This is a genomic window from Roseixanthobacter finlandensis (assembly GCF_043195105.2).
Taxonomy (GTDB): domain Bacteria; phylum Pseudomonadota; class Alphaproteobacteria; order Rhizobiales; family Xanthobacteraceae; genus NCEH01.
Window position 1 is genome coordinate 2,335,449 of the sequence record NZ_CM195536.1, and the last position, 57,671, is coordinate 2,393,119.

A 57,671-nucleotide genomic window follows, 5' to 3' on the forward strand; every position below is an offset into this window, starting at 1 on the left:
GGTCTTCCTGACGGTCCAGGTGCCGCCGCCGCGTATCGTGGCGATCGGAGCGGTCCATATCTCCCAGGCGCTGGCGCCGCTCGCCCGGATCGCGGGCTATGACATCACCGTCATCGACCCGCGCACCGCCTTTGCGACCCCCGAGCGCTTTCCGGATACGACGGTGATCGCCAAATGGCCCGACGAGGCTCTCAAAGAGGTTCCGCTAGACGCCTTCACGGCCGTCGCCGCCTTGACCCATGATCCGAAGATCGACGAGCCGGCGCTGCAAGCCGCGCTGACGGCCGGCTGCTTCTATGTCGGCGCGCTCGGCTCGCGGCGTACCCATGCCAAGCGCGTGGAGCGCCTTGCGACGCTCGGAATCGCGCAAGAGGAAATCGGCCGCATCCATGCGCCCATCGGCCTCGATATCGGCGCGGCGAGCCCGGAGGAGATCGCGGTCGCGGTTCTCGCCCAGATCATCGGCGCGCTGCGCAAGGGTAGCCTTGTGCCGGCCAAGACCGAGGCTGCCGCGTGAAATTCGGACCCGTTCCGCCGGCGCTGGCGCAGGGCGCCATCCTCGCCCATTCGGTGCGGACGCAGCATTTTACCCTCAAGAAGGGCGCGCGCATCGGGCCGGACGAGGTGGTCGCGCTTGAGGCGGCGGGGCTGGCCGAAGTGGTCGTGGCCCGGCTTGAGGCGGAAGACGTGTCCGAGGACTTCGCCGCCAACCGCCTCGCCGCAGGCCTGGGTGGAGACGGGCTGCGTGCGGCTTCGGCCTTCACCGGCCGCGCCAATCTGTTCGCCACGCGCGCCGGAATATTGGAGATCGACCGTGCCGCCGTCGATGCGCTGAATGCGCTGGACGAGGCGGTGACCTTCGCCACACTGGAGCCGTTCCGCACCATCGCCGAGGGCGACATGGTGGCGACGGTGAAGATCATTCCCTACGCTATCCCGGCGGCGCTGATGGAAACGGCGGCGGCGCTGGCGCGCCCGGCGGTTCGCATCGCTCCGTTCCGTCGCCAGCGGGTGGCGGTGATTTCGACCCTGCTCCCGGGCCTCGCCGACAAGGTGGTGGAAAAGACCCTGCGCGTCACGCGCCAGCGCCTAGCCCCGGCCGGCGCCGAGATCTGCCATGATGTGCGCGTGCCGCACGCGGCTCCGGAATTGGCCGTGGCGATTGAACAGGTCCGAGCCGAAGGGGCGGATTGCGTCGTGGTGTTCGGCGCGTCCGCCATCGTGGACCGGCGCGACGTGATTCCCGCCGCGCTTGAAGCGGCCGGCGGCCGGGTGGAGCGGCTCGGCATGCCCGTGGACCCCGGCAATCTGCTGATGCTGGGCGTTCTCGACGGCATTCCGGTGCTCGGCGCGCCCGGCTGCGCGCGCAGCCCCAAGGAGAACGGTTTCGACTGGGTGCTGATGCGGTGTCTCGCGGATGTGCCGCTCACGGCGTCCGACATCGGCGGCTGGGGCGTTGGTGGCTTGTTGGGTGAGATCATCACGCGGCCTCAGCCCCGCGGCGGAACCGGGATGGACGATATGGCCGACGAAAAGCCGCCCGTGGCCGCCATCGTGCTGGCGGCGGGCCGGGGCACGCGCATGGGCGGCCCGAACAAGCTGTTGGAGGATGTGGGCGGCCGCCCGGTCGTGCGCCGCGTGGTGGAAGCCGCGCTGGTCGCGCGGGCATCCCCTGTGGTGGTGGTGACCGGGCACGAGCAGGCGCGCGTGGAACGGATCCTCGCCGGCCTGCCGGTGATCTTCGTGCACAATCCGGCCTTTGCCGAGGGTCTGTCCACCTCCGTGCGTGCCGGTATCACGGCGGTGCCGGGCGGGGCAGGAGCGGCCTTGGTGATGCTCGGCGACATGCCCCTGGTGGGGCCGCAGATCCTCGATGCGCTCATGTCTGCGTTCGATCCCGATGCGGGTCGCCTAATCGTGCTGCCGGTGGCCGACGGGCGGCGCGGCAATCCCGTGCTGTGGGACCGGCGTTTCTTCGATGCCCTTACGAAACTGGAAGGGGACGTGGGCGCCCGTCATCTGATCGCCGCGCACGCCGAGGCCGTAGTGGAGATCGAGGTGGAAGGGCCGGGTGCCTTCCTCGACGTGGACACGCCGGAGGCGCTGTCGCGTGCCCGCGCGCAGGTGCTAGAGCCAGCACCCGAGCACGCGTTCTCGCAGATGACCGCGCAGGAGACCGACGCGCTTGACCCGTCAAATGCCAAGTCCTAGACATCCGCTCATGAGGGTGAATTCCCTCCGTAAGCGTCTGACGTCAACCAACGCGCAACGTGGTGCGGCAATATCGGCCGCCCTACCCGAAAGCGCGATTTGATGTTGAATCCTCCCAATACTTCCGATTCCGGGCTCGCGCCCCTGTCGTCCCGCACGGTTCTGCTGCGCCTGCTGCCGTTGGTGTGGATCGTGTTCTTCAGCGCCCTCTCCCTCGCCGTGCCTTTGCCGGTGCTGGCCTTGCACGTGCATGAAACGCTCGGCTTCAGCATTGCCACCGCGGGGCTTGCTGTCGGCATCCAGTCCTTCGCAACCTTGCTGACGCGCCAGTTCGCCGGATCGGCGGTCGATCGCTACGGGGCCAAGATGGCGGTGATCGTGGGCCTGCCGCTCGCGGTGGTGGCCGGGTTGCTCTATCTCGGCTCGCTCCAGACCTCGGCGCCCATTGCAAGCCTTGGCGTGCTGACCGCCGGCCGACTGTGCCTCGGTCTTGCGGAAAGCCTGTTCCTCACCGGCACCATGGCATGGGGCATCGGCCGCGTGGGCCTTGCCAATACCGGACGGGTCATGGCCTGGCAGGGCATCGCGCTCTATGCCGCCATCGGCATGGGTGCGCCGATAGGCCTCGCCATCCACGCCGCCTATGGCTTTGCCGGCGTCGCGGTGGTGGCGGCCATTGCGCCTCTGGTGGCCCTGCCGATGGTATTTTTGGTCTCCGCCGTGCCAACGATGCCCGGGCGCAGGCTTGGTTTTCACCATGTGCTGGGGCTGATCTGGCGCCACGGCGTGGCCCTGGCGCTGGCGACGGCGCCGTTCGCGGTGCTAGCCACCTTCCTGGCCCTGGTGTTCGCCAGCCGAGGCTGGCCCCATGCCGGGGCGGGGCTGTTCCTGTTCGGCGCGACTTATATCGGGGTGCGCCTGTTCCTCGCGCATCTGCCGGACCGGATCGGTGGCCGGGGCGTCGCCGCCGTATCGCTGCTGATCCTGGCTGCGGCGCAGCTCATGCTGTGGGTCGCGTCCGGACCGGGCCTGGCGCTGGCCGGCGCGGCGCTGTCGGGCATCGGATTCTCGCTGATCTTTCCCGCCCTGGGCGTCGAGGCGGTGCGGCGCGTGCCGGCGGAGAGCCGGGGCCTCGCGGTGGGCGGGTTCCTGGCCTTCTTCGACGTCGCGCTCGGCGTCACAGGTCCGGTGGCGGGTGTCCTGGTGGCGAGCTTCGGCTATGGCTCCATGTTCCTTGCCGGCGCCATCGGCTGCCTGCTGTCGTTCTGCCTGGTGATGAGCTTGCCGCGCACGCGGGCCTGACACCAAGGCCTCGGTCCGTGCGCGCTGCGCGCGGACCGTTCGATCCCGGTTGAGCCAGCGCTGGCGGGCTCAGAACGGGTCGGCGACCAGGTGCGTGACCGGCAGGTCGAGCCGCTCGCACAGGAATTGCGAGAGGCGCAGGCGGTGGCAGCCTTCCACATGGCGCTCGTAGCACATGAGGCAGATGCGCCGGCCCTGCGCCAGCGTCGCCAATTCATCCAGCGCTTCCCGGGCTTTGTCGGTCGCGAGGTGAGCGTCGTAAATGCGCATCAGCGCGTCGTGATCGCCCGAGCGTGCCGCGAGCCGGCCTTCCTTCGGCGTGCCCAGCGCCCGCAGGTGCACATAGGCGATGCCGTGTTCCGCGATACCCGCGGCCAGGGCGGTTTTCGAGAAGCCGGGACGGCGCGAGGCGGCGACCGCGCGCACGTCCACCAGGAGATCGACGCCGGCACGGGTCAGGGTGTCCTGAAACGCGCCGGACGTCGTTTGCTCATAGCCGACCGTGAAGAGTTCGGTCGCCTTGGTTTTCGCCATCGATCCTCATCCGTAGAGCGCCTTCGGCAACCACAGGGCGATGCCGGGGAAGACGTAAAGCATGATCATGGCGAAGATGACGAGATAGAGGAAGGGCATCACGCCGGAGAAAATCTGATCGATGGAGACGTTCTTCGGCGCCACTCCCTTCAGGTAGAAGGGGGCCATGGCAACGGGCGGTGAAAGGAACGAGGTCTGGAGATTGAGCGCGACGAGGATGCCGAAGAAGATCGGGTCCACGCCGAAATCGTCCAGCAGCGGCAGGAAGATGGGCAGGAAGATCACGATGATCTCGGTCCATTCCAGCGGCCAGCCCAGAACGAAGATGATGGCCTGGGTCAGCAGCAGGAAGCCGATGGGCCCGAGGTTGAGCGCGAGGATGAATTCCTCGACCACCCTCTGCCCGCCCAGTAATGCGAACACAGCCGAGAACACAGCCGAGCCGACGAACAGCCAGCACACCATGGCCGAGGCGCGTGCGGTGAGGAACACGCTCTCCTTCAGCTTGTTGAACGAGAAGGTGCGATAGGCGAGGGCGAGCAGAACCGCGCCCGCCGCCCCGATGGCCGCCGCCTCGGACGGCGTCGCGAGGCCAAAGATGATCGCCCCGAGCACGCCGCTGATCAGGAGGGCGAGGGGAAAGAACGAGCTCGCCAGGGCGAACGCGATCTCACCGAACGAGCGGGCCATTGCCTCCGGAGGCAGCTTCGGCGCGAGCGCCGGGTTCAGCATCGCGCGGATGATGACATAGCCCATGTAAAGGCCAGTCAGCATGAGGCCGGGCAGGAAGGCGGCGGCATAAAGCTTCACCACCGAAACGCCGGCAGTCGCGCCGTAGAGGATCAGCATCACGCTGGGAGGTATCAAAATGCCAAGGCAACCGCCCGCGCACACCACGCCGGCGGCGATCTTGGTGTCGTAGCCGGCCCGCAGCATGGCCGGAAAAGCCAGCAGGCCCATGAGCGTCACCACCGCGCCGACAATGCCGGTGGCGGTCGCGAACATGGCGCAGGTGATTAGGGTGGCCACCGCGAGCGATCCCGGCACCCAGCCCGCTGCCAGCTGGATCGCCCGGAACAGGCGATCGAGGATGTTCGCTCGTTCCACCACATAGCCCATGAACAGGAACAGGGGGATCGAGATCAGGACGTCGTTCGCCATGACGCTGTAGGTGCGCTGGACGAACAATTGAAACACCGTATCGCCGCGTGTGATGTATCCAAAGCCTACACCAAGAGCCATCAGCGTAAATGCGATGGGAAATCCGAGCATGAGGAAGACAAGGAATAGAACGAGCATCAAAATTCCGAGGGCGGGATCCGACAAAAACATCACAGTGCCCCCTTACCGATGGCTTCGGCATCCGCCTTGTTGGCGGCGTCTTCAAGAATGAGTTTCTCCATCTCCTCCACATCGTGCAGTCGATCCGGCCAGACTCCGGTGCGCAAGGTGATGATGCAACGGATCACCTCGACCACGCCCTGCATGAACATGAGCACGCCAGTGATGGGAATGAGCCCTTTGAAGGGCCAGATCCTCGGCCCGTCGGGCGAGAAGGAAGAGTGTTCGTTGAGTAGGTAGGAGAGATAAAAATATCCCCAGCCCGAGTAGATGAGGGCGATGATCCCAGGAAAAAAGAACAGGAAATAGAGCACCAGATCGACCGCGGCCTGCCGCTTCGGAGGCCAGTTGCGATACAGGAAGTCACCGCGCACATGACCGTTGCGCGAGAGCGTGTAGGCGCCCGCCATCATGAACAAAGTGCCATACAGAATGTAAGAGACGTCATAGGCCCAAGATGTGGGGGACCGCAGAACGTATCTGCAAAAGACCTCGTAGCAGATGGCGACGGTAAGGATAACGATGACCCAGGCGAATAACTTGCCAACAAAGGTATTGAACTTATCGATACCGATCAGAAACGCTTGCATTGCGCGAATTCTCCGCTTCGGCAGCCGTGACGGTGCCTCCTCGTCCTCGCGGTGCGTGCACCTCGATGCGCCCATCCCCGCCTCATGCGCACAACCGCCCATGGCGAGGGCCAGGGGCGGTTGCAGCTTTCGAGACGAGGGCGCGGGCGCCCGGCGCGCGGTACCGCGCCGGCGTCAGGCCTTCTGGAAGAAGTGGTTGTAGGCGAAGGCGCTATCCGCCTCATACTGAAGGCGGAATCCGACCACGCGCTTGGCCCACGCCATCTGGCTGTCGACCACCTTTTTGAAGAACGGGTCGGCGGAAAGATTGGCGATCACCTTGTCCCAGGCGTTGAGCTGGGCTTCCAGCACCGATTTCGGCGTCGTGATGACCTTCACGCCCCGGGCCTTGAGCGCCTCAAGGTCCTTCGAATAGCGGTCCTGCGCCTTCCACATCATATCCGAGGAAGCCGCATCCGCTGCGCCACGGATGATCGCCTGGACATCCTTCGGCAGGCTCTCGAACTTGGTCTTGTTGAACAGGACCTCGAAGCATTCGAGGGCCTGATGATAGCTCTGCACCATGTAGACCTTGGCCACGTCGGGGAAGCCGAGCACGGTGTCGGACGAGGGATTGTTGAACTCCGCCCCTTCCAGCAGGCCGCGATCCATGGCCGGCACGATTTCACCACCGGCAACGATGGTGACCGCGACACCCATTTCCTTGAACACGTCGGCTCCTAGGCCCACGGTGCGGTATTTCATGCCCTTCATCTGGTCGGGGCTCGTGATCTCCGCCTTGAACCAGCCAAGCGGCTGGGTCGGCATCGGCCCGGTGAGCATGCCCACGACATTGAGCTTGAGGATCTGCTGAGTCAGTTCGTCGTAGAGCTGCTGGCCGCCGCCATACCGCACCCAGCCGAGCAATTCATCGGCATCCCAGCCGAAGGCAGGCGCGGTGCCGAACAAGGAGAACGCCTTGTTCTTGCCGTACCAATAGGCGGAGACCCCGTGTCCGCCGTCGATGATGCCGGAGCTGACCGCGTCCAGCACCTGGAAGGCGGGAACCACGGCGCCTGCGGCGAGCAGTTCCAGTTCCACGCGCCCGCCGGCCATCTGGTTCACATAGCGGACGAAATCGCCCGCATATTCGTGGAAGATGTCCTTGTTCGGCCAGGTGGACTGGAATTTCAGCTTGATTGGCGCCTGGGCGTGGACGGCGGGGGCGGCGATGACGGCGGCACCCGCCGCCGTGGCGGCAGCAGCCGTGATAAAGCCGCGTCGTGACGGACGTGCGGAATCGTTCACGTTGGAAGTGTCAGTCAATGTATCCTCCCTAAGGGGGTACGGCTCTCTCTGGAACCATAGCGGTGTTGGCGCACCATTCCCCCGAACGCCCTAGCAGACGCTACGTCATGCCCGTACGGCAATAGACTTTAGTCTAGTTCAGTCAAAAATATTCGGATTTGCGGCCAAAACCGGCCCGCGCGTTTCTGGGTATGGGGAGCGGCAGGGCGCATTTTTGCCGGACCGGGGTGCCACACGCGCGCGATACTTGCCGGGAGGCGCGCGTCGGAATACCTGTATGCGCCTTCGCCGGGTCTGCCCGGTCGAGCGGGGAGCATTGAAATGGCCGAAATCCAGCAACCCATCGAGCTTCACTACTGGCCCACCCCCAATGGGTGGAAGATCGCCATCATGCTCGAGGAATGCGAACTGCCCTACACCGTGAAGCTGGTGAACATCGGCAAGGGGGATCAGTTCAAGCCGGAATTTCTCGCCATTTCGCCCAACAACAAGATTCCTGCGATCCTCGACCCCAACGGTCCGGACGGCGCGCCCATTTCGGTGTTCGAGTCGGGCGCGATCCTGCAATATCTCGGTCGCAAGACCGGCAAATTCTATCCCGCCGAAGAGCGCAAGCGGGTGGAGGTGGAGGAGTGGCTGTTCTGGCAGATGGGCGGCCTTGGCCCCATGGCCGGGCAGGCCCACCATTTCCGCATCTATGCGCCCGAGAAGATCCCGTATGCCGTTGATCGCTACACCAACGAGGTGCATCGCCTGTATGGCGTGATGAACACGCGCCTGAAGGATCGCGAGTTCCTGGCCGGAGATTATTCGATCGCCGATATGGCCTGCGTCGGCTGGGCGAAGCTCTGGGAGCGCCAGGGCCAGAAGATCGAGGAATTTCCGCATTTCCAGCGCTGGCTTGAAACCGTGAAGATGCGCCCCGCCGTCCAGCGCGGCCTTGCGGTGAGCGCCGAGGAGCGCAAGCCGGACCTCTCCAGGGACAAGGAAGCCCAGAGCATCCTGTTCGGCCAGCGCGCACGCTGAAGGCTAGAGCCACCCTCTCGCTTTTTGCGCGCGCTCGGCTTAGATGCGAGCGCCGCCACCGGACGTGGCGCCCGCGGACGGGCATTCGGACCATGCGCGGCAGCAAGGTCCAGGAGTTGCTTCTTCCATGTCGCCCGATCCGCGCACGATACTTGGCCAAGCCGCCGCATTCGCCCGGGCGGGGCAGATGGACAAGGCCATCGAGGGTTTCCGCCTCGCGGTGCAACTTCAACCCGCCCTGGTCGATGGGCATCGCATGCTGGCCATGGCGCTGATCCAGGCGGGCCAGCCGGACGAGGCCCTGCCGAGCGCACGACGCACCGCCAATCTGGTGCCGAAGGATCCTCACGCGGCGATTCTCCTCGCGGTGGCGCTCCAGGGCGTCGGCCAATTCGAGAAGGCGCTCGCCGCCGCCGAGCGCGCCATCAAGCTGGCGCCCCAATTGGGCGAGGCCCATTTCCAGGTCGCCAATGCGCTCGGCGCCCTTAATCGCCACGACGCGGCCGCCAAGGCCTATTCGCGGGTGTTGGAGCTCGACCCGCTGGCGGTTGAGGCATTGGCCAACCGGTCCGTGGCCCTGGTGCGCGCGGGCCATCCCGACGCGGCGCTCGCTGATTGCGAACGCTTGCTGGAATTGCAGCCCTGGTCGCCGGTCCACCCCGTCAACAAGGGCTTCATCCTGCTGGAGCGTGGCGCGGCCGCCGAGGCGCGTGCCGCTGCCGAGCAAGCGATTAGCCTGGCACCCGATTTCGTCGATGCCCACCATCTGCTGGGGGAGTGCTGTTTTCTCATCAGTGATCTGGAGGGCGCGTGCGCGGCCTATCAGCAGGCGGTGACGCGCGCTCCGCTGCGCGCGGATTTCCGTCTGCGCTACGCCTTTCTCCTGCGCCGCCTTGGCGCATTCGCGGAGGCGCACGAGCAAAGCGCCGCCGTGCTCGAGGCCGAACCGGGCAATCCGGCCGCCTTGTTCGAGCGCGGCATGGCGCGCGAGGGCCTGGGCGATGCTGCGGGCGCGCTGGAAGATCTCGACGCCCTGCTGGCGAAGGAACCGCCTTTCACCGAAGTCCTGCTTGCCCGGGCGCGCCTCCTGACCCATCTCGGTGCCCGCGCCGATGCCCGCGCCAGCATCGACAAGGCCCTTCACCTCGACGCTCATAATGCCCATGCGCTCGACGCCCGCGCGAACGAAGCTCTGGCCCGCGGTACCTGGGCCGAGGGTTGGGCTGCGCTCGATGCCGCGGCCCAGGCGGCGCGCGCCCGTCTTGCGGCCCGCAACGTCGGGATCTGGGATGGGACCGGGAGCCCGCGTGTCCTCGTTGTGGCCGCCGGGGAGCGGCTTTCGGACACGATCGCGCTGGCGCGCCTGCTGCCGCTGCTGGCCGACCGAGGGATCGAACCGCGCCTGCTGGTTGCCGACCCGGCGGACGCTGCACTGTTCGCCTCGCTGGACCCGCGTGTCGTGATTCTCCCCGATCCGGCGCGGATCGACCCCGCCGAAGAGGGGATGCTGGGCGTCGCCCTGGCCAGCTTGCCGCAACTCGTTGCGCCCGATCCTGCCCTCTGGCCGCGCGTGCCTTACCTGCATGCGCCGACGGAACGCCTTTCAGCCTGGAGCCATGCGCGGTCCGCCGGCGATCTGGTGATCGGAATCCATTGGCAGAGCGAGGATGCCGGCCGCGTCGAGCCCCTGCGCAGCGCATCGCTGGACGCCTTTGCGCCGCTCGCCGCAATCGAGGGGGTGCGGCTCGTTGGGCTCCAGCAGGGCCCGGCCGCGGCGCAGATGGACCGCGTGCCGTTCCGCGGGCGCATTCTGCGCCTTGAGAGTGACTTCGACGCTGACGGCACGTTTCTCGACAGCGCCGCGCTGCTGCACCACCTGGACCTGCTCGTCAGTGTCGATGCACCGCTGGCGCATCTTGCGGCCGCGATGAACCGGCCGGTGTTGCTCGCGGCAAGCGGAGGGACCCACTTCGCCTTCGCTGGCGATGGCGCGGACAATGGGTTCTATCCCTCGGTGCGCGTCGTTCGCCAGGAGCAGCCGGGACAATGGGGCGGCGTGTTCACCGCGATAGCGGCGGGTGTGGAGATGGGTAAGGCCGAAAATCATGAGCACAAGTGAAGCGATGCCGGCTCCGGTGGAGATTCTCGCTCCGGTGTCCGCCGGTGAGCTGATCGACAAGATCACCATTCTCGAAATCAAGGCGGAACGCATCGCCGATCCGGCAAAGCGCGCGAACGTGGTGCGGGAACTGACCGCCCTGGCGCAGCTGCGGGACATTCATGCGTTGAGCGTGGGGTTCGAGGATCTGACGGTCGAAATCAAGAGCGTGAACGAGGCGCTCTGGGAGATCGAAGACGCGCTGCGCGAACTGGAAACGGAAAAACGCTTCGACGAAAGGTTCGTTGAGCTGGCGCGCGCGGTCTATGTGACCAATGATCGGCGGGCCGCGATCAAGAAGGAAATCAACGTCCGTTCCGGCTCGCTGTTTGTGGAAGAGAAATCCTACGCCGGCACTTAATTGCGAGGACAAGGGCGGCGGCGGCTTGCAAAGCCGTCTTTGGTTCGGCATAGGTGAGCGCAATGGAGACGTGGCCGAGAGGCTGAAGGCACTCGTTTGCTAAATGAGCAGACCCCCAAAAGGGTCTCGAGGGTTCGAATCCCTCCGTCTCCGCCACCATTCAGAACCCGATTGCCCGGGGAGCGCCGTTCCGGTTCGGCCTTGGAAGATGATTTTTCCAACGCTTTTGGCCGTGGGTGTGCGGAGCTGGCGCAACGCCCGCGCTGTTCTGATGCGAGGCGTCGGCGAGCGTGCTCCCAAGCGCGATCTTCCGCCTGCCGCCTTGAACCCGCGGCCTCGAAATGCCGCGCCAATGGCTTGCGGATGAGAAGCCTAAGGCTTTGAGTTTTAATGCGATCTCGGTGACAGGATAGTGCGCCGACATAGTGCGCCGACGAAACAATGAATATTAATATAACATTTTAACGAACCGCATTTTAGGGATTTCGCAAGAATCGGTTCGTATTTTGCGTCCTGCGAGAGTGCCGCCATCGATTGATAAGGAAACATGATGTCGATTGATGCTGACGTTCAGCATAAGGACGGTAATATAGTAGTTATGACCTATTTGTCGGATTGCGTTGTGGGATTCCGAAATAACCTCATGTCAGAACGGTTTGATACGTGGAGTGAGTTAGATATAAATCTAATATTCGTTCATTATATTATGGGTCTCGTCGTATCATTATTTGATAAATCGCTGCCGGAGACGCAGATGAATTGTATTCAGCGCTTGGCGGAGCTGGAAATTCCAAGGGAAGAGGCTGTCCGTGCTCTTCACGTCGTTCCTCCGGGTGGGCAGGGCGGCTTGGCGCGTGCGGTGGAGGCTGCGGAGCAGGCGGGTCGTCATGATGGTGGGCGCATGAAAACGCCATCTCCATTTCTGCGTCAGTCTGCGGAGTTGGGGGTCTTGTAAGGAGGACTTCTATCGCATTATCTTGGGGGGATACTGTGTCGTATTTGAGTATCGCGCGTAAACATGGGTGGTCCCAGTTCGGGATTGCCTCTATGAGATCTTCTGATTGCAGGCGTCTTATTCTAACTTTGCGGCTTGCACATAGAATTTTTGATTTTCGTTGCCATTCTCTTGCCTTTGGGATTGGGGTGGGTACGGCCACGGCGGGATTTTTCAGTCTCGCGTCGGTCGCCAATGCCGGTGGCTATGTGATCGGAAGCAGCAGCGGTGCCGGCAGCAATGCCGGGCTCAGCAATCTCTGCCTCACGCTCGACGATCCTTCATCCTCTTCTGCAGCCTGGAGTTGTCAGGTCGGCACAGCGAGTGGCGGGCTCGGCTGGGTGTCCGGGGTTGTCGGGAATTCCTTGGCGGTCCAGGCGACAAATCTCGCCGGTGCCGTGGGAGCGCAGTCGATCGTGATCGGCACGCAATCCACGAGTGCCACCGGGTCTTCGTCGATTGCGGTCGGCGCGGGGGCCACGACCGGCACCGTATCAAACAGCATTGCGCTCGGCACCGGCGCCACCGTGGGTGTTGCCGGAGGCATTGCGCTCGGCCAGAACTCGGTGGCGAATACCGTTGCCGGCATTGATGGCTACATACCTGCCGGTACGAATTCGGCCAGCGCCATTGAAGCCACAAGGAGCACCTTGGCCGCAGTCTCTGTCGGGAACGCCGCGAGCGGGCAGCTTCGCCAGATCACCGGCGTGGCGGCGGGAACGGCAGATTCCGACGCGGCAAACGTCGCTCAGGTCAAGGCGGCTACTGCGGGCGTGGCCGATCTCTCGGACCGCTCCGTGGTCTATGATGGCGCGGTGGGGAGCGCGAAGGACACCATCACTCTGGCAGGCAGCGGCGGCACGACCCTGACCAATGTGAAGGCCGGCGCGGTTTCCGCCACGTCCAGCGATGCGGTGAACGGGTCGCAGCTTTATTCCACTAACCAGACCGTCGCAGCACTCGGCTCCGATGCTATGAAATGGAATTCGTCCCTCGGCGCGTATGACGCCAGCCACGGGAGCGGATCGCCGCAAAAGGTATCCAACGTCGCGGCCGGCACGGCCGATACGGACGCGGCCAATGTGGGGCAGGTCAATGCGGTTTCGGCCGGCGTGGCCAATCTCTCGGATCGTGCCGTGCTCTATGATGGCGTGACGGGAGACCCGAAAACCACTATCACCCTCGCAGGCAGCGGCGGCACGACACTGACCAATGTGACGGCGGGCGCCGTTTCGGCCACGTCCACCGATGCGGTGAACGGGGCGCAGCTTTTTGGCGTGTCGCGAAGCGTCGCGACGGTGTTCGGCGGCGGTGCGTCGGTGGCTTCCGACGGCACCCTCATCGCCCCCAGCTACTTCGTCGATCATGTGAGTTACAATAATGTTGGCGACGCCATCGGGGCAGTCGACACCAAGCTGTCGAGCTTGAATTCGACCATCGTAAACGTTGTTGCAGGCAACACGCCCTACCTCCAGGTCAATGCCAGCGGGACCGTCAGCCAGGCGACAGGTGCCGACAGCATCGCCATTGGCTCCGCCGCCCAGGCGGCGGCCACCAATTCCACGGCAATCGGCCAGGGCGCCAGCGCGAGCAATGCGGGGGATGTCGCACTCGGATCGGGCTCGACCACGGCTGCCGCCGTTCAGACCTCCACCATGACCGTGAACGGAACCACTTATGCGGTCGCGGGAACGGCGACCAGCACGGTCTCCGTGGGATCGGTCGGGGCCGAGCGCACCATCACCAACCTGGCGGCCGGCCAGGTCAGCGCGACATCGACCGATGCGGTTAATGGCTCGCAGCTCTACGCCACCAACCAAGCTCTGAGTGCGGCTGCCGGCAGCATCGGCGCGCTCAGCAAAGCCGCGGTGCAGTACGACACCGACGCAAGTGGCAACAAGCTCAACTCGATCACGCTGGCTGGTGGCGACGCGAATGCACCGGTGGTGATCTCAAATGTCGCGGCGGGCGTCGCAAGCAAGGATGCTGTGAACGTTGCTCAGATGAAGACGGGCCTGAGCGAAACTCTCAACTCGGCCAATACCTACACCGATTCAAAGACGTCCTATGCCATAGCAACGGCCAATACCTACACCGACACCAAATCGCATCAGACCTTGACACAGGCGAATGCCTATACGGACCAGAAGTTCGCCAGCCTCAACAGTTCGATCGCAACCGCGCGCACCGAGGCGCGCCAGGCCGCCGCCGTCGGCCTTGCGGCCGGATCGCTGCGCTACGACGACCGGCCGGGCAAGGTCAGCGCCGCAGTCGGGGCCGGCGCGTGGGGCGGCGAGAGTGCCTTCGCCATGGGTCTGGGCTACACGACACCGGACCAGAGGATGCGCATGAATATCTCGGGAAGTACCGCCGGTGGGGATTGGGGCGCCGGCGGCGGGCTGAGTCTCACCCTCAACTGATCGGGTCGAGTCATGTGGGTCACCAAGGGACGTCGGGGCGCGATGTGCGCCTCGGCTCTCATGCTCCAGCTGATATGGTGCGGCCCGGCGCTTTCCGCTGAGAAAGCCAAGAAGGGCGAACCGGCGAAGCCTCCGGCGTCAAAGGAGCTTTCGCAGGGTTACCTCGTGAAGCCGTCCGATGTCGTGCCGCCGCCGGACGTGCCGCTCGGCCAATATCTGCGAACCATCCGTCCGTTCCCCAACTGGACGCTGATCTGCGATGAGAACCGGGTCAAGAAGCGGAAAGTCTGCAACATTTCGCAAGAGATCCTGGGACCCTCGGGCGCAATCGTCTTCAGTTGGTCGCTTGCCGCCATGGACGACGGCCGGCCGGTCATGATTTTGCGGACGCCGACCGGTGCCAGTTCCGGGACGGTCGCGCTCGATCTTCGTGACGGTCAGCCCCCCGTCACAGTGCCGGTTTATGGGTGCAACGAGCGCTTGTGTATCGCCTATCTGTCCTTGGAGTCCCGCCTGCGCGCGGCGATCGAGGCGGAGCGGGTGATCGGAATTACCTATGATCTCAAGGAGAATGGCTCGGCGCGGCACGAGTCTTTTCGCGCGCCGCTCGCCGGCCTGACCCAGGCGCTTTCAGCGATCTGAGCCGAGACGAATGGCGCGACGTTCCGCGCATCAGGGCCATTGTGGAACCACGCTTATGACTGAAAAACAAAGCGTCTACGAACGCATCATCGGGCCAAGCCGAACGCCTCCCGTCGATCCCGCTGGCCGGAGGCGCTTTTTTCCCACGCGGCGCGTTCTTCTGTTGGCGGGGGCGGCGGCCAGTCTCCTCGTCTGTTTCGGCCTCGGGGTGGTGGTTTCGCAGCACAGCGGCATCTCGGGCTTCCTGGGCCGGTCAGATCAGGTGCCGTCGGGCGCGCGCGATGGCAAGGATCTGTTCACCGCCCATGCTTTGGCCAATGGCGTGAAAACCTGCGCCGCCACCTATGCGATGCTCGGCAAGGCGCTGACCACGGGGGCGAATTATGCCTTCCAGACCCAGGTGGCGGAAACCGCCCCCAACCAGCATGCGGTGCAAGGCACGGTCGGCATGCGATTCGGCGCCAGTTCGCGTTTGGCCGGACAGGCGGCCGGCGTGATCCTGGTGGCGCCCACGGCAAGCGCCTGTGAAGGCAATTTGGTGCGCGTCGTGCCGATCAAACAGCGCTGCGAGGATGCGCCTTCGCTCCTGCCTCCCGGCTCCAAGCTCATGTCGCCCCTGTCGGACCTGCCCTTCTACGCGCTTCCCACCGGTGAACAGACCTTGTTCCTGCCGGTTGGCGAAAATTGCGTGGCCGTTACGACCCTGCGCTCCGGGTCCTGAGCCGGTTTTGACTGGCGGTGGCCAAGCCTCTCAACGCCGAATGAAGCCGAGAGCCGGCGCCGCTGGTCACCTGCCGCAAGGTTTATCATCAATCTTCTTGATTTTCGAAGGGTTCGCGCACGCCCAAAGGCCTTTCGCCCCTTGATGTCGCTTCAAGGCCGCGCGGGTCATAGATCATTGGTTGTAATTGTGAAATATACGTTAGAAGTGCTGGCGTACACTTGGGGTCAAATTGTCTTGAAGAGGTATGCAAGACGTCATTTATATGACGAAAGGCGTTGAAGAACGAGGCTTCGAGGTAATTGCGGGTCGCGCCAGCAATGTGATACCTCAAATGGAAAGGTGCCAATGTTCCAGAGCCGCCGGGGGGCGCAGGGTCATGACACAGAGTCTTGCGGGGCGGTCAGCCTGCGGAAAAGCAGTGGGTGCCGTCTATGGCGCGTCCAGCGCGCGGCTGCGCCTGTCGACAGCCCTTTCGACGACCCTGTGCGGCATCGCCTTCCTTGCCGGCGGCGTGGCACCAGCTTTGGCGCAGGCCCAGGCCAATGTGCCTTACACATCGATTCAGCTCGGCTTTAACGGCGGGACCGGAAATGCGGTCGATGACTACACCTCCGATGCGTATGGTGGCGCCGGCGGCAATGGCGGGACGCTGGGCGCTACGAATATCACCGTCGTCGGCACGGGAACCGGGCTTGCTTCGGCCGTCACCATTCTCAGCCGCGGCGGCGTCGGCGGCTATGGGGGCTATGGCAGCAGCGATACCGGCAGCGGCACGGGCGGCCCCGGCGGGCTGGGTGGCGGGGGTGGCGCGCAGACGGTCTCCATCACCAATGTTAACGCCGGCACCAACAATACCGCGGTTCTGATCCAGTCGTACGGCGGCAATGGCGGCAATGGCGCCTATGGCAGCAGCGACACCTCCAATGCACAGGGCGGTGCGGGCGGCAATGCCGGTGGATCCGGCGCGATCGCCGTCACCGTCGCCGGAACCACTCTTTCAACCGGCCAGTCCGGCATCGTGCTGCTCGCCATGGGCGGCAATGGCGGCGGCGGCGCTTCGGGCGATACGGACAGCAACGTTTCGGGCGGCGGCAACGGTGGCAACGGCGGCGTCGGCAGCACGGTCAGCCTCAACCTTAGCGGCTCCACCCTAACAACGGGTGGCACCGGGGCGGCGATCAGCCTGCAATCGTCGGGACAGGTCAGCGGCTCCGGTGGCACGGCCAGCAGCACCACGGACACGGCAACCGCCGGTGCCGGCGGCACGGCTGGCGCTGGCGGCGCCGTATCCAGCCAGATCAGCAATTCGACGATTTCGAGCGCGGGCACCGGCGTCAGCCTGCTCTCGACCGGCGGATGGGGCTTGGGCGGAGCAAAGGGCTCCAGCCATTTTGGTCTTGCCTTCGGAGGTGCGGGTGGCGCTGGAGCCAATGCCGGGACCGCCGGCCTCACGGTTTCCAATGCGACCATATCTGCCTCGGGCGGCGTGGGCATCGCCATTAATTCGATCGGCGGCCTCGCGGGCGCGGGCGGCGCGGCCTATTCCAACACATGGAACGGAACCGCCGGCGCCGGCGGCAATGCCGGTACGGGTGGCGCGGTTTCGTTGACGCTGACGGCGGCGAGTGTCAGCGGCACCAGCGGCGGCGTTCAGCTCCAGTCCACCGGCGGTGCCGGCGGCGTGGGAGGCTATGGCAGCAGCGACACCGACAATGGGCGCGGCGGCGCCGGGGGAACCGGAGGGGCGGGCGGAACGGCCTATGGCACTTTCACGGGCTCTTCCGTGACCGCGGCCGGCACCGCCATCACCATTGTTTCGGTGGGCGGCGCCGGCGGTGCCGGCGGAATGGGCGACAGCGCGACGAACTATTCCTACGGCGCGAAGGGGGGCAGCGGCGGGGCGGCCGGCAATGTGGGCCTGTCGCTGACGAACACAACGGTGACCTCGACCGCGGGCGCCGGCATTCTCATCGCATCCACCGGCGGTACCGGAGGCACGGGCGGGAAAGGCGAAAGCAATTCAAGCAATGCCGTGGGGTATAACGGTGGCTATGCCGGCAATGCCGGCACTGCGAGCCTGAAACTGTATGGCACGGTGAACGTGACCACCGTCGGCACGGCCGCCGCGCTCGTTTCCACGGGCGGTGCGGGCGGTGCGGGCGGTGTCACCAATTCCGATGGGAATTTCTCCGTTGGCGGATCGGCACAGGACGGCGGCACCGGCGGCACGGTGAGCGTGTCGGGCGATGGCGTCTTTTCCGCCACCTCCGGGAGCGGCATCACGATCGCCTCGGTCGGCGGCACGGGGGGTGCCGGTGCCTATGCCGGTACCAACGGCACGATCACAATCAATATTGGCGGTCAGGGCGGCAATGGCGGCGGCGGCGGTTCGGCTACCGTCACCACCGGCAGCACGATCACCGTCGGCAACACCGGCAGCGGCACGGTCTACGGCATTCAGGCGCGCAGCCAAGGCGGCGCCGGCGGGGCGGGCGGCAATGCGGGCAGCCCCTACCAAGCCAAGGGCGGCAACGGCGGAAACGGCGGAAACGGTGGAAACGCCAGCATCACGCTGAATGCCAACGGCTCGGTGACGACAACGGGTGCGAGCGCCTTCGGTCTCGCCGCACAGAGCCTCGGCGGACTTGGCGCCCAGGGCGGGGAGGCGATTGCATTCGGCAATTCCCAGGGCGCGGTGGGCGGAACCGGAGGCAATGCCGGCAACGCCTATGTGACCAGTGCGGGCACGGTCTCCACCAGCGGCCAGGGGTCTTCCGGAATTGTCGTGCAAAGCATCGCCGGTGGCGGCGGGGCAGGCGGCAGTTCGGACGCAGTGTTCGATTCCACCAGCGGTTCGGGCGGGGACAGCGGCACCAGCGCCCTGGCGAGCGCCGTTCTCACGGGTGGCAGCGTCACGACCAGCGGCGCCTATGCCGCAGCGGTCGTGGTGCAATCCATCGGCGGTGGCGGCGTGCTGACCGTGCTCAGCGCGCAGGCCCCGGTCAGCCTCAACGGCGTCAGCGGCACGTCGGGCACGGCCTATGCCTCGGCGGCGAAAGGCGTGACGATCTTGACCCAGGGCGCGGCCTCGGCCGGCATCCTGGTGCAGTCCATTGGCGGCGGCGGTGGTTCCGCCGGCTCCGCCGACGCCGTGATCGTCGCCGTCGGCGGGGATGGCGCGTCCGGCGGCAATGCCGGATACGCGCATATCGTCAACGCGGCCACCGTAACGACGGCGGGCGATGGCTCGATCGCGCTGCATGCCCAGTCGATCGGTGGCGGCGGCGGGCATGGCGGCGGGACCCTGGCGGTCTCTGTGCTCGGCTCCGCCCAGATCGGCGGCAGTGCCGGCGGGGGCGGCGCCGGTGGCGCGGTCACGGTTTCCAATTCCGGATCGTTGCAGACGTCCGGCAGCAGCGCCAATGCCATCGTCGCCCAATCGATCGGCGGCGGCGGCGGCAATGGCGGCGATGCCGAGGGATTCGGGCTTGATCTGGTCCAGCTTGGGCTTGGCGGATCGGGCGGTTCGGGCGGCGATTCCGGCTCGGTGCAGGTGAACAATGCCGGCGCCATCGTCACCCAGGGCGGCCGCTCCAGCGGCATTGTCGCGCAATCGGTTGGCGGCGGCGGCGGCACCGGCGGCGCGGCCTATGATCTGTCGGCGAGCGTCGGCATCAGCTTCGGTGTCAGCATCGGTGGGTCCGGCGGCGTCGGAGCGGGGGCGGGCACCACCGTCCAGGTCTATAATTATAGCTCCATCACCACCCAGGGTGCTGACGCATTCGGCATCATCGCCCAGTCGATCGGTGGCGGCGGCGGCAATGGCGGATCGGCGGCGGCGAAGGTGGTCACGGTCGGCACTGCGGACGTGCCGTCCATCTCCGTATCGGCCGCGATCGGCGGCTCTGGTGCGGGCGGTGGTAGTGGTGGCAATGTGACGGTGATCAACGAGAGCGGCGCCAAGATCGTCACCAGCGGCGATGGGGCAACTGGCATGCTTGTCCAGTCGATCGGCGGCGGTGGCGGCGCAGGCGGCGATTCCACCGCGTCGGCGGCGTCCTATGTTCCGGGCCATGCCGGCATTTCCTTCTCCGCCGAGGTGTCGCTCGGGGGAACGGGCGGCGGCGGCGGGGCGGGTGCCGGAGCCTATGTGACCAATAAAGGCCTGGTGAAGACGAGCGGCAATTTCGCCGACGGCATTCTCGCCCAATCGGTGGGCGGCGGCGGTGGCACCGGCGGGGTGGGCGCGGCGGATGGGTCGTCCGAGGCGCGGCTGGCTTTCGGCGTCACCTTCACGCTCGGCGGCTCGGGTGGAACCGGCGGCGCGGGCGGCACCGTGACGGTCACCAATTCCGGGAACGTGCTGACTTATGGAGCAGGGTCGCGCGGCGTGGTCGCCCAGTCGGTGGGTGGTGGCGGCGGCAATGCGGGCGGCGGCACCGCCTCGGCCTCCGGCGGCACCGCGGCCTTGACGTTGACAATGGGCGGGTCGGGCGCGACGGCGAATGCAGGCGGCAGCGTCACTGTCACGAATTCGGGCAGCATCGTCACCCACGGCGGCGATGCGGATGCCATTTTTGCCCAGAGCGTGGGCGGCGGCGGCGGCAGCGGCGGCAGTGCCACGGGCGATGCCGTGAGCAAGGCTTCAAACGGCAGCAACGCGAAATTCTCGCTGACCGCCACCATGGGCGGCTCGGGCGGCGGCGGCGGGGCGGGCGGCGCGGTGACGGTGACCAATTCCGGCACCCTCGTCACATCTGGCCAGCATTCCACCGGCATGCTGCTCCAATCGGTCGGCGGCGGCGGCGGCAAAGCGGGGGCGGCGGCCGGAAAATCATCTGGCGGTGTCGTTTCCCTATCCTTCACGCTCGGTGCGTCCGGTGGGGCCGGCGGCGCGGGCGGCGCGGTTTCGGCTTATGATTCCGGGTCGATTTCCACGGCAGGCGCCGATGCGGCGGCGATCATCGCGCAATCGGTGGGCGGCGGCGGCGGCATGGCCGGAAACGCCAACAGCTCCGCATCAGGATCCAAGATCAGCCTCGGCGCCTCGGTCGGGGCGAATGGCACGCCCGGCGGCGACGGTGGAACCGTGATCGTCTCGCTGACCGGCGGAACGCTCTCCACCTCCGGCGCGGCCTCGGACGCGGTCATCGCCCAGTCGATCGGCGGCGGCGGCGGGACCGGCTCGTCGGTCGGCACGGATACGAAAAGCTCGGGTGACAGCAACACCTTCGGCGCCGCCTTGGCTCTGGGCGGGTCGGGCGGCGCGGGCGGCAATGGCGGCACGATCACCCTCACAAACGCGGCCATCATCAAGACGTCGGGGGACGATTCCGTCGGCCTCTTCGCCCAATCCGTGGGCGGCGGCGGCGGCAAGGGCGGCGCCAGCGCAACCGATGCGACCGGCGGCAGTTCGGCGTTCCAGCTTTCCGCAAACCTTGGCGGCTCCGGCGGCAGCGCCGGCTATGGCAATACGGTCATCGTCACCAGCTCGGCGGCGATTTCCACGGCCGGCGACAATGGCACGGGCATTCTCGCACAGTCGGTGGGAGGCGGCGGCGGCCGGGCGGGAAGTTCCGGCGCATCGGCGGTTGGAGGCAAGGCGTCTGCCGCCATCGCGCTCGGCGGTGCGGGCGGCGGTGCGGGCGACGGCGGCACGGTCACGGTCACCACGACCGGGGCCGCTTCGACAATCACCACCACCGGGCGCAATGCCAATGCCATCACTGCCCAGTCGGTGGGCGGCGGCGGCGGCAGCGGCGGAAATGCCAATGCGGCGTCCAGCGCGAAGCTCGATATCGGCGGCAGTCTCGGCGGCACCGGTGGTGGATCTGGGACCGGCGGCACGGTCACGGTCACGAGCGGCGGATTCCTCTCCACGGGCGGACAGGATTCCAACGGCATTCTCGCCCAATCCATCGGTGGGGCCGGCGGCGACGCGGGATCCGGCTCCAGCAAGAGCAAGGCGACGGGATCGGACGCGGCGTCTCTTTCCATCGGCATCGGCGGCGGCGCGGGATCGGGCGGGACCGGCGGCACGGTGACGGTCACCAATGACGGCGGCATCCTGACCAACGGGAGCGGGGCTGCCGGCATCCTTGCCCAGTCGATCGGCGGGGGCGGCGGCAAGGGCGGGGCGACATCCTCCACTTCCACTTCTTCGAATGGCGGCGTCGCGGCGATTTCCGCGACCGTCGGCGGCAGCGGCGGCGCGGGTGGGAACGGCGGCGCCGTGACGGTGAAAAACAACAATTTCATCGCCACCATCGAAGCCCATGCGGACGGCATTCTCGCCCAATCCATCGGCGGGGGCGGCGGCAGCGCGCATCTGGCAAGTTCCGACGCCAGCGGCACGAAGAGCGATGCCAATGTCTCCGCGACGCTCGGCGGAACCGGCGGGCTGGGCGGATATGGCGCCGCTGTGGTGGTGAACAACATCAGCACCATCGCGACCGAAGGCGCGTTCTCGCGCGCGATCCTGGCACAATCCATCGGCGGCGGCGGCGGTGTCGCGGGCGGCGCCCATGACAGCACCGGCGGCGGCACGGTGGGCGTCACGCTCGGCCTTGGCGGCACGGGCGGATATGGCGGCAACGGGGGCGCGGTCACGGTGACCAGTTCGGGGACGCTCGTCACGGCGGGCGCGAATGCGACGGCGATCCTGGCCCAGTCGGTCGGCAGCGGCGGCGGTGCGGGTGGCAGCACCAACAATGGCGCGACGGCGAAGATTTCGCTCGGCGCGGCCCTCGGCGGCGCGGGCGGGGTCGGTGGATCGGGCGGCAAAGTCCAGGTTCTGATCCAGAACCAGACCTCCGGCCAGATCGCCACGACAGGCGACCAGGCGGACGCGATCATCGCCCAATCCATCGGCGGCGGCGGCGGCAATGGGGGAGCGGGCAGCGGCAAGGCGGACGGGGCAGGGGGCAACGGCCTCGGTCTTACGCTGACCATGGGAGGGTCGGGCGGCACCGGGGGCACCGGCGGCGAGGTGATCGTCACGAACGGCGGCCTTGGCCTTGCGGGCGCGGCCATTTCCACGTCCGGTGACGGATCGAACGGCATCCTGGCCCAATCGGTGGGCGGTGGCGGCGGGCGCGGCGGCGGCGCCTCCTCGACCAGCGGCGGTTCCGGCGCGGCGACCATTTCCACCAGCCTCGGCGGCTCGGGTGGAACCGGCGCGACCGGCGGCGCGGTCCATGTGGATAACGCCAATACCATCGCGACGCTCGGCGCCCATGCGAACGGCATCGTCGCGCAGTCCATCGGCGGCGGCGGCGGCAATGCAGCGCTGTCCAGCAGCATCGCGAAGGACCAGAAAAGCGACGTCAATCTCTCCGCGACCCTCGGCGGGGCCGGCGGCACGGGCGGTGTGGGCGGCGGGGTCTATGTGACGCAGAGTTCGGTCGTCACCACCAAGGGCGATTTCAGCCACGGCATTCTTGCCCAATCCATCGGCGGCGGCGGCGGGAATGCGGCGACCACCGGCGCCACCGGCACAGGCGGCAAGGCGAGCGTGGCATTCGCGCTGGCCGGCGATGGCGGCACGGGCGGCGATGGCGGCGCAATCACCCTCACGCAAAGCGGCTCGATTTCGACTGAGGGCCATGGTGCGAGCGCGATCCTTGCCCAGTCGATCGGCGGCGGCGGCGGCGTTGCGGGCAGCGCCACCCATGCGGCGAGCAGCAAGATCGCGGTCGGCGCATCCATCGGCGGGGGCGGTGGGGCCGGCGGGGCCGGCTATGGAGTCAGCCTCACCAGCACCGGCACGGGTGTTCTCTCCACCAGCGGCGACGCGGCCGATGCTATCCTCGTCCAGTCCATCGGCGGCGGCGGCGGCGTGGGTGCGGCGGGCAAAGGCGATGCGGATGGCGGCGGCGGCAATGGCCTGTCGCTGGGCGTGAGCGTCGGCGGCGGTGGCGGCTCCGGCGGCGCTGGCGGCCTCGTCACGATCAATATCGGTACGGCGCAGCAGGCCGGAACCTCCATCAGCACGACTGGCCACGATGCCGCAGGCCTCGTCGCCCAGTCCATCGGCGGCGGCGGCGGCAAGGGTTCGTCCTCCAGCTCGACGACCGGCGGCAGCGGCATCGCGAGCCTGTCCGCCACCGTCGGCGGCGCGGGCGGTTCCGGCAGCAATGGGGGCGCGGTCAAGGTCGCCCTCAACAGCACGATCCAGACCACGGGCGCCGGCTCCGACGGCGTTTTGTTGCAATCTATCGGCGGCGGCGGCGGCAATGCCGTGCTCGCCACCAGCATCGTGAAGGGCCAGAAAACCGACATGACCTTGAGCGCCGCCCTCGGCGGCAGCGGGGGAGGCGGAGGCGCGGGCGAACAGGTCAGCTTCACACAGGCCGGCCTCATTTCGACCGCCGGCGAGGGTGCCAATGGCGTGGTCGCCCAGTCGATCGGCGGCGGCGGCGGCCGCGCCTCGGCGGTGTCCGCGGATGCCGCCGACGGCAGCGTGAATGGATCGCTGTCGCTCGGCGGCAGGGGCGGCAGCGGCAATATCGGCGGCACGGTCGCGCTGACGCTGAACGGCGACATCGTGACCTCGGGCCGCAATGCCATCGGCGTGCTCGCCCAATCCATCGGCGGCGGCGGCGGCATAACATTGACCAGCGCCAGCGCGGCGCAGGGCACCGCCTCTCTGGCGCTGACCTTGGGTGGTTCCGGTGGCAGCGGCAATGACGGCGGCAAGGTGGGCGGCACGCTCGCGAGCACCGGCTTCATCAGCACCAGCGGCGTGAATTCCCACGGCATCCTGCTGCAATCGATCGGCGGCGGCGGCGGGCTTGCCGCCACCAGCGGCGCCACTGGCCTCGCGAGCCTTGCATTCGGCGGCGCGGGGGGCGGGGGCGGCAATGGAGAAGAGGTCTCCTTCACGCTCGCCGGCATCGTGGCGACGCAGGGCGCCGGAGCGAGCGGCCTGTTCGCGCAATCGATCGGCGGCGGCGGCGGGCTCGGCGGCGATGCATCCAGTACATTCTTCACCGTCGCCGACAGTTCCGCCGGCACCGGGGGCGGCACGGGGAACGGCGGCACGGTGAACCTGACCGTCAGCGGCAGCGTCGGCACGTCGGGCGCGAACGCGGCGGCGGTCAACGCGCAATCCATCGGCGGCGGGGGCGGAACCGCGCAGTCCGGCACGCAGGCGATGAACGGCTCGGCTGGAGGCTCCGGCATCGGCGGGGCCGTGAACGTGACGGTTTCGGGCCTTGTCGTCGCAACGGGCGCCAATTCACCCGGCATCTTCGCGCTTTCCACCGGGCCGGGCGGCGCCGGGCCGATCACCATCGACATCCTCGGCGGCGGCACCGTGATCGGCGGCAAGGATGAGCGCGGCGCGGGCATCATGCTTTCGGGCGGCGCCGACAACACTATCACCATCGCCTCCGGCGCCTCAGTCAGCGCGCTGGGCAATGTCGCCATTCTCGCCGGCGGCGGAAATGAGATCGTCACCAATGCCGGCACAGTGACCGGCAGTGTCGACCTCGGGACGGGCGCCGGCAGCTTCATCAACCAGGCTGGCGGCGTCTTCAATTCAGGCCGCACCATCAATCTGAACGGCGGCATCCTGACCAACTGGGGCACGCTCAGCCCGGGCGGGCTCGGCACCTTGGCCACCAGCACGCTCGCGGGCAATTTCGTCTCCACCGGGGCAATCGCGCTGGATCTGGATGCCACCTCCCATCGCTCGGACCTGTTCAGCGTGTCCGGTACCGCGAACGTGGCCGGCACGCTCCAGGCGAACCCGCTCAGCATCGCGCCAAACACCTCGTTCACGGTGCTTGAGGCCGGGACGCTCGCCGGGTTCACTGCGAGCGTTGTGGACAATTCCCTGGTCTATCAATGGAATGCCGCGGTGGCTGGGAACAGCGTGTCGCTCTCTCCAAGCGCCGATTTCACGCCGCCGGGCAGCAAATTGTCGGCCAATGGCGCGGCGGCGGCCAACCATCTGCAAAGCATCTGGAACAGCGGCACGCTCGGGACTACGGCATCGCTGTTCAACACATTGCTGAACACCGCGACGGACGCGCAATATCGTCAGGCGCTCAAAGCGCTGTCGCCGGAACTCAATGGCGCGGGCCCGGCCAGTCGCATCATGGAGAGCCGGGCGGTGCTGAACCGCACCATGAGCTGCCCCATGTTCGCGGGCGACGGCCTGTTGTTGCAGGAAGACCAATGCAGCTGGGCGCGGGTGATCGTCGGCCGGACCAGCCAGTCCGGCACCTTCGAAAACCAGGGCTTCTCGACCGACACAGTCACCTTGCAGGCCGGGGTGCAGCGCGAATTGCAGCAGGATTGGTTCTTCGCCCTGTCCGGCGCCTACCAGCAGAGCTGGACCAGTTCCTCGGCCGATATCAGCTCCGCGAGCGGCAGCGGCTTTGATGTGACGGCCGCGCTGAAGCGCCAGATCGGCCCCTGGCTGATTTCCGGGGCGGTGGATTTCGGCTGGGTGAACATCGACAGCCAGCGCGTCGTCACGGCGCTGGCCGCGGCGCCTGAAAGCTCGATCGACGTCTATAACGTCACGGGCCGCCTGCGCCTTGCCTACGAGATGCCGCAGACGGGCTGGTATGTGAGGCCCTATGTGGACCTGGACGTGTCTTATATGAACGTCCCCGGCTACAGCGAAGCCGGCATCAGCGGGGCGGAATTGCGGGTGCTCGGCGCGAGCCAGACCACCTTCATCGTCAGCCCGACGGTGGAGGTCGGCACCCGCGTCGATCTCGCCGACGGCACGGTCCTGCGTCCGTTTGCGAGCCTCGGCGCCAGCTTCCTGTCCAACGGCAGCTGGATCACGACCTCCTATCTGCTCGGAGCGCCGGTCGGCACCGGGACATTCGACACCGTCACCTACACCCCGGACATGCTCGGCAATTTCGACATGGGCCTGCAATTGGTGACGGCGAAGAATTGGGAATTCAAACTGGATTATGGCGTCAGCGTCGGCCAGGATTTCCTGTCCCAGGCCGGGATGGCGCGCATCGCGGTGCATTTCTGAGGCTTAACCTTGACCGATCCTGAGCGTGCGCCCGATGGTGCGCCTAAGAGCGATGCTCCACTGGCCGCGGCTCCGGCCAGCCCGGCGCCGGCGGACCTGACAACGGACCTCACCTGTTCGCGCGGCTTCTCATTCTGGCTGGCGCAGCATCAGCTCAGCCTTGCCTTCTCGTCCTATCAGACCGGGCAATTGTTTCTCATCGGGCGCACGCCCGAAAACGCCATGTCCTTCCATCAGCGCGATTTCGTGCGCGCCATGGGGCTGTGGTATGAGCCCGGCCGGCTGTTCCTCGGCTCCCTGCTCCAGGTGTGGCGGCTGGAAAATGTGCTCGCCGCCCACGAACGGGCAAACGGCCATTTCGATGCCCTGTTCGTTCCGCGCATGGCGAGGATCACGGGCGATATTGACGTGCACGAAATGGCGGTGGACGGGCGCGGGCGGCTGGTGTTCGTGAACACCAAATATTCCTGCCTTGCCACCTTCAGCCTGGAACACAGCTTCGAGCCGCTCTGGAAGCCGAAATTCATTTCCCGCCTCGCGGCCGAGGATCGCTGCCACCTCAATGGCTTGTGCATGGCGGACGGGCGCGCGGCCTATGTCACCGTGGTGGGGCGCAGCGATATCGTGGATGGCTGGCGCGCGCATCGCTCGGGCGGGGGACTGGTCATCCGCGTGGAAGACGACGCGATCCTCGCCGACGGGCTCTCGATGCCCCATTCCCCGCGTCTGTATGCGGGCGCGCTCTGGGTTTTGGATTCCGGACGCGGCTATCTGGTGCGCATTGATCCGCAGACCGGCGTCCGCCAGGATGTCGCCTTCTGCCCCGGCTTCATGCGCGGCCTCGCGTTCCACGATGGTCACGCGATCATCACCCTCTCGCTGCCGCGTTATCTGAACTTCAAGGGCCTGCCCCTGGACGGCGAACTGCAGGCACGGGGCGCGGAGCCATGGTGCGGGGTGGTCGTGGTCCATCTTGCAAGCGGCGACATCGTCGAATGGATCCGCCTGGAGGGGGCGATCCGCGAATTGTTCGATGTGGTGGCCATGCCCGGCATCGCCTGTCCCATGGCTATCTCGCCACAAGGTGCGGATCTTGCCAATCTGATTACGCTGGCCCCGCCCGCGCGCCCGCTGGACCAACCGGGCTGGGCGTGACCCCTGGTTCTCCCGGTGGCAAAAAAAGTCGCGGCAGCCTGTCGGCCGCATGGAAAGCCATACGTCCTTGCCCGTGACGGGTGCGCGACGCGCATCTGATCGCGACGACGCCTCCGCGCCGCCGCAGGATAACCGGGGAGAATGCGATGCTGGTCCAGCCCTATCTGACGTTCGACGGCAAATGCGAAGAAGCCCTCGAATTCTACAAGGCCGCGCTCGGCGCCCAAGTGGAATTGCTGATGCGGTACAGCGAGGCGCCCGAGGCACCGCCGCCGGACATGGTCGCCCCCGGCTCTGAAAACAAGATCATGCATGTGAGCTTCAAGATCGGCGAAAGCACCATCATGGCCTCCGACGGGGGATGTCGGAACAGCACCAGCTTCCAGGGTTTCAGCCTCTCCCTTGCCGTTGCGAGCGAAGCGGACGCGCATCGCGTCTTTACCGCGCTTTCGCAGGGCAGACAGGTCCAGATGCCGTTGGGAAAGACCTTTTTCTCGCCGTGCTTCGGGATGGTCGCGGACCGCTTCGGCATCAATTGGATGGTCAATCTGGTGCCGTGAGACCGGGACAAGCTCTTGCTGGGCATGGAGGAGACGATGGCGAAGAAAGTCCTGGTTCTGGTCGGCACGAAGAAAGGCGCCTTCATCGCGGAAAGCGACAGCGCGCGCATGAGTTGGGAGGTGCGCGGACCATTCTGCGAGACGTGGCCGCTCAATCACGTGGTCGGCGATCCGCGCACGGGAGCCATTCACGCCGCGGGCGGAAACGAATGGTTCGGCCCGGCGGTGTGGAAATCCACCGATCTCGGAGAGAGCTGGACCCATTCGAGCGAAGGTCTCGCCTATGAGGCCGGCGCGCCGCCGGTGAAGGCCGCCTGGAGCCTCGCCCATGGCAATGACGCGCTTTATGTGGGCGTCGAGCCTGCCGGCTTGTTCCGCAGCACTGACGGTGGCGAGAGCTTCACGCATCTGCCCGGATTGCAGGACCATCCCTCCCGCCCCGACTGGCATCCCGGCGGGGCCGGGCTGATCCTGCATTCGCTGGTACTGAACCCGCAAGACAATGCCGGGATCTGGGTCGGCATCTCGGCGGCCGGCGTGTTTCATTCGGCCGACGGGGGCGAGACCTGGGAGCCGCGCAATCGCGGCACGCGAGCGGATTACATGCCGGAGGGGCAGAATTATCCCGAATTTGGCCAGTGTGTTCATTGCCTGGTCATGGCGCCCAATCGCCCGGACCGGCTGTACCAGCAGAACCATTGTGGCATGTATCGCAGCGACGACGGTGGCCGCAGCTGGTCGAGCATCGAGGCGGGCTTGCCGTCGTCGTTCGGCTTTCCGGCCGCCGTGCATCCGCGCGACGACGAGATGCTGTATCTGATCCCCTTGAACGGGGACACCGCGGGGCGCTTCATGCCGGATGCGCAGGCCGCGGTGTGGCGCACCACGGACGGCGGTGTTTCCTGGGAGAAGCGCACCGATGGCCTGCCGCAGAAGGGGGCCTATTTCAACGTCCTGCGCCAAGCCATGGCCACGGATGCGCTGGAACCCGCCGGGGTCTATTTCGGCACCAATTCCGGGGCGCTGTACGCCAGCGCCGACGAGGGCGGCCGGTGGACCTGTATCGCGGCGCATTTGCCGCTGATCACCTCGGTGGAAACCCTGGTGGTCGAGGCCTGATCTCGCGGCGAGGTAATGCGCATGGATGAGGCCGAAATGAGCGCCACGGACACCAGGCCCGAGGTGCTGGTGCGCCTGCCGGACCATCTGGTGCGGCTTTTTCCCGGCGCGGAGCGGCGGGTGTGGCTGCGCGGGGCGACGGTGGACGAGATGCTCCATGCGCTCGATGCCCGCTGGCCCGGAATGCGCGATCGCCTGTGCGATACCACTCCGGCAGTGCGCCGACACATCAATATCTTCGTCGGTGGGCGGCGCGCCGGCCTGGCAACGCCCCTGGCACAAGGAATGGATGTCTTTGTACTGACCGCCATCAGCGGTGGATAGAATTTAGATCCATCCTGGCGACGGTGGCGGAGGAGAATGAGGTGACGAACGGGCATCGGGCAGCTATGTTCGTTAACTCTATTATTTCATATCTACCGTCTGGCGCACGGCGCAAACGCGCGCCTATTGCGGGGGGGCGGATGGGTTTCAGCTTTGAAGACCGCATCAATATCCGAGAGGATTATGCGGCGCGTGGCCCGCGCTTCGTTCAAATGTCGAAGGGGCTTGTGCTTCTGCTCGTTTGTTTCGCTATCCCCAGCGGCTGGATCTATTTCAACGAGCGAATCAAGGTTCCCGAGGTCGAGCGCGTCATGCCTTATGCCGCGCGGGACATGGTCGGGCTGCTAAGATCCTATAATCACGAGGTTCGGGTCGATCGACTGGCGGACGGAAAGCTGGTCTATGCGGTGGATGGGCACGCCCCGGCGGATATGAAGGTATTGGCGCGCACCTTTCCGCAATACGATCTTCAGCGTTTCGCGGCGCAGCCGCCGTCGCCCTATCTCGGGCCCAACCGGCGCTGATCCCACGCGCTCAGATATAATCTACGAACGAACCGAGCTGGTCGGCCGAGAGATCGCGCATCTGTGCCAGCGTGTAGGTATCGAGCACGGTGCCGATGGCGTCGCGCACCCGCACCATCAGCAGGCGCACCTCGCAATGGGCGATGTCGCAGTCCTCACACGGCACATACGCGTTTCGACTGGCACAGGGCAGGGCAGCCAAAGGGCCGTCCAGGGCGCGGATCAGATCGCCGACGATGATATCCTCCGCCGGCCTGGCGAGGCGATATCCGCCGGTGCGCCCCTTCTTGCTGGACAGCATGCCTGCGTTGCGCAATTCGCCGAGGATGACATCCAGGAATTTCTTTGGGATCTGGTTCGCCTCGGCGATATCGGCCACCTGAACCGAGTCTCCCGGGGCGAGGCGGGCGAGGTGAACCGCTGCCTTGAGCCCATACTTACCTTTTTTTGTCAGCATGCTTGTCCCCTTGCCCTCTTTTGGGTCGTTCGCGAACAAGGGTCAACCGCGCAGAGGCGCACGGCTTTATCCATCGGGCTCAGGGGTCGACAGGGGACTGCCGTTGATGCGGCATTTCGCGAGACCTTGCGGTCCTCGGATCAGCGGCGCGCCGGCACGCGGGCAGGCGCCGGGCGCAAGGCGGCGAAGCCGGGGTCGCGCGCACGCCGGCCACCCTTCGGCTTGGCGGGCTGCCGCGGCTCCTCTTCGGCCAGCAGCATGACGGCCACACCCATCTGCACGCTTGAGAAGGTCAGGCCCATGGCGAACGTCAAAATAAAGGCCGGAAGCCAAGCATTGCCGCTGCCGGCAAGCAGCGTCCGCAAATGCCCGATGTCCAGCGCGACCAGCCCGCCCACGAAAGCCGCGGCGATGACAAAGCCAAGCGCCGCGTGCTTGGCGAGGAAGATCACGAGCTTCGGCATCCGCCGCTCCCTGGCCCCACCGCCGGCCGGCATGGCCGAATTCCCAATAATCGTCAGTAAAGATAATCCTTTTGGCTGCAAACGCTACCCCTGCTTTCGCTGCGGAATATCCCCATATGAGGCCGATCCGGCGGCCGGCGCGGGCTTCTCTTACGCTGTGCCGGCTGGTGGTGTATAAGCCCGCATTCCGGCACCGCATCATGGGGTTGGCTTTGCCCGAAAGAACCGGGCAGGCCGCCGGACGACCGACCAGATGGAGAGTATCATGACGACCCGCCTCGCATCCGACCGCAACCCTGGCGCCGAGACCTCCTCTCGCCGCGCCGAAGGCTGGCGTCCGGATTCCTGGCGATTTTATCCAGTCGTGCAGATGCCGAACTATACCGACGCGGAAGCCCTGAAGGAGGTGGAGCGCAAGCTTGCCTCCTATCCGCCGCTTGTTTTTGCAGGTGAGGCGCGCCGCCTGAAGGCCGAATTGGCCAAGGTGGCAAAGGGAGAAGCCTTCCTTCTCCAGGGCGGCGATTGCGCGGAAAGCTTCGACGAGCATTCGGCCGACAACATTCGCGATTTCTTCCGGGTGTTCCTGCAGATGGCGGTGGTCACCGCGTTCTCGGGCGGCGTGCCGGTGGTCAAAGTGGGCCGCATCGCCGGCCAGTTCGCCAAGCCGCGCTCGTCCGACATCGAGACGGTGAACGGCGTGGATCTGCCGAGCTATCGCGGCGATATCGTCAATGACATCGCCTTTTCGCCGGAAGCCCGCCTGCCGGACCCGCGCCGCCAGATCGAAGCGTACCGCCAGTCGGCGGCGACGCTGAATCTGCTGCGCGCGTTCGCCACCGGCGGCTATGCCAACCTGTCCAACGCCCATCAGTGGATGCTGGGCTTCGTGAAGGACAGCCCGCAGTCCCATCGCTACCAGGAGCTGGCGAACCGCATCACCGAGGCGCTCGACTTCATGCGCGCCTGCGGGATCGATCCCCAGTCCCATCCCGAGATGCGGACCACGGACATCTTCACCAGCCACGAAGCGCTGCTGCTGGGCTACGAACAGGCGTTGACCCGGGTGGATTCGACCTCGGGCGACTGGTACGCGACCTCCGGCCATTTGCTGTGGATCGGCGATCGCACGCGCCAGCCGGACCATGCCCATGTGGAATATTTCCGGGGCATCCGTAACCCGATCGGCATCAAGTGCGGACCCTCGCTTTCCGCAGACGGACTGCTGCGCCTGTTGGATATTCTCCAGCCGGACAATGAGGCCGGCCGCATCACGCTGATCTGCCGCTTCGGTGCGGACAAAGTGGGCGAGCATCTGCCGGCCCTGATCCGGGCGGTGGAGAAGGAAGGCCGTACCGTGGTGTGGTCGTGCGATCCCATGCACGGCAATACCATCAAGGCCGGCTCGGGCTACAAGACCCGCCCGTTCGACCGTATCCTGTCGGAGATCAAGACCTTCTTCGACGTGCATGCGGCGGAAGGCACTTTTGCCGGCGGCGTGCATCTGGAGATGACCGGCAAGAACGTCACCGAATGCACCGGCGGCGCGCGGGCCATTTCGGATGAGGATTTGCGGGATCGCTACCACACCTATTGCGATCCGCGCCTCAATGCGGAGCAGTCCATCGAGCTGGCCTTCTTGGTGGCCGAGCTGCTGAAGCGGGAACGCCAGGCGCGCGCCCGCCCGGATGCCGCCGCTGCCGAGTGAGGCGGCCGGCCCTTCGCCGCTGACATAAGACGAGAGACGCCCCCGGAGATGTCCGGGGGCGTTTTTTGTTTCCACCTCAGGGTTTTGTCGAAAGGACGTTCCGCTACGCCGAGGGGCGCCCGCGCGCCATCCCGGTGACGCCCTCGAATGTGCCGGGCTGTAACTCGGCCACCAGCAGCCGGCCGGGATCCACCGGGCCGGGAAGGGTCACGCGGCCGCTCGCCACGGGCTTGAAGTCGAACCGTTCGTAATAAGGCGCATCGCCGACGAGCAGGATCAGCCCGTGGCCCGCCTCCCGCGCGGCCGCCATCGAGACCTGCATGAGCCGGGCGCCGATACCGACCGACTGGAACGGCGGTTCCACCGTCAGAGGCCCGAGCAGCAAGGCGGGATGGCTGCCGATCGCGATGGGGGTCAGGCGCACCGAACCCACCATCATGGTGCCGAGATAGGCGACGAAGGACAGCGCAGGGTCATGCGGCGCCTGTTCCCGCAGCCGGAAGGCGGTGCGGGCGAAGCGGCCGGGCCCGAAGGTGCGCCGGTGCAGCTTTTCGATGGCCGATGCGTCGGCGGGGGATTCGAGCGCAATGGTGACGGGAAGTTCGGTCATGGGAAGAAGCCAGGCAGGAAGCAGGGGGCCGCGCCGGCGATGGGCCGGGCGCGCGGGCAGGCGTCGACGATCACGCGCCGGTTCGGCGCGCACCTACAGATCGTCGTCGCTGCTGCATCTGCCTCATAAAGGGTCCGACCCGAGCAAAAGGAGGCCGGCGGATAGCATGCGCGCGCGGCCCGGTCCAGCACGCAGGTGAGCGTGCGCATGTACCGGGCCTTGGCCGTTTCCCAAAGGGCAAAGTTAGCTTGCATCCATGCAATGAAGTGCGCGTTGAAGAATGATCGGCTTGCTCTATCTCAAGGGAGACAGAATTTTCGCTCACAGGAGCCAGCCATGACCAACCACGGCATCCACCACGTCACCGCGATTTCCGGTCCCGCCCAGCGCAACAAGACCTTCTACACCGACACGCTCGGCCTGCGGCTGGTGAAGAAGACCGTCAATTTCGACGATCCGGGCACGTATCATTTCTATTATGGCGATGAGGTCGGCCAGCCCGGAAGCATTCTCACCTTCTTCCCCTGGGAACATGCCGCGCCGGGCCGCCTCGGCGTCGGCGAGACGCAGGAGACGGTGTTCCGCGTGCCGGAAAGCGCGATCGGCTATTGGGCGCACCGTTTCGTCGAAAAGGGCGTGACGCATGATGCCCCGGCGCGCCGCTTCGGCGAGAGCGTGCTGAGCTTTCGCGACCCGGACGGCACCCGCCTTGCGCTCGTTGGCGTGCCGGGCGCGGAGAAGGAGCCGGCCTGGAGCGCCGGTGAGATCCCGGCCGAGGTGGCCATTCGCGGCTTTCACAGTGTCAGCCTCCTGGTCGCCGATGCCGCTCCGACCGGGGCGATCCTGACCGATGTGCTCGGCTTTGCCGAAACCGCCCGCGAGGGCAGCCTCGTGCGCTTTAAGACCGATGCTGCCATCGGCGGCATCGTGGATCTGCGTGTGGCCGGGGATTTCCTGCGCGGGCGGGCCGGTGCCGGCTCGGTGCACCACATCGCTTTCCGCGCCGCCGATGACGCGGCGGAGGCGGAGATGGTCAAGCGGCTGGCGGAGAACCACGGCATCCACACGACCGAGCAGAAGGACCGCAATTATTTCCGCTCGGTCTATTTCCGCGAGCCCGGTCACGTCCTGTTCGAGATCGCCACCGATATTCCCGGCTTTGCCGTGGACGAGCCGGCGGCACAGCTGGGACAGGCGCTGAAGCTGCCGTCCTTCCTCGAACCGCGCCGGGAAGTCATCGAACAGGTGCTTCCGGCCCTGGTCTGATCCTTGAAAACCATCCCGCACCCCGCGCCGCGGATCGGCGCGGGGCAAGCCACGCGAGGTCTGTCATGACCATTTCCACTTTGAACGCGGATGCCGCGCTCGCCTTCACCCATCGCTTCGAGCCGGCACCTCGTCCCGGTGCCGCGCCGCTGCTGCTGCTCCATGGCACGGGTGGCGATGAGAACGATTTGCTGCCACTCGGCCGCGCGCTCTCGCCCGATGCGGCGCTGCTTTCGCCACGCGGCAAGGTGCTGGAAGGCGGCATGCCGCGCTTCTTTCGCCGGCTCGCGGAAGGCGTGTTCGACCAGGACGACGTCAAGCGCCGCGCCAACGAACTGGCCGATTTTGTCGGGGAAGCCCGCGCGCGCTACGGCCTCGCCGCGCCGGTGGCGGTTGGCTTCTCCAACGGCGCGAACATCGCCGCCGCCATGCTGCTGCTTCGGCCGGAAGCCCTGGCGGGCGCCGTGCTGCTGCGCGCCATGGTACCGCTTGATCTGGCGCCGGCGGGCGATCTTGCCGGAGCGCCGGTGCTGATCCTCTCCGGGGCCATGGACCCGATCGTGCCGGCGGACAATGCCGCAACGCTCGCGCGCATGCTGTCGGCGAATGGGGCGGGGGTGGAGCATGTCACGGTTCCCGCCGGGCACGGGCTCTCGCAATCCGATCTCGCCAAGGCTCGCGCCTGGATCAGCGCCGTGCAGGGTGACCGCTGAGGATGGCGCGCCTCTTCAAGGTCAGGGCCTGATGTCGGGGCCGCAATTGGGGCGGAGAGGTGTTGTGATCAGCGGGGGGCGGGCGATCGTGTCCGCTTCCTGTTGCGTGCGGGCCTCCATCTCGGCCAATGCATCGCGGCCGCTGCACATGAGCACCGAAAATGCGGCGGCGAAGAAATCCTCTATGCCGGCATGCAGCGCGGATGTGGCCAAGATCCCGCCTTCCGGCCCCGGAAGTCGGCGCAGAAGCCCTTCCGCCTCCGCTTCCCGCACCAGCTTCAGAACGTGGGCACGCGAAACATTGCATCCCCGCGCCAGCGCAGAGATGGATACAGTGGCTGACGCCTCGCTGCCGGCCGCCAGCGCATCGTTCGCTGCCTTGGCCAGGAGGAAAGCCATCATTAACCCGCCGTCCCGGTCCGCGAACAGGGCGATCGCGGGGGCGGTGTCGAGCAGGCGAATGCCCGCCACATAGCGCCGGCCCAGTTGCCGGATCAGCGCGCCGAAGAAGCCTGGATTTTCAAGCCCGGTGAGGAGGAGGCCGCCCAGCGGATCGAGCCGCGCCAGCGCGCCACTCAAAATCAACCAGCGCCGAGTCTGCTCGTCCACGAGACGCTGCGTGGGCACCAAGGGACGCGTACGGCCACTGGGCGCGCGAATGTCCGACGTGCGTCCGACTTCTAGAAAACCGGCCCAGCGCATCAGCAGGATCATTGCCTTCGCGCGCCCGCGACTGCAAATGCCGGTATCCTGGCACAGATTGGTCAGCCGCGTGACGGTAAGCCCCACGCCGTTCCGGTCCGGCTCGTGGTGCAGATAGAGCGTGCACAAGGCGAGCGCCAGACGTCCGCGATCGTTGAGAATGCGGTTGGGAAGCAGGTGGCCGCGATACATGCCCAAGAGGCCGCGCATGGCCTGATCGACGGCCATCACGAAGCCGGGCTGCTGGCGCAGCGCCGCCATGTGCATGAAAGCGTCGTCAAACGTTGCGGCAGAGTCCGCTTCGCCTGGCGCGCCCGCAGAGGATCGCTGGTTTTCGTCCATTCCGCGCCTCGGTCTCCGGCCTGCGGCAAGTTTGAGACAAGCAGTAAGAAATATCGTCGTTTAGCACGCCTGCGTCAGGGGGCGAGTCATGTCCGGGGAAATCTTCCCCATTTATTGCCGTGAAGGGTCAAGAATCGCCATTGAGAACCTCGATCGGCACGCCTAACCCTTAGTCCCGATTTCTCTGGGAGTTGAGCCATGTCTCGCCTCGCCGTCATGCTTTCCGCCGCCGTTTTGGCACTGGCCGCCGGTGCGGTCGTGCCCACTCCGAGCCAAGCCGTCGTCTATTGCAGCGGCCCCGGCGTTCCTCGCGGTTGCGTGGTGCGCCCCGCGCCCCGCGTGGTTTATTGCACCCGGCCCGGTTATCCGGCTGGGTGTGTCGCCAACCGCACCGGGGTCGGCGTGCGGCCCGGTGTTGGCGCCGGCGCGGCGGGTGTCGGCGTCGCGCCTGGTGTTGGTGTCGGCGCGCCGGGATATGGTGTCAATGCCGGCGGGCCAGTCAACCGAGTCGGCGTCCGCTGAGCCGGCCCCCTGCCATCACGATGGAGAAGCCTGTGACCTTGAAGACGATCGCGGCCCTGAGCCTTTGCCTGGTCTCCACCTCGGTGTTCGCGGATCGCCCCGCGGCCAACAAATGCGCGGCCGGCCTCGCGGCCGATTCGCAGGCGATCTATGCCGCCGCTGCGCCGCAGATCAAGCCCGGCGTCGATGCGCGCGCCGTCATCACCGCCCAGACCAAGAGCCTGGTCATGTCTGGCCAGATCAACCAGGGGACGGCACGCGCCTCCGCCGAAGCCGCGGCCACCTGCCTCAAGATGATCAATTCCTGATCCTGACGACCAATTCCCCGCTGCCGGTGTCGCCGGCGGCGGGGCGCTGGCGCAGCATTGCCAGCGCCAGCGCGCCACGCTAGAAGCATCTCAACTTACCAATTTTCGGCGGCGCGGCCTGTCGGGGGCGCGCCTCCGGCTTCGGGCCGGCGAGACATCGGGGCAAGCGAGCAATGGTGGCACGCATCTTCAAGCCGGCGCGCAATGCGATGCAGTCGGGGGTCGGCAAGACCAAGCATTGGGTGCTCGAATATGAGCCGGAGCGTGCCCGGTCGGTCGAGCCGCTGATGGGCTACACCAGCTCCGCCGATATGAAGAGCCAGATTAATCTGCGCTTCGAGACCAAGGAAGAAGCGGTGGCCTATGCCGAGCGCCGCGCCATTCCCTACCAGGTGTTCGAGCCCCACGAGCCGGTGCGGCGCAAGATCGCCTATTCGGACAATTTTGCCTTCCGCCGCTTGGGTCAGTGGACTCATTGAAGTCTGCGCCATCGGTGGATGAGGGCGCGCCGTGGGGCGAAACCGCAGCGCGTTCATGTTAGAAGAACGGCTGCGCCGGCCCCGTAGCTCAGCTGGATAGAGCAGCCGCCTTCTAAGCGGCAGGTCGCAGGTTCGAGCCCTGCCGGGGTCGCCAATGCGACGCCTCCGGACCGTCACATTCGGGCCGCGCGGATTCCTGATCGGACGATAGGTTTCCCGTGCAAATCTGCATGCTGCGTCCCAAGGTGCACAGGGCCGCCGAGAAAGCCAGGATGCGAGCCGGTCCTGAGCGGAGACCGCGAAGGTGATTCAGCGCGCCGGCAGCATCGTCCATATCGGCTTCCACAAGACCGGCACGACCTCGATTCAGCATGTGCTGGGGTGCGGGCGCGAAGCCTTGCTGCAGGCTGGATGCGCTTATTACGCCGGCCGCCACATGGCCGATAATCATGTGGAATTGCACGCCGCCGCCATGCGCCCGCATCGCCCATCCACGTTTCGCCTCGGCAGCGGGCTGGTCTTTGACCAAACCTATCGACGCACCGTGGCGCGGGAGCTTGCGTCGTTCGGTGTGGCCCACGCCGGACAAACCTGCCTGTTCTCGGCCGAGGGGGTGTGCCTGCTGCGGCATGAAGACGAAGTCGCGTGGCTGCGGGATGCGCTGCCCCGGCCGGTGCGGATCATCGCCTGTCTGCGGGAAAAGGCGGCCTATATGGCCTCCTATCGCGCGCAGCTCGAAAAAGTCAGGCACATGTGGGGCGGCATCATCCAACGCGATGAATATAATTATACGGAAGACGATTCCTGGCTCTGGGATTATGACGCCCGCCTTGCGCCGTTCCGGGCGGCTTTCGGAAGCGAACAGGTCACGGTGCTTGATTATGATGCGGTGACCAAGGCGCAGGGGTCGATCGTGCCCGGCTTTCTCGAGTCGATCGGTCTGCGCGACGCGCTGCCGCCGCAAGCCTGGGCCGGTCTCTTCCTCAATTCCCGCGTTGCGCGCGGATCGCTATGATTGCAGGCGGCTTTGGCGTTAGAATGCAAAATGATCTGTGCCGAATGCCCAAGATGCCGCCGCCGCTCCATCATCTCCTCTGAGATGCCGCGCCTTCAGACATCGGAAACCGTTGACGAAAAGGCGCCGCCGCCGATCAGCCTGCGCTGCGACCTCTGCGGCAGCAAGAAAGTGCGCATCTACAATTTCACGTCGCCGATCGAAGCGGTGCGCTTCATGGCGAATCGCGGCTGACCGGCGATCCGCACGCCTCAGGCCGCGGCGGTGGCTTTCCTGGTGGTGGGGGTCGGCCAGACCAAAGCGACCGGCTGCGGCGCTGCAATCTGAACGCCCTTGCTCAGCAGGGGAAACCGGCTCAGCAATTGCCCATCCGCATCCAGCGCGAACACCGCGACCCCCGCAACGAAGGGAAGATCGTCGTCGGCGATCTGCAATGCCAGCTCGAGATCGAAACAGACAGTATCAGGCTCCAGTACGGTGGCGCCCGATGCGGTACGCAAGCATGCCCTGACCAGAAAGGCATGGGCAGCGAAATCTGACGGCATGGGTCGTATCCATCTTCGGCTGATCTGCCGCGGCACGGTGTGTTGGCCTTGGCGTCACATGAGGTTTTTATACGCCCAGTGTCGCAATCGGGCTACAGGCAAGCGCTGCATGCCCCAGGACTGAGACGAATGCAGGGATTCAGGCACGGATGGAAGTGATCGGCCTATCGAATCTGGTGCTGTTGGTGTGCGCGGCCCTGGTGGTGGTCGGCACGCTGTCGAGCCTGCTGGCCGCCCGCTTCGGCGCTCCGTTGCTGCTGATCTTCCTTCTGATCGGCGTGCTCGCCGGCGAGGATGGCCCGGGCGGAATACATTTCAGCGATTATGGGGCCACTTATATCGTGGGTTCCGCCGCCTTGGCGGTGATCCTGTTCGACGGTGGCCTGCGCATGCGGGCGACCACCATGCGCGGCGCGCTGGGCCCGGCCTTCCTGTTGTCCACGGCCGGTGTGTTCATCACGGCCGCGCTGGTGGCCGGTGCGGCAATGGTGCTGCTGGGCCTCGGTTTTCTCGAGGGCTTGCTGGTCGGAGCCATCGTCGCGTCCACCGATGCCGCGGCCGTCCTGTTCCTGGTGCGGGCCCAAGGGCTGCGCCTCGGCCGCAGGGTGGGTGCGGTGATTGAGATCGAATCGGCCACCAACGATCCCGCTGCCGTCTTTCTCACCATCATGCTCGTGGAATTGATGATGGCGGGCACGACGCACGCGGGCTGGGACATCCTGGCCGGGGCAGGGCAGGAACTGGTCCTCGGCATTGTGTTCGGCGTCGCCGGAGGATTCTTGCTCACCTTCATGATCAATCGGGTGGATCTGCCGGCGGGCCTGCATCCGGTGTTCGTGGTCGCTTCCGCAATCGTGATCTTCGCCTTCACGTCCGTGCTGCACGGCTCGGGCTTCCTCGCGGTGTATCTGGCGGGCCTCGTGGTGGGAAACCGCCCGGTGCGGGCGCTGGCGGCGATCACCAGCTTCCACGATACGGTGACGTGGCTGTGCCAGATTGTAATGTTCGTGATGCTCGGCCTCTTGGTTTCGCCGCATAGCCTGGTCGATTCGATTCTGCCGGGGCTCGGCGTCGCCGCCTTCCTGATCCTGCTCGGGCGGCCGGCGACGGTGTTCCTGTGCCTGTGGCCATTCGGATTTTCGCTCCGGGAGAAGCTGTTCGTCTCCTGGGCGGGGTTGCGCGGCGCGGTCTCCATCTTCCTGGCCACCATCCCGATGCTCGCCGGCCTGCCGGGGGCGCACACCTATTTCAACATCGCCTTCATCGTGGTGGTGACCTCGCTGCTGCTGCACGGCTGGACGCTTGCGCTTGCCGCGCGACGGCTCGACGTGGCGCTGGCCGATCCGCTGCGCGAGCCGCAGCGCTTCGAGATCGACCTTCCGGGTCAGAGCGAACACGAGCTCGTGGCCTATCCCGTCGCGGCGGGAACCGTCGGCATCCGCGCCGACCTGCTGCCGGAATGGGCGCGCATGGTCCTGGTGGTGCGCGAGGGCAAGGTCCTCGGCCCGGAGGAAGCGGGTCTCCTCCTGGCGCGCGACTATGTCTATCTGCTGACGCCGCCACAGCGGGTTCACCAATTGGATCGGCTGTTCATGTTGGAGGAACTGGTCTGGGGGCAGGATGCCGCCTTCCCATTCGCCGGCGAGATTCGTTTGGGCGATATTGGCGAGCTTTACGGCCTGCCGATTCCCCTGAGGGATCAAGACTTCACCGTTGCGGCTGCTTTTGCCGACCGCACCGACGATCGCCCCGCGCCCGGCATGCGGATCGTGTTCGGCCATGCGGCCATCGAGGTGCGGCAGGTGGAAAATGGCCGTGTGACACTGGCGGCGCTGCGTCTCGAGCGCGAGGATGCCGGACGCGGGACGCAATTCATCCAGGGATTTCTGCGCCTGGCTCGCAAAGGCCGCAATCAGTCGGACACATTTTGAGCGCCACGTGTGCGGCGCGGAACGGCCGCGGCGCAGCCAGGGAGGTACCGGATGGTGCGATTGTTCATGCGGGGACGCAGTGAGGGGCAGGGCGCGCGCGATGCGAGCCGCACGCTCGCCGAAAGCGTCCGACGCATTCTAAGTCTCGATGAGGATGCCTCGGTTTCGGTGAGCGAGATTGCCTGCGGGGACCCCGCCTGCGGCGGCGCCGAAACCGTGATCCTCGTCATGCGGGCTGGCGAGCGCACGCGGGCGGCCAAGCTGCTGAAGCCCCTCTCCACCGTGACCGACGAGGAACTCGCAACCGCACTGGTCCCGCTTTCCGCCCCCGAGGTGAAAACCGCGTAGCGCATAGGCATGAGGCGGAATTTGAGCGTGCGCCTTGACTGGTGCCCGGATTCCCGCTTTGCCACGCGCCGGTTTGAATGCCCATTCCCAGAACGATCGCGTGTGTCCCATCATGACCCAGCCAGCCGCCGCCCCGCTCCGCGCCGGGCGAAGCCTCAATCCGGTCTATACCGACTTGCCGACCACCGTCTTCGAGGTCATGTCGGGCCTTGCCCGCACCCACGAGGCGGTCAATCTGGGCCAGGGATTTCCCGATGATCCAGGTCCGCTCGATGTCCGCCAGGCGGCGGCAGACGCCGTGTTGAACGGCTGGAACCAATATCCGCCCATGATGGGCCTTCCGCAATTACGCCAGGCGGCGGCGGTGCATTATCACCATTGGCAGGGGCTCGATCTCGATCCCGAAAGCGAAATCATGGTGACCTCGGGGGCGACCGAGGCGCTGGCGGGGGCCTTGTTCGCGCTCATCGAGCCGGGCGACGAGGTGGTGCTCTTTCAGCCGCTCTATGACGCCTATCTGCCGCTGGTGCTGCGGGCCGGCGGCGTACCGCGCCTGGTTCGCCTGGAGCCACCGTCCTGGCGGATCACGGCCGAGCAGTTGTCACGCGTATTCAGCCCCCGCACCAAGCTGGTGCTGTTCAACAATCCGCACAATCCCACGGGTGTCGTGCACAGCCGGGAGGAGCTTCAGCTCCTGGCCGATCATTGCATCGCCTTCGACGCGCTCGCGGTCTGCGACGACGTATGGGAGCATGTGGTGTTCGACGGACGCCGGCATCTGCCGCTCATGGCGCTGCCGGGCATGCGGGAACGCACCGTCAAGATCGGGTCCGCGGGCAAGATTTTCGGCATGACCGGCTGGAAGGTCGGCATGGTCTGCGCCGCGCCGGAGCTGATGCGCGTTCTGTCCAAGGCCCACCAATTCCTCACCTTCACCACGCCGCCGAACCTCCAGGCGGCGGTCGCTTATGGCCTCGGCAAGGACGACGGCTATTTCGAGGACATGCGCGCCCAACTCCAGCGCGCGCGCGACCGTTTGGCCGGCGGCCTCTCCGCGCTCGGCTTTCCGGTGCTGCCGAGCGCCGGCACCTATTTCCTGTCCATCGACCTTGCCGCCCTCGATCCTGGGCTGGACGATGAGGCATTCTGCCTGGATCTCGTGCGCACCTATGGCGTCGCTGCAATTCCGGTGTCGGCCTTCTATGCACAGCACGCGGTGCGCTCGGTGGTGCGTTTCTGCTTCGCCAAGCGCGACGCCACCCTCGATGCGGCCCTTGAGCGCCTGGAAAAGGCGATGACGGTATATGGGTGAGCGATCTTTTCCCGCGAACGTCATGTGGTTTTGACCGATCACGGATGCGTCAAGCCGGGCGCAGAGGGCCAAAAGTCGCTTTCCTCAACGTCCAATCAGGGTCAAATGGAGGTCGGCTTACGGAAGGTCGGGCCGATTTCGCTCGAACCTGCGATGTGCGGCATTCGCATTGAGGTGTTTATGGGTTTGGGACGCAGTGCGAACGGGCGCCGGATACTTATGGTCGTTCTCGGTTTTGCCGCGATCGGCGCGGTGGCCTATGCGTGGACCCATGGTCTGATCGGAAAAACAGGCGGAGCCGCGAGCGCTCAGGCTCAGCAGGAACGCCGGGTTCCGGTTCTGGTGGCGCCGGCGATCCAGAAGGACATGCCGTTGCGCCTTGAGGCGCTGGGCACCGTGGAACCCCTGGTAACGGTGGCCATCCGCGCCCGCGTGACCAGCCGGGTGGAGCAGGTGCTGTTCGAGGATGGTGCCGCGGTCAAAAAGGGCGATGTCCTGCTGGTGCTCGATGCGCGCGAGGTCGACGCGCAGATCCGCCAGGCAGAGGCGACCCTCGCCAAGGACAAGGTGCAGCTCGATAAGGCGCTGCGGGATGTGGAGCGCTACAGCGGCCTGCTCGCCCGCAGCGCGGTATCCCAGGTCCAGCTCGACGACGCCAAGACCACCGCTGACATGCAACGGGCCACGGTCGAGCAGGACGAGGCCAATCTTCAGAACCTGCGCGTACAGCGCACCTATTATGAGATCGCCTCGCCGGTGACGGGCCGGATCGGCATTTCCGGCGTGCGCCCCGGCGCGGTGATCCGAGTGGACGATACGCTTGCCACCGTCCGCCAGTTCAAGCCGATTTATGTCACCTTCGGTGTTCCGGAACGCTATGTGGGCGAAGTGCGCGCGGCCATGGGCAAGGCGGACGTGGATCTGCGCCTCCAGGGGAGCAACGACCGCATAGGCGGCGGTCGCGTGGTGGCGATCGACAATACGATTGATCCCCAGACCGGCACGCTGATGGTGCGGGCGCTGTTCGCCAATGACGATGAGCGCCTGTGGCCGGGCACCCTCGGCGACGTTTCGGTGACCCTGCGCATGGAGCCGGACGTGATCGCCATTCCCGCTGAAGCGGTGCAGAACGGGCAGAAAGGCACGTTTGTGTTCGTGATCGAAAAGGGCTTGGCGCAGGTGCGCCCGGTGTCCGTTGCCCGCACGGTGGACGGCGAGGCGGTGATCACGAAGGGCCTCTCCGATGGCGAGACCGTGGTGACGGAAGGCCAGCTTTCGCTGCGCGCCGGCAGCCGCGTGGATGTGAAGACCATAGCGCCGCAGCGGCCGGCCGGGAGCTGAGCCATGTTCGCGGAACTGTGCATCCGCCGGCCGGTCCTGACGACGCTGATGATGTTGTCGCTGATCGTGTCCGGCCTGTTCGCCTATCGCCTTCTGCCGGTAGCGGCCCTGCCGCGGGTGGACTTTCCCACCATCAACATCACCGCGACCCTTCCCGGTGCCAGCCCGGAAACCATGGCCTCGGCGGTGGCGACGCCCATCGAGCGCCAGCTTTCGACGATTTCCGGCATCACCTCGCTTACCTCGTCGAGCACACAGGGTTCGAGTTCGATCACCATCCAGTTCGACCTGTCCCGCAGCATCGATGCGGCGGCTCTCGATGTGCAGTCGGCCCTTTCGGTGGCCCAGCGGCAATTGCCCGACGAGATGACCACGCCGCCGAGCTTTCGAAAGGTCAATCCCGCCGACGCTCCGGTCATCCTGCTCGCCATCTCTTCCGACACGCTGCCCCTGTCCTCGGTCAACGAATACGCCGACACCATTATCGGCCAGCAGATTTCCCAATTGCCGGGCGTTGCCCAGGTCCAGATCTATGGCACGCAGAAATATGCCGTGCGCATCCGCGTCGATCCCGCCGCGGCGGCGACGCGTAATATCTCCGCCTCCGACATCCAGAGCGCAATCCAGGCCGCCGCCTCCAATACCCCCATCGGCCAATTGTCCGGGCCCAAGCAGTCGATCACCATCGACATGGGCATCCCCAAGGCCGATGCGGACGTCTATCGCCGGCTGGTGGTGGCGTGGCGCAACGGCGCGCCGGTGCGGCTGGATGAGATCGCGCGCATCACCAACGGGGTCGAGAACGAGCGCATCGCCTCCTGGTTCAACGACGAGCGGTCCATCGTTCTTGCCGTGGTGCGCCAGCCCGAGGCCAACACAGTCGCCGTGGTGGACGAAGTGCGCGGCCATCTCGCACAATACCGCGCCCAGCTTCCCGCCTCGGTCAATATCCAGGTGCTGAACGACCGTTCGGTGTCCATCCGCGATGCGGTGGCGGATGTGCAGAAGACGCTGATGGAAGCCATCGTGCTGGTGGTCCTGGTGATTTTCCTGTTCCTGCGCAACGTGCGCGCGACCATCATCCCGGCGCTGGCGCTGCCGATCTCCATCATCGCCACCTTCGCCGCCATGTGGATGCTGAACTTCTCGATCAACAACATGACGCTGCTGGCGCTGACCTTGTGCGTCGGCTTCGTGGTGGATGACGCCATCGTGGTGCTGGAGAACATCTATCGCCACATCGAGAACGGCATGAAGCCGTTCGCGGCGGCGATCCTCGGCGCGCGGGAAATCGGCTTCACCATCATTTCCATGACGCTGTCGCTGGTCGCGGTGTTCATCCCGGTCTTGTTCATGGGCGGCGTGGTGGGTCGGGTGTTCCGCGAGTTCGCGGTGACCATCTCCATCGCCATCCTAGTGTCGGGCTTCGTCTCGCTGACCTTGACGCCGATGCTATGTGCCCGCGTCCTCAAACCCGTGGACCATCACAAGAAGCCCAATGCCTTCTTCCGCGTGACCGAGGCCATGTTCGAAGCCTGGCTCGACGGCTATCGGCGCAGCCTGGACTTCGTTCTGCGCCATCGCCCGTTCATGCTGGGCGTTACGTTCGCGACCCTGTTCGCTTCCGTGGCGCTTTATATCGCGATCCCCAAAGGCTTCTTTCCCACCGAGGACACCGGCTTCATCACCGGCACGGTGGAGGCGGCGACCGACACCTCGTTCGAAGCCATGGTCGAGCGGCAGAAGCGGGTCGCCGATGCGGTGCGCGAGGATCCGAATGTCGCCTATCTCGTCTCCACCGCCGGGGCCACCGGCATCAGCCGCACCACCAATACCGGCCGCCTGTTCGTGGCGCTGAAACCGCGCGCGGAGCGCAGCAAAAGTGCAACGCAGATCATCCAGGACCTGCGCAAGCGCATGGCGGTGATCCCTGGCGTCAACGTCTTCTTCCAGCCGGTTCAGAACATCAATATCGGCGGCGTCGCTTCCAAGAGCCAGTATCAATACACGCTGCAAAGCTCGGACACAGACGCCCTCTATGCTGCCGCGCCTGCGCTGCTGGACCGGCTCGCGGAGCTGCCCGGCCTGCGCGACGTGACCTCGGATCTTCAGATCTCCAATCCGCAGCTCACCATCGACCTCGACAAGGACAAGGCGGCCGCGCTCGGCATTACCGAAGCGCAATTGCGCGACGCACTCTATACCCAGTTCGGTACCCGGCAGGTGGCGACGCTTTACACCTCCACCAATCAATATGCGATCATCGCCGAGGTGCAGCCGCGCTTCCAGCGCGATGCCAACGACCTCAGCAAGGTCTATCTGCGCACCTCGAAGGGCGGGGTGGTGCCGCTGGAATCGGTGGCGGAGATTCGCCGCACGGTCGGTCCGCTACAGATTGCCCACCAGCAGCAGCAGCCGTCCGTGACCATCTCGTTCAACCTCACGCCGGGGACCTCGCTCGGCCAGGCCGTGGACCAGATCCGCGCCGCGGAACGGGCGTCGAACCTGCCGGCGAGCGTTTATACCGGCTTCCAGGGCACCGCCCAGGTGTTCCAGGATTCGCTTTCTAACCAGCCGCTGCTGATTCTCGCCGCCGTGGTGGTGATCTACATCGTGCTCGGCATCCTTTATGAAAGCTTCATTCACCCGCTGACGATCCTGTCCGGCCTGCCGTCCGCGGGCATCGGCGCGATCTTGACCCTGATGATCTTCGACATGGAATTGTCGGTGATCGCCATCATCGGCATCGTCATGCTGGTGGGCATCGTGAAAAAGAATGCGATCATGATGATCGACTTCGCGCTCGGCCGGCGGCGCGAAGGCGTGGAGGCGCAGGACGCCATCCGCGAAGCCTGCCTGATGCGCTTCCGTCCCATCATGATGACCACGCTCGCCGCGATCTTCGGCGTGCTGCCAATCGCGCTCGGCGCAGGGGCGGGCTCGGAACTGCGCCAGCCGCTCGGCATCGCAGTGGTGGGCGGGCTGCTGGTGTCGCAATTGCTCACCCTCTACATCACGCCGGTGATCTATCTCTATCTCGACCGGTTCGACCGGATCGTGACCCGCGCGGTCTCCGGCGGCGAGGATCCGCGGCCGGCGCCTCCACCCGCGCCGGCGGAATAGTGCTCCCGGCCAAGCAGCGCACTTTAGTGTTGTTCCAATGCCGGGCCAGATCGGCCCGGCGGCGCTGATTTTCCAGAAGTCTTCCAAGCTCTTTTCGATCCAACTCGCCGCAACGTCGCGTGCATTGCGAAACGCTTTGACGCGCCTGCGTTGATTTGCATGTCCTAATGTATTACTGAACGTTCATGCAGTCACGACTTAATATTGAATGGTTCTAAGGAGCAGAAAAACTTGTTCTAAGCCATTCTGTGCGAGAATTCGATTTGGAGTAATTAAAAATGGCGAAGCATGAACATGGCGGTGCGGCGTGGGGCGCGGAAAACAAGGCGCGGGCTGTGCCGATGATCGGTTTGCAGCTCGACAGCCGGGATCTGTTTGCTGCGGGGCGCGTCATCACCATCGCGCACGGAGAGCAAGTCTACCAGCTGCGCCTCACCTCGCAGGGGAAGCTGATTCTGACAAAATAATGCATCGCAATAAAACTGGCGGCAGGATCGGTCTCCAGTCTGGATGCAATAATCATTAAGATGGCTTCCGTTATCTTCGAATTGCCGGCTATTGTCCTCGCATAGATCCGCGAAAACAATGCCGGACGCGAAGGCCGAGACGGAAGACATGAAAGCGATCGACGCACGCACCCTTCATGCGGGGATAGGGACCGCAGGCGGCATCGATCTGGTGGATGCGGGTCTGCATGTGCCGGATTGCGATACGCTTGCCGCTTCCGCGCCTCAAGGCGGGCAACAGGCGCAGGTCCTGGCGCGCTTTCTGCTCCGCCACATGGATCTGACGGGCACGTCCGCTGCCGTGATAAGGGTCCCCGCGCCAGCGCTCCTGTGCGATGTCCAATGGATCGTGACGCGGGCACCCACTCGCTTGCGGGCGGTGGTTCCCGGCAATGCCTGGCTTGAGGCGGCAACCTTGGCGCAGATGGCCCGACACGGTGTGGTGGCGGTTTCCATCGATGGCGCGGACCTCGCCGCCGCGGGGCAGGCTGTCGCCGGCGTGCTGATGCGGCGCCTCGGCGCCTTCGGGCTTCACCTCCAGCTTTCCGGCACCGAGGCGCGCCGCGCCCTGCCGTTCGTATTGGGACACGCCGTGCCCGTGCTGATCGATTATTGCATCGGTGACGGGCGGGAGAGCGGTGGGTCGCCCGAGATCGAGCAGGTTGGCCACACCGATTTGTGGCTGCGCTTGCGGCTTTCCCGAGAGACCTGCCCGCTGGCCTTGGAGCGGGCGGGGCGCGGTTTGCTGGCCCATTGTCCGCAGCGCATGGTCTGGGGCGGCGGCTCCGCCGGACCAGACGTCATTCTCTCCGCTTTACCTCTCCTGATTCCCGACGGGGCCGCTCTGGCTGGCGTGCTCGGCGCCAATGCCCGCTGGCTCGCCTTCGGCGCCGATCTCGATTGGGACGAATTCGGCGACGCTGCCTGAGGCGGAGTGGGGCGGAGCGCCATTCTTCCGCCCATCTGCTCCGCCAGTGCAGACCATGGGGAACATGGTCGTGGCCAAGCGGGGAGGTGGCTCTTTCCGGCGCGGGCGTTTCTGCTATGGTCCCGCGCCCTGAACGACCGGACCCGACTGAACGCATGGCCATTTCCGAGCCCGCCGGCACGCGCCGCACCCGGGCCATCGATATTGGGACCTTCCTGAGCGAAGGCCTCGATCGCATGGCCGCAAGCCATGCGCGCGCCATGCTCGCGCTGGTGGTGGTGGCTCTGCTCGCCTTCATACCGGGCATTTCCACCATCTCGCCCATCGACCGGGACGAAGCGCGCTTCGCCCAGGCCACCAAGCAGATGCTCGAGACCGGGAATTATGTGGACATCCGCTTCCACGACCAGGTGCGATACAAGAAGCCGGCCGGCATTCATTGGCTCCAGGCCGCGAGCGTGACCCTCGGCGAGGCCCTTGTCGGCCCGTCGGCGCGCTCCTCCATCCTCTTTTATCGCCTGCCGTCCTTGTTCGCCGCCATCGGCGCCGTGCTGCTGACCTATTGGGCGGCGCTGAATTTCGTGTCGCGGCGTGGCGCCCTGCTGGCCGGCCTCATGATGGCGAGCTGCGTGCTGCTGGGGGTGGAAGCGCGCCTCGCCAAGACCGACGCCATGCTGCTGTTCACCACGCTCTGCTCCATGGCGGCCCTGGCGCGAATCTATGTGCGGCCCGACGGCGACAGGACGCGCGATTTCGGCTGGGCGGCGCTGTTCTGGACCGGGCTCGGCGTCGGCATCATGATCAAGGGACCTATGGCGCCCCTGTTCGTGGGCCTGCCGATCCTGGTTCTGGTGATCATCGAGCGGTCCGGCGGGTTCCTTCGGCGGTTGAAGCCGCTGCCGGGGCTGGCCTGGTGCGCGCTGATCTGCCTGCCGTGGTTCATCGCCATTTATTTCGTCACCAACGGCGCCTTCTACAAGCTCGCGGTCGGCGTCGACATGCTGGGCAAGGTGACGGACGGGCAGGAGGGGCATTGGGGCCCGCCGGGCACCTATCTCCTCGCCATGTGGGGCACCTTCTGGCCCGCGATTGCGCTGGTGGCCATGGCGGTGCCGTTTGCCTGGCGCGCCCGCAAGGACCGCGCGGTACGCTTCCTGCTGGCCTGGGTCGTCCCGGCCTGGATCGTGTTCGAGATCACCGCGACCAAGCTGCCGCATTATGTGCTGCCGCTTTATCCCGGCCTTGCCATCCTCGCCGCTCTGGCCATGGAGCGCGGCGCGCTCGCGGGGCAGGGGCGGCGGATGCGGGATTTCGCCAATCTCTGGCCGATCCTCGGCGGCCTTTTATTCATCGTGCTCGTGGTCGGCTTCCATTATCTCGGCAGCGGGCTGGGGCTTGCCGCCTGGCCGCTGCTGGCGGTGGCGGTGGTGCTGCTGGTGATCGCCGCGCGCAGCATTGCCGCGCCGGGACCGCAGGCGGCCTTCCTCGTCGCGGTGCTGGGCGCCCTGGTTCTGTATTGGGGCGTGTTCGGCGTGCTGCTGCCGCAGATGCGCGGCGTGTGGATTTCCGAGCGCCTCGCCGAGATCGTGCACGAAAGCGGCTGCCCGGCGGCCAATGTCGCGACCGTCCCCTATCAGGAGCCAAGCCTCGTGTTCCTTGTGGGGACAGATATCAAGTTCACCGATCCCCATCAGGCCGGCGACCTGCTCAAGAAGGGCGGCTGCGCGATCGCCTTCATCGGGGCGGATATGAAGCCGTTGTTCGAGGCCCACGCCCGCGATATCGGCCTGGCCTACCGCGCCACCGCGACCGTGGACGGCTTCACCTATAATGGCGGCCGCAAGGTGAGCATCACCGCTTACCGGCCGGCGGAGGGCACGCCATGACCGCCGCTGCGCCGCGGGAGAGCGGGGCCAATGGCCGCCTTGCGCGCATGCTCGCCGATCTTCTGGCGGTAGTCGCGAGCCTGCTCGGCGCCTGGCGCTATCTTTGGCATCGACCCGTGCGCGGGCCGCGGCCGCGGATCGGGCTGGCCGGGGCGGTGGAAGGGGTGTCCCTCGCCATTCTCGTGGTGAGCATGATCGCCGCCTTGATGATCCTTGTGGATCCGTTGATCCCCGGCCTGCGGCTGAAGACGCCGATGGGCGTGGTGCATTTCTTCGAGCGGATCACCGTGCTCGGGCTCGGGGGCGTGATTCTGTGGCCGCTTGGCCTTGCCCTGCTGGGCGTGCTCGCGCTCAAGCCTCGTCTCGACGACATGGGCCGGCGCATCGCGGCCGCCGTGGTGGCGCGGGTCGGCTTCGTGTTCCTCAATGTCGCCGGCGTCGGGCTTGCGGTGCTGGTGGTGAAATATCTGCTCGGCCGCGCGCGGCCCTACATGGCGCTTCACCTCACCGGGCCGAACGCGCAGCTGACGTTCGACTGGTTTGCCATGCGCGCCAGTTTCTCCTCTTTTCCCTCCGGACACAGCACCGTGGTGTTCGCCGTGGCCCTGGCTTTCGCCGCCCTCTTTCCCCGCGCACGCGGCGCGCTGATCGCGGTCGCGACTCTTGTCGGTGTATCGCGCGTTGTGCTCGGCTCGCATTATCCCAGCGATGTGCTCGCGGGCGCGGCGCTGGCCAGCGTTTCGACCATCCTCCTGGTGAAGCTGTTCGCCGCGCGCCGTCTGGTCTTCGCCGTGGCGGGGGACGGAACCATCCGCCCCATGGCGGGGCCGGGCGCACACAGGCTCATCCGTCTTATCCCTAAATCCGCACGCATGTCCGCGCTCGAAGAGGCGAGATCTTGAATTCCCCCGCGCCCAATACCCCGCACAATACACGCCTTTCGGTCGTCATCTCGGTCAAGGACGAGGCGGAGAACATCGCTCCTCTGGTTGCCGAGATCGACGCCGCGCTCAAGGAGCCGTTCGAGCTGATCTTCGTGGACGACGGGTCCGCGGACGATACGCTGGCGCAGCTCAACGCCGTCGCCGCGACACGGCCTTATGTCCGCATCCTGCGCCATGCCAAGGCCTGCGGGAAATCCGCAGGTGTCAACACGGGCGCCTGGGCGGCGACCGGCGAGATCCTTTTGCTGCTCGACGGCGACGGGCAGAACAATCCGATCTATCTGCCGGAGCTGCTGCGCACGCTAGACGAGGGCGGCCCCCGCGTCGGCATGGCGCAGGGCGAGCGGCAGGGGCGCAAGGACACCGCCTTCAAGCGCGTCCAATCGCGCATCGCGAATGCGGTGCGGGGGGGATTGCTGCAGGACGGAACCAAGGATACAGGGTGCGGCCTGAAAGTCGTGCGGCGCGAACTCTATCTGCGCCTGCCGGTATTTGACGGGCTTCACCGCTTCACGCCCGCGCTTGTCGCGCGTGAAGGGTATCGCGTCGTGACATATCCGGTGGTGGACCGGCCGCGCTGGCACGGCAAATCCAAATATGGCTTCTTCGACCGCCTTTGGGTCGGCATCGCCGATCTGCTCGGGGTCTGGTGGCTGATCCGGCGCCGTCGCGTGCCGGAACTGGTTGAGGTTGATCCGAATGCTCGTTGAACTGGTCCAAGCCGCCGGGGATTATCTGCACGACGTGTTCGTCACGCAGCTTGATTGGTGGGTTGTCCTCGGGTTCGTCGCCCAACTCCTGTTCACCATGCGGTTCGTGGTGCAGTGGCTTGCGAGCGAGCGGGCCGGGCGATCGGTGATTCCGTTCGCGTTCTGGACCTTCTCGCTCGGTGGCGGCACGCTGCTGCTGATTTATGCCTTGTATCGCAAGGACCCGGTGTTCATCGCCGGGCAGGCGCTCTCGACCTTCATCTACATCCGCAATCTGCAATTCGCGCTGCGCGAGCGCCGGGCGGATCGCGCCGCGACCTGAAGCCTTTCTCCTCCTTGCCGCTGCCCGCCCCTCCCCACACCCGGGGAGAGGGGGCATCGGGAACCCTGGCCTATGCCACCGACATCTTTGCGAACGCCTGCTCCAGGTCCGCCATGAGGTCGGTCGTATTTTCGAGGCCGATATGCAGGCGGATCGCAGGGCCTTCCGCGTGCCATCTGGTGGCCGTGCGATAGCTGGTGCAATCGAATGCGATGATGAGGCTTTCGTAGCCGCCCCAGGAATAGCCCATGCCAAAATGCACCAACGCATCGAAGAAGGCCGCCAGGGCCTGATCCGAAACGGGCTTCAGAATCGCGCTGAACAAGCCCGAGGATCCCTTGAAGTCGCGCTTCCAGATGGCATGGCCAGGGTCGCTCTCGAGCGCGGGATGCAACACCCGGGAAACCTGCGGCAGGCTTTGCATCCAGCGGGCCACCTTCAACGCCGAATCCTGATGCCGCTCCAGCCGCACCGCGAGCGTGCGCAGACCGCGCGATCCGAGCGCGGCATCATCGGGGCTGATACAAATCCCCATGTCGCCGTGCAAATCGTGCACGCGCTTCCAGCTCGGCCCCACGGCGGAGATGGTGCCGAGATTGAGGTCGGCATGCCCGCCGATATATTTCGTGCCGGCCTGGATCGAGATATCCACGCCGAAATCATGCGGCCTGAAGAAGAAGGGCGTCGCCCAGGTATTGTCGATCAGCGTGGTGATGCCGCGGGCGCGGGCGACGGCGGTGATGGCCGGGATGTCCTGCATCTCGAAGCTTTGGGAGCCGGGTGCTTCGAGGAAAATGGCCCGGGTGTTGTCCCGTAAAAGGTTGGTGATATCGGCGCCGATCAGGGGATCGTAATAGCTTGTCTCCACGCCCATTTTCTTCAGCACGGTGTCGCAGAAGCGGCGGGTGGGATAATAGGCCGTGTCCACCATCAGCAGATGGTCGCCGGCGGAAAGCGCGCTGAGCAGGGCGATCGAGCACGCAGAGAGGCCCGACGGGGTCAACACCACGCCATCGGAACCTTCAAGGGCTTTCAGGGCCATTTCAAGCGCTTCGGTGGTCGGATTGCCGCGCCGGCCGTAGCTGTAGCGGCTGCGATGGGCAGCCAGATCGGCATAGCTCGGATAGAGCACCGTCGAGCCGCGGACCACCGGCGGATTGACGAAGCCATCGAAACGGAACGGGTCGCGGCCGAGGCGGACAACTTCAGTCTCTGGCTCGAAACTTGCTTTACTTTGAGTGGGCGCCATTGGATGCTCCGAAATGCCTAATCCTGCATCTGCCCACGCACGCGGCATGCTATTGACCACCCGGTCGTGAGGGATTGAGATGTATCCCATACGACGTCCCGGACAACGGCGTCGATCCCGAACCGCGGGACGTTGTCCGATTGGATTCAGGTGCAACAAGAGAAGGGACCTTCCGTGAAACGCATCCTGTGTGCAGTGGCTGGATTGATCGCGCTCGGCGTCGGCGCGGCGGCAGCGGCCGATGAAAAGCCTAGCACTCTTAAAGACGTGATTGCGCGTGGCGCTCTCAACTGCGGCGTGACCCAAGGATTGCCGGGGTTCTCCAATCCCGACGACAAGGGCAATTGGACCGGAATCGATGTGGACTTCTGCCGCGCTGTCGCGGCCGCCATCTTTGGTGATGCCACCAAGGTGAAATATTCTCCGCTCTCGGCCAAGGACCGCTTCACGGCGCTCCAGTCGGGCGGCATCGACGTGCTCTCGCGCAACACCACCTGGACCATGTCGCGCGACACCACCCTCGGCTTCAACTTCGCCGGCGTGATGTATTACGACGGCCAGGGCTTCCTGGTGCGCAAGTCGCTCAACCTCAAGTCCGTGAAGGACCTGGCGGGCGCCTCGATCTGCGTGCAGACCGGCACCACCAACGAGCTGAACGTTGGCGATTATTTCCGCACCAACAACCTCAAATATGAGCTGATTGCGTTCGCCACCATCGACGAGACGGTGAAGGCCTATGATTCCGGCCGTTGCGATGCATTCACCTCGGACCAGTCGCAGCTTTATTCGGTGCGGCTGAAGCTGACCAACGCGAATGACCACGTCGTTCTGCCGGAAGTCATCTCCAAGGAGCCACTCGGACCGCTGGTGCGTCATGGCGACGATCAGTGGTTCGACCTCATCAAGTGGACTTATTTCGCGCTGCTCAACGCTGAGGAACTCGGCATCACCAGCAAGAATGTCGACGAGATGGTCAATTCCCAGAATCCGGAGATCAAGCGTCTCCTGGGTTCGGATGGCAAGTATGGCGAAGCGGTCGGCGTGCCCAACGATTGGGTCGTCAAGATCGTGAAGCAGGTCGGCAATTACGGCGAAATCTTCGACCGCAATCTCGGCCCGGCGACCCCGCTCGCCATCAATCGCGGCCCCAACAAGCTGTGGACCCAAGGCGGCCTTCAATACGGCATGCCCGTCCGCTGATGCGATGATCCGGCGCCCCTGCGGGCGCCGGATTTCTTTCGCCGAACCCTCGGCGCCGGTACGGCTGCGGCTGGCGGCGGAACGACCTTTCTCTCTTTTTGCATTTTCCCAAAGGGGCCGCAGAGTCCCGGATCTTGAGGGGCTAGATGACAGACGCACGCTGGTCGGAGCCCGCTCCGACGCGCCGGCGATGGTCGTGGACCGACCCGGCGCTTCGTTCCGCAGTGATCCAGATCGCATTGGGCATCGCGCTCATCTGGCTCGCCTGGTCGTTCTTCGCCAATGCCCAGGCCAACCTTGCCCGGCAGGGCATCGCATCGGGTTTCGGCTTTCTCGACAATTCCGCCGGTTTCGGCATCACGCAGACGCTCATTCCCTATTCGGAATCCATGAGCTACGGCCGGGCCTTCCTGGTGGGCCTGCTCAACACGCTGCTGGTGGCGTTCCTGGGCATCATTCTCGCCACCATCCTCGGCTTTCTCGTGGGTGTGGCCCGCCTTTCCGAGAATGTGGTCATCAAGGCGCTGGCCTCCGCCTATGTGGAGGTCACGCGCAACCTGCCGCCGCTGTTCCAGATCTTGTTCTGGTACCTCGCGGTGCTGGCGGCCATGCCGAACCCGCGCCAGAGCTGGGGCTTCGGACTTCAGCCCCTGTTCAACTTCCTCGCCGACAGCTTCGCCGGCATCGGCCTTGCGCCGCTCTCGTCCACGTTCCGGGCTTTAGCTGGCGACGTCGCGGGTCCGTCGGTGTTCGTGAACAATCGCGGCCTCGTGGTTCCCCGCCCGGTGTTTGAAAGCGGCTTCGTCTGGGTGGTGGTGGCATTCTTCGTCGCGATCGTCGCATTGATGCTGATCGCCCGCTGGGCCAAGGCGCGGCAATTGGCGACCGGCCAGCAATTCCCGGTGTTCTGGACCGGGTTCGGTCTCATCGTCGGCCTGCCGATCGTCACCTGCTTCGCCCTCGGCGTGCCGGTCACGCTGGAAACACCCCATCTGCAAGGCTTCAACTTCGTCGGCGGCATCCGGGTGATCCCGGAATTCGTGTCGCTGCTGCTGGCCCTGTCGATCTATACGGCCGGCTTCATCGCCGAGATCGTGCGCGCCGGCATCCTGGCCGTGTCCAAGGGCCAGACCGAGGCAGCGAAATCCCTCGGGCTGCGTTCAGGGCCGACCCTGCGTCTCGTGGTCATTCCGCAAGCGATGCGCGTGATCGTGCCGCCGCTGACCAGCCAATATCTCAACATCACCAAGAACTCGACCCTGGGTGTCGCGGTGGGCTATCCGGACCTGTTCGCCATTTTCGCCGGCACGACGCTGAACCAGACCGGACAGGCGATTGAAATCATCGCCATCACCATGGCGGTCTATCTCACCATCTCCATTCTCACCTCGATGCTGATGGGCTGGTACAACAAGCGCGTCGCGCTCGTGGAACGGTGAGGGTGCCATGAACACCGCAACGCGCCCCGCACCCCAGGCGGCCTTTGTCGCCCCCAAGGACCTGCGCCCCCAAGAGCCGGCGCCGGTCTCCAATCGCGGAATCTATGGCTGGTCCCGCGCCCATCTGTTCGGCTCGGTCGGGCAGGTGCTGCTGACCCTACTGGGCATCTTCGTGGTCTATGTCACCATTCCGCCGCTGCTGAAATTCTTCATCTTCGATGCGGTCTGGAGCGGTGCCGGGCGCGACGCGTGCCTGCCGGAAAAGATCGGCCGGCCGGTCGGCGCCTGCTGGCCTTTCATCTATGCCAAGTTCAACCAGATCCTCTACGGCTTCTATCCGGAGAGCGAACGCTGGCGGGTGAATGTGGTCTATTTCCTGGGCGCGGCGCTGCTCGCCCCGCTGCTGTTTCCAAAGGTGCCTTACAAGCGTTTGAACGCCCTGGCCTTCTTCTGCGTCTATCCGGTCGTATGCTTTGTTCTGCTCACCGGCGGCAATCTCTCGTTCAATAATTTCCTGCTGGGCGGCACCGGGCTTGAAAACCTGAACGGCTCGTTCGCGGGATTGCGCCTGTCTTATTGGGTGCAGTTCATCATCGTCACTGGCATTGCCTGCGGCATCGCGGCCCTGGCGGCCCCGGTGTTCGGCGGTAGCCGGCGCGGGGCGGTGCACGGCACGCTCTCCGCTTTCGGCATCCTCGCTTTGGTGCTGCTGGCGATGGACCTGGATTTCGGCCTCCAGGAAGTGGAAACGCGCCAATGGGGTGGCCTGCTGGTCACCCTGGTCATCGCCGTCACCGGCATCGTCGTGTCGCTGCCGCTCGGCATTCTTCTGGCGTTGGGGCGGCGATCCAACCTGCCGCTGGTGAAGATTTCGTCCATCGTCTTTATCGAGTTCTGGCGCGGCGTGCCGCTCATCACCGTGCTGTTCTTCGCCACCTACATGCTGCCTTTGTTCCTGCCGGGACGCTTCAGCATCGATGGTCTGTTGCGGGCGCTCGTGGGCGTGGCGCTGTTTGCCTCCGCCTAT

General features: G+C 65.7%; 47 protein-coding genes and 2 tRNA genes (2 of these 49 cut by a window edge). 39 read left to right on the forward strand and 10 right to left on the reverse strand.

Annotated elements, in window-relative coordinates; all coding sequences use genetic code 11:
- From V5G24_RS10940 to V5G24_RS10950, 3 genes are all read left to right on the forward strand, one after another.
- On the forward strand, positions 1-517 hold the 3' portion of the coding sequence (locus V5G24_RS10940; RefSeq protein WP_394082775.1) for an XdhC family protein. The gene continues 194 nt to the left of window position 1, outside the view; the window shows 517 of its 711 coding nt (coding positions 195-711); its start codon lies beyond the left edge, outside the window; it ends in the stop codon at positions 515-517.
- Complete coding sequence (locus V5G24_RS10945) at positions 514-2,211, forward strand: NTP transferase domain-containing protein (protein ID WP_394082773.1); 1,698 nt, start codon at positions 514-516, stop codon at positions 2,209-2,211. The genes V5G24_RS10940 and V5G24_RS10945 overlap by 4 nt, the downstream gene beginning before the upstream one ends.
- A gap of 102 nt (positions 2,212-2,313) precedes the next feature.
- Positions 2,314-3,513, forward strand: coding sequence for an MFS transporter (locus tag V5G24_RS10950; RefSeq protein ID WP_394082771.1), 1,200 nt, complete (start codon positions 2,314-2,316; stop codon positions 3,511-3,513).
- Between the two features lie 69 nt (positions 3,514-3,582).
- On the opposite strand, the gene V5G24_RS10955 is transcribed toward V5G24_RS10950, so the two are convergent.
- The 4 genes from V5G24_RS10955 to V5G24_RS10970 all read right to left on the reverse strand — a co-directional run bounded on the left by V5G24_RS10955 (position 3,583) and on the right by V5G24_RS10970 (position 7,283).
- Entirely contained in the window at positions 3,583-4,047 is a 465-nt protein-coding gene (locus V5G24_RS10955) for a DUF488 domain-containing protein (protein WP_394082769.1), read from the reverse strand.
- A 6-nt stretch (positions 4,048-4,053) separates the two neighbouring features.
- Complete coding sequence (locus tag V5G24_RS10960) at positions 4,054-5,379, reverse strand: TRAP transporter large permease (RefSeq protein WP_394082767.1); 1,326 nt, start codon at positions 5,377-5,379, stop codon at positions 4,054-4,056.
- On the reverse strand, positions 5,379-5,978 hold the full coding sequence (locus tag V5G24_RS10965) for a TRAP transporter small permease subunit (protein WP_394082765.1): 600 nt from the start codon (positions 5,976-5,978) through the stop codon (positions 5,379-5,381). The genes V5G24_RS10960 and V5G24_RS10965 overlap by 1 nt, the downstream gene beginning before the upstream one ends.
- A gap of 174 nt (positions 5,979-6,152) precedes the next feature.
- Positions 6,153-7,283 (reverse strand): TRAP transporter substrate-binding protein, encoded by a 1,131-nt coding sequence (locus tag V5G24_RS10970; RefSeq protein WP_394082763.1) that lies wholly within the window; start codon positions 7,281-7,283, stop codon positions 6,153-6,155.
- A 303-nt stretch (positions 7,284-7,586) separates the two neighbouring features.
- Between V5G24_RS10970 and V5G24_RS10975 the strand changes: the two genes are divergently transcribed.
- The 14 genes from V5G24_RS10975 (at position 7,587) to V5G24_RS11040 (ending at position 30,277) form a co-directional block, all read left to right on the forward strand.
- A complete protein-coding gene (locus V5G24_RS10975) occupies positions 7,587-8,291 on the forward strand; it encodes a glutathione S-transferase N-terminal domain-containing protein (RefSeq protein WP_394082761.1) in 705 nt (234 codons plus the stop codon).
- Between the two features lie 127 nt (positions 8,292-8,418).
- Positions 8,419-10,410, forward strand: a complete 1,992-nt coding sequence (locus tag V5G24_RS10980; RefSeq protein WP_394082759.1) for a tetratricopeptide repeat protein — start codon at positions 8,419-8,421, stop codon at positions 10,408-10,410.
- Complete coding sequence (locus V5G24_RS10985; protein ID WP_394082757.1) at positions 10,397-10,810, forward strand: DUF6165 family protein; 414 nt, start codon at positions 10,397-10,399, stop codon at positions 10,808-10,810. Before V5G24_RS10980 ends, V5G24_RS10985 begins: the two co-directional genes overlap by 14 nt.
- Positions 10,811-10,874: 64 nt before the next feature.
- A tRNA-Ser gene (locus tag V5G24_RS10990) sits at positions 10,875-10,966 on the forward strand.
- A gap of 391 nt (positions 10,967-11,357) precedes the next feature.
- Positions 11,358-11,765: a hypothetical protein gene (locus V5G24_RS10995; protein WP_394082756.1), complete on the forward strand. Its 408-nt coding sequence runs from the start codon at positions 11,358-11,360 to the stop codon at positions 11,763-11,765.
- 92 nt (positions 11,766-11,857) lie between these two features.
- Positions 11,858-14,224, forward strand: coding sequence for a YadA-like family protein (locus V5G24_RS11000; protein WP_394082755.1), 2,367 nt, complete (start codon positions 11,858-11,860; stop codon positions 14,222-14,224).
- A 12-nt stretch (positions 14,225-14,236) separates the two neighbouring features.
- Complete coding sequence (locus V5G24_RS11005) at positions 14,237-14,866, forward strand: invasion associated locus B family protein (RefSeq protein WP_394082754.1); 630 nt, start codon at positions 14,237-14,239, stop codon at positions 14,864-14,866.
- A gap of 55 nt (positions 14,867-14,921) precedes the next feature.
- Positions 14,922-15,587, forward strand: coding sequence for a hypothetical protein (locus tag V5G24_RS11010; RefSeq protein WP_394082752.1), 666 nt, complete (start codon positions 14,922-14,924; stop codon positions 15,585-15,587).
- Positions 15,588-16,008: 421 nt separating this feature from the next.
- A complete protein-coding gene (locus V5G24_RS11015; RefSeq protein ID WP_394082750.1) occupies positions 16,009-26,595 on the forward strand; it encodes a hypothetical protein in 10,587 nt (3,528 codons plus the stop codon).
- Positions 26,596-26,604: 9 nt separating this feature from the next.
- Complete coding sequence (locus V5G24_RS11020) at positions 26,605-27,750, forward strand: TIGR03032 family protein (RefSeq protein WP_394082748.1); 1,146 nt, start codon at positions 26,605-26,607, stop codon at positions 27,748-27,750.
- A 146-nt stretch (positions 27,751-27,896) separates the two neighbouring features.
- On the forward strand, positions 27,897-28,310 hold the full coding sequence (locus tag V5G24_RS11025; RefSeq protein WP_394082746.1) for a VOC family protein: 414 nt from the start codon (positions 27,897-27,899) through the stop codon (positions 28,308-28,310).
- 36 nt (positions 28,311-28,346) lie between these two features.
- Complete coding sequence (locus V5G24_RS11030) at positions 28,347-29,429, forward strand: WD40/YVTN/BNR-like repeat-containing protein (RefSeq protein ID WP_394082744.1); 1,083 nt, start codon at positions 28,347-28,349, stop codon at positions 29,427-29,429.
- Between the two features lie 36 nt (positions 29,430-29,465).
- On the forward strand, positions 29,466-29,753 hold the full coding sequence (locus V5G24_RS11035; protein ID WP_394082742.1) for a ubiquitin family protein: 288 nt from the start codon (positions 29,466-29,468) through the stop codon (positions 29,751-29,753).
- A 41-nt stretch (positions 29,754-29,794) separates the two neighbouring features.
- Positions 29,795-30,277 carry a hypothetical protein gene (locus tag V5G24_RS11040; protein WP_394082740.1) on the forward strand — a complete coding sequence of 161 codons (483 nt, stop codon included), beginning with the start codon at positions 29,795-29,797 and terminating at the stop codon, positions 30,275-30,277.
- A 10-nt stretch (positions 30,278-30,287) separates the two neighbouring features.
- Here V5G24_RS11040 and V5G24_RS11045 read toward each other — a convergent pair whose 3' ends face one another.
- Together V5G24_RS11045 and V5G24_RS11050 are read right to left on the reverse strand one after the other, a co-directional pair.
- Entirely contained in the window at positions 30,288-30,734 is a 447-nt protein-coding gene (locus tag V5G24_RS11045; protein WP_394082738.1) for an RrF2 family transcriptional regulator, read from the reverse strand.
- Positions 30,735-30,874: 140 nt separating this feature from the next.
- A complete protein-coding gene (locus V5G24_RS11050; RefSeq protein ID WP_394082736.1) occupies positions 30,875-31,231 on the reverse strand; it encodes a hypothetical protein in 357 nt (118 codons plus the stop codon).
- A gap of 232 nt (positions 31,232-31,463) precedes the next feature.
- Between V5G24_RS11050 and V5G24_RS11055 the strand changes: the two genes are divergently transcribed.
- On the forward strand, positions 31,464-32,903 hold the full coding sequence (locus V5G24_RS11055; RefSeq protein ID WP_394082734.1) for a class II 3-deoxy-7-phosphoheptulonate synthase: 1,440 nt from the start codon (positions 31,464-31,466) through the stop codon (positions 32,901-32,903).
- A 103-nt stretch (positions 32,904-33,006) separates the two neighbouring features.
- Here the strand turns inward: V5G24_RS11055 and V5G24_RS11060 are convergent, their stop codons facing one another.
- Positions 33,007-33,513, reverse strand: coding sequence for a GNAT family N-acetyltransferase (locus V5G24_RS11060; RefSeq protein ID WP_394082732.1), 507 nt, complete (start codon positions 33,511-33,513; stop codon positions 33,007-33,009).
- A gap of 336 nt (positions 33,514-33,849) precedes the next feature.
- Between V5G24_RS11060 and V5G24_RS11065 the strand changes: the two genes are divergently transcribed.
- On the forward strand, positions 33,850-34,779 hold the full coding sequence (locus V5G24_RS11065) for a ring-cleaving dioxygenase (RefSeq protein WP_394082730.1): 930 nt from the start codon (positions 33,850-33,852) through the stop codon (positions 34,777-34,779).
- Positions 34,780-34,844: 65 nt separating this feature from the next.
- On the forward strand, positions 34,845-35,492 hold the full coding sequence (locus V5G24_RS11070; RefSeq protein WP_394082728.1) for an alpha/beta hydrolase: 648 nt from the start codon (positions 34,845-34,847) through the stop codon (positions 35,490-35,492).
- A 21-nt stretch (positions 35,493-35,513) separates the two neighbouring features.
- On the opposite strand, the gene V5G24_RS11075 is transcribed toward V5G24_RS11070, so the two are convergent.
- Positions 35,514-36,536, reverse strand: a complete 1,023-nt coding sequence (locus tag V5G24_RS11075) for a hypothetical protein (protein ID WP_394082726.1) — start codon at positions 36,534-36,536, stop codon at positions 35,514-35,516.
- Between the two features lie 554 nt (positions 36,537-37,090).
- Here V5G24_RS11075 and V5G24_RS11080 point away from each other — a divergent pair.
- The 5 genes from V5G24_RS11080 (at position 37,091) to V5G24_RS11100 (ending at position 39,094) form a co-directional block, all read left to right on the forward strand.
- On the forward strand, positions 37,091-37,366 hold the full coding sequence (locus tag V5G24_RS11080) for a hypothetical protein (RefSeq protein WP_394082724.1): 276 nt from the start codon (positions 37,091-37,093) through the stop codon (positions 37,364-37,366).
- Positions 37,367-37,539: 173 nt separating this feature from the next.
- Positions 37,540-37,845, forward strand: coding sequence for an ETC complex I subunit (locus V5G24_RS11085; RefSeq protein WP_394082722.1), 306 nt, complete (start codon positions 37,540-37,542; stop codon positions 37,843-37,845).
- A gap of 77 nt (positions 37,846-37,922) precedes the next feature.
- Positions 37,923-37,999 (forward strand) — tRNA-Arg (locus V5G24_RS11090).
- Positions 38,000-38,149: 150 nt separating this feature from the next.
- Positions 38,150-38,860, forward strand: coding sequence for a hypothetical protein (locus tag V5G24_RS11095; protein ID WP_394082720.1), 711 nt, complete (start codon positions 38,150-38,152; stop codon positions 38,858-38,860).
- Positions 38,861-39,094 carry a hypothetical protein gene (locus tag V5G24_RS11100; protein WP_394082718.1) on the forward strand — a complete coding sequence of 78 codons (234 nt, stop codon included), beginning with the start codon at positions 38,861-38,863 and terminating at the stop codon, positions 39,092-39,094. It begins immediately after the preceding gene.
- Positions 39,095-39,111: 17 nt separating this feature from the next.
- Here V5G24_RS11100 and V5G24_RS11105 read toward each other — a convergent pair whose 3' ends face one another.
- On the reverse strand, positions 39,112-39,405 hold the full coding sequence (locus V5G24_RS11105) for a hypothetical protein (RefSeq protein ID WP_394082716.1): 294 nt from the start codon (positions 39,403-39,405) through the stop codon (positions 39,112-39,114).
- Between the two features lie 149 nt (positions 39,406-39,554).
- Between V5G24_RS11105 and V5G24_RS11110 the strand changes: the two genes are divergently transcribed.
- From V5G24_RS11110 to V5G24_RS11160, 11 genes are all read left to right on the forward strand, one after another.
- Positions 39,555-41,336 carry a potassium/proton antiporter gene (locus V5G24_RS11110; RefSeq protein ID WP_394082714.1) on the forward strand — a complete coding sequence of 594 codons (1,782 nt, stop codon included), beginning with the start codon at positions 39,555-39,557 and terminating at the stop codon, positions 41,334-41,336.
- 51 nt (positions 41,337-41,387) lie between these two features.
- Positions 41,388-41,684, forward strand: a complete 297-nt coding sequence (locus V5G24_RS11115) for a hypothetical protein (RefSeq protein ID WP_394082712.1) — start codon at positions 41,388-41,390, stop codon at positions 41,682-41,684.
- Between the two features lie 112 nt (positions 41,685-41,796).
- Positions 41,797-42,996, forward strand: a complete 1,200-nt coding sequence (locus V5G24_RS11120) for an aminotransferase (protein ID WP_394082710.1) — start codon at positions 41,797-41,799, stop codon at positions 42,994-42,996.
- A gap of 219 nt (positions 42,997-43,215) precedes the next feature.
- Positions 43,216-44,337, forward strand: coding sequence for an efflux RND transporter periplasmic adaptor subunit (locus tag V5G24_RS11125; RefSeq protein ID WP_394082708.1), 1,122 nt, complete (start codon positions 43,216-43,218; stop codon positions 44,335-44,337).
- A 3-nt stretch (positions 44,338-44,340) separates the two neighbouring features.
- Entirely contained in the window at positions 44,341-47,460 is a 3,120-nt protein-coding gene (locus V5G24_RS11130) for an efflux RND transporter permease subunit (protein WP_394082706.1), read from the forward strand.
- Positions 47,461-47,738: 278 nt separating this feature from the next.
- Entirely contained in the window at positions 47,739-47,927 is a 189-nt protein-coding gene (gene hemP, locus V5G24_RS11135) for a hemin uptake protein HemP (protein ID WP_394082704.1), read from the forward strand.
- A gap of 148 nt (positions 47,928-48,075) precedes the next feature.
- Complete coding sequence (locus tag V5G24_RS11140) at positions 48,076-48,894, forward strand: hypothetical protein (RefSeq protein WP_394082702.1); 819 nt, start codon at positions 48,076-48,078, stop codon at positions 48,892-48,894.
- A 155-nt stretch (positions 48,895-49,049) separates the two neighbouring features.
- Positions 49,050-50,780, forward strand: a complete 1,731-nt coding sequence (locus V5G24_RS11145) for an ArnT family glycosyltransferase (RefSeq protein WP_394082700.1) — start codon at positions 49,050-49,052, stop codon at positions 50,778-50,780.
- Positions 50,777-51,682, forward strand: a complete 906-nt coding sequence (locus V5G24_RS11150; RefSeq protein ID WP_394082698.1) for a phosphatase PAP2 family protein — start codon at positions 50,777-50,779, stop codon at positions 51,680-51,682. Before V5G24_RS11145 ends, V5G24_RS11150 begins: the two co-directional genes overlap by 4 nt.
- A complete protein-coding gene (locus V5G24_RS11155) occupies positions 51,679-52,434 on the forward strand; it encodes a glycosyltransferase family 2 protein (protein ID WP_394082696.1) in 756 nt (251 codons plus the stop codon). The genes V5G24_RS11150 and V5G24_RS11155 overlap by 4 nt, the downstream gene beginning before the upstream one ends.
- On the forward strand, positions 52,424-52,756 hold the full coding sequence (locus tag V5G24_RS11160) for a lipid-A-disaccharide synthase N-terminal domain-containing protein (protein WP_394082694.1): 333 nt from the start codon (positions 52,424-52,426) through the stop codon (positions 52,754-52,756). Before V5G24_RS11155 ends, V5G24_RS11160 begins: the two co-directional genes overlap by 11 nt.
- Before the next feature lie 70 nt (positions 52,757-52,826).
- Here the strand turns inward: V5G24_RS11160 and metC are convergent, their stop codons facing one another.
- Positions 52,827-54,005 carry a cystathionine beta-lyase gene (metC, locus tag V5G24_RS11165; protein ID WP_394082692.1) on the reverse strand — a complete coding sequence of 393 codons (1,179 nt, stop codon included), beginning with the start codon at positions 54,003-54,005 and terminating at the stop codon, positions 52,827-52,829.
- 174 nt (positions 54,006-54,179) lie between these two features.
- Here metC and V5G24_RS11170 point away from each other — a divergent pair, with 174 nt between their 5' ends.
- The 3 genes from V5G24_RS11170 to V5G24_RS11180 all read left to right on the forward strand — a co-directional run.
- On the forward strand, positions 54,180-55,205 hold the full coding sequence (locus V5G24_RS11170) for an amino acid ABC transporter substrate-binding protein (protein WP_394082690.1): 1,026 nt from the start codon (positions 54,180-54,182) through the stop codon (positions 55,203-55,205).
- A gap of 146 nt (positions 55,206-55,351) precedes the next feature.
- Positions 55,352-56,644 carry an amino acid ABC transporter permease gene (locus V5G24_RS11175; protein WP_394082688.1) on the forward strand — a complete coding sequence of 431 codons (1,293 nt, stop codon included), beginning with the start codon at positions 55,352-55,354 and terminating at the stop codon, positions 56,642-56,644.
- Positions 56,645-56,651: 7 nt separating this feature from the next.
- Positions 56,652-57,671, forward strand: partial view of an amino acid ABC transporter permease gene (locus V5G24_RS11180; RefSeq protein WP_394082686.1) — the 5' portion only. The gene runs 372 nt beyond the window's last position; only the first 1,020 of its 1,392 coding nucleotides appear in the window; its start codon is at positions 56,652-56,654; its stop codon lies off the right edge, out of view.

Coding starts and splice junctions, on each gene's coding strand:
- V5G24_RS10980 (WP_394082759.1), top strand. CDS start 8,419: ATGTCGCCCGATCCGCGCACGATACTTGGCCAAGCCGCCGCATTCGCC.
- V5G24_RS11160 (WP_394082694.1), top strand. CDS start 52,424: ATGCTCGTTGAACTGGTCCAAGCCGCCGGGGATTATCTGCACGACGTG.
- V5G24_RS10985 (WP_394082757.1), top strand. CDS start 10,397: ATGAGCACAAGTGAAGCGATGCCGGCTCCGGTGGAGATTCTCGCTCCG.
- V5G24_RS10955 (WP_394082769.1), bottom strand. CDS start 4,047: ATGGCGAAAACCAAGGCGACCGAACTCTTCACGGTCGGCTATGAGCAA.
- V5G24_RS11120 (WP_394082710.1), top strand. CDS start 41,797: ATGACCCAGCCAGCCGCCGCCCCGCTCCGCGCCGGGCGAAGCCTCAAT.
- V5G24_RS11000 (WP_394082755.1), top strand. CDS start 11,858: ATGAGATCTTCTGATTGCAGGCGTCTTATTCTAACTTTGCGGCTTGCA.
- V5G24_RS11010 (WP_394082752.1), top strand. CDS start 14,922: ATGACTGAAAAACAAAGCGTCTACGAACGCATCATCGGGCCAAGCCGA.
- V5G24_RS10960 (WP_394082767.1), bottom strand. CDS start 5,379: ATGTTTTTGTCGGATCCCGCCCTCGGAATTTTGATGCTCGTTCTATTC.
- V5G24_RS11145 (WP_394082700.1), top strand. CDS start 49,050: ATGGCCATTTCCGAGCCCGCCGGCACGCGCCGCACCCGGGCCATCGAT.
- V5G24_RS11065 (WP_394082730.1), top strand. CDS start 33,850: ATGACCAACCACGGCATCCACCACGTCACCGCGATTTCCGGTCCCGCC.
- V5G24_RS11110 (WP_394082714.1), top strand. CDS start 39,555: ATGGAAGTGATCGGCCTATCGAATCTGGTGCTGTTGGTGTGCGCGGCC.
- V5G24_RS11055 (WP_394082734.1), top strand. CDS start 31,464: ATGACGACCCGCCTCGCATCCGACCGCAACCCTGGCGCCGAGACCTCC.
- V5G24_RS11050 (WP_394082736.1), bottom strand. CDS start 31,231: ATGCCGGCCGGCGGTGGGGCCAGGGAGCGGCGGATGCCGAAGCTCGTG.
- V5G24_RS11075 (WP_394082726.1), bottom strand. CDS start 36,536: ATGGACGAAAACCAGCGATCCTCTGCGGGCGCGCCAGGCGAAGCGGAC.
- V5G24_RS11070 (WP_394082728.1), top strand. CDS start 34,845: ATGACCATTTCCACTTTGAACGCGGATGCCGCGCTCGCCTTCACCCAT.
- V5G24_RS10995 (WP_394082756.1), top strand. CDS start 11,358: ATGATGTCGATTGATGCTGACGTTCAGCATAAGGACGGTAATATAGTA.
- V5G24_RS11005 (WP_394082754.1), top strand. CDS start 14,237: ATGTGGGTCACCAAGGGACGTCGGGGCGCGATGTGCGCCTCGGCTCTC.
- V5G24_RS11045 (WP_394082738.1), bottom strand. CDS start 30,734: ATGCTGACAAAAAAAGGTAAGTATGGGCTCAAGGCAGCGGTTCACCTC.
- V5G24_RS11150 (WP_394082698.1), top strand. CDS start 50,777: ATGACCGCCGCTGCGCCGCGGGAGAGCGGGGCCAATGGCCGCCTTGCG.
- V5G24_RS11035 (WP_394082742.1), top strand. CDS start 29,466: ATGAGCGCCACGGACACCAGGCCCGAGGTGCTGGTGCGCCTGCCGGAC.
- V5G24_RS11140 (WP_394082702.1), top strand. CDS start 48,076: ATGAAAGCGATCGACGCACGCACCCTTCATGCGGGGATAGGGACCGCA.
- V5G24_RS11105 (WP_394082716.1), bottom strand. CDS start 39,405: ATGCCGTCAGATTTCGCTGCCCATGCCTTTCTGGTCAGGGCATGCTTG.
- V5G24_RS10965 (WP_394082765.1), bottom strand. CDS start 5,978: ATGCAAGCGTTTCTGATCGGTATCGATAAGTTCAATACCTTTGTTGGC.
- metC (WP_394082692.1), bottom strand. CDS start 54,005: ATGGCGCCCACTCAAAGTAAAGCAAGTTTCGAGCCAGAGACTGAAGTT.
- V5G24_RS11115 (WP_394082712.1), top strand. CDS start 41,388: ATGGTGCGATTGTTCATGCGGGGACGCAGTGAGGGGCAGGGCGCGCGC.
- V5G24_RS11060 (WP_394082732.1), bottom strand. CDS start 33,513: ATGACCGAACTTCCCGTCACCATTGCGCTCGAATCCCCCGCCGACGCA.
- V5G24_RS11130 (WP_394082706.1), top strand. CDS start 44,341: ATGTTCGCGGAACTGTGCATCCGCCGGCCGGTCCTGACGACGCTGATG.
- V5G24_RS11030 (WP_394082744.1), top strand. CDS start 28,347: ATGGCGAAGAAAGTCCTGGTTCTGGTCGGCACGAAGAAAGGCGCCTTC.
- V5G24_RS10950 (WP_394082771.1), top strand. CDS start 2,314: ATGTTGAATCCTCCCAATACTTCCGATTCCGGGCTCGCGCCCCTGTCG.
- hemP (WP_394082704.1), top strand. CDS start 47,739: ATGGCGAAGCATGAACATGGCGGTGCGGCGTGGGGCGCGGAAAACAAG.
- V5G24_RS10975 (WP_394082761.1), top strand. CDS start 7,587: ATGGCCGAAATCCAGCAACCCATCGAGCTTCACTACTGGCCCACCCCC.
- V5G24_RS11085 (WP_394082722.1), top strand. CDS start 37,540: ATGGTGGCACGCATCTTCAAGCCGGCGCGCAATGCGATGCAGTCGGGG.
- V5G24_RS11125 (WP_394082708.1), top strand. CDS start 43,216: ATGGTCGTTCTCGGTTTTGCCGCGATCGGCGCGGTGGCCTATGCGTGG.
- V5G24_RS11175 (WP_394082688.1), top strand. CDS start 55,352: ATGACAGACGCACGCTGGTCGGAGCCCGCTCCGACGCGCCGGCGATGG.
- V5G24_RS11025 (WP_394082746.1), top strand. CDS start 27,897: ATGCTGGTCCAGCCCTATCTGACGTTCGACGGCAAATGCGAAGAAGCC.